General features: G+C 72.5%; 49 protein-coding genes and 1 tRNA gene (2 of these 50 only partly in view). 30 read left to right on the top strand and 20 right to left on the bottom strand.

Annotated features, from left to right (window positions below):
- From HHX37_RS23145 to HHX37_RS23175, 7 genes are all read right to left on the bottom strand, one after another.
- Positions 1-106: the beginning of a hypothetical protein gene (locus HHX37_RS23145; RefSeq protein WP_182886725.1), read on the bottom strand. Its footprint begins 1208 nt before the window's first position; the window shows 106 of its 1314 coding nt (coding positions 1-106); its start codon is at positions 104-106; the stop codon falls past the left edge of the window.
- Positions 107-338: 232 nt separating this feature from the next.
- Positions 339-1253, bottom strand: a complete 915-nt coding sequence (locus HHX37_RS23150; protein WP_182886726.1) for a sulfotransferase — start codon at positions 1251-1253, stop codon at positions 339-341.
- Entirely contained in the window at positions 1250-2770 is a 1521-nt protein-coding gene (locus tag HHX37_RS23155; protein ID WP_182886727.1) for a lipopolysaccharide biosynthesis protein, read from the bottom strand. The genes HHX37_RS23150 and HHX37_RS23155 overlap by 4 nt, the downstream gene beginning before the upstream one ends.
- Positions 2758-3615, bottom strand: coding sequence for a sulfotransferase domain-containing protein (locus HHX37_RS23160; protein WP_182875617.1), 858 nt, complete (start codon positions 3613-3615; stop codon positions 2758-2760). The genes HHX37_RS23155 and HHX37_RS23160 overlap by 13 nt, the downstream gene beginning before the upstream one ends.
- A gap of 67 nt (positions 3616-3682) precedes the next feature.
- On the bottom strand, positions 3683-4741 hold the full coding sequence (locus tag HHX37_RS23165) for a hypothetical protein (RefSeq protein ID WP_182886728.1): 1059 nt from the start codon (positions 4739-4741) through the stop codon (positions 3683-3685).
- Positions 4738-6300: a hypothetical protein gene (locus tag HHX37_RS23170; RefSeq protein ID WP_259406666.1), complete on the bottom strand. Its 1563-nt coding sequence runs from the start codon at positions 6298-6300 to the stop codon at positions 4738-4740. The genes HHX37_RS23165 and HHX37_RS23170 overlap by 4 nt, the downstream gene beginning before the upstream one ends.
- On the bottom strand, positions 6297-7628 hold the full coding sequence (locus HHX37_RS23175) for a Wzz/FepE/Etk N-terminal domain-containing protein (RefSeq protein WP_182886729.1): 1332 nt from the start codon (positions 7626-7628) through the stop codon (positions 6297-6299). Before HHX37_RS23175 ends, HHX37_RS23170 begins: the two co-directional genes overlap by 4 nt.
- A gap of 295 nt (positions 7629-7923) precedes the next feature.
- Here HHX37_RS23175 and HHX37_RS23180 point away from each other — a divergent pair, with 295 nt between their 5' ends.
- The 4 genes from HHX37_RS23180 (at position 7924) to HHX37_RS23195 (ending at position 12502) form a co-directional block, all read left to right on the top strand.
- On the top strand, positions 7924-9051 hold the full coding sequence (locus tag HHX37_RS23180; RefSeq protein WP_182886730.1) for a glycoside hydrolase family 26 protein: 1128 nt from the start codon (positions 7924-7926) through the stop codon (positions 9049-9051).
- A gap of 167 nt (positions 9052-9218) precedes the next feature.
- Positions 9219-10079 carry an alkaline phosphatase family protein gene (locus HHX37_RS23185; RefSeq protein WP_182886731.1) on the top strand — a complete coding sequence of 287 codons (861 nt, stop codon included), beginning with the start codon at positions 9219-9221 and terminating at the stop codon, positions 10077-10079.
- Between the two features lie 4 nt (positions 10080-10083).
- The gene (locus tag HHX37_RS23190) at positions 10084-11457 is read left to right on the top strand and encodes an MFS transporter (RefSeq protein WP_182886732.1); all 1374 of its coding nucleotides are present in this window, start codon (positions 10084-10086) and stop codon (positions 11455-11457) included.
- A gap of 4 nt (positions 11458-11461) precedes the next feature.
- On the top strand, positions 11462-12502 hold the full coding sequence (locus HHX37_RS23195) for a hypothetical protein (protein WP_310740484.1): 1041 nt from the start codon (positions 11462-11464) through the stop codon (positions 12500-12502).
- 106 nt (positions 12503-12608) lie between these two features.
- Here the strand turns inward: HHX37_RS23195 and cysC are convergent, their stop codons facing one another.
- Positions 12609-13832: an adenylyl-sulfate kinase gene (cysC, locus tag HHX37_RS23200; protein ID WP_396776534.1), complete on the bottom strand. Its 1224-nt coding sequence runs from the start codon at positions 13830-13832 to the stop codon at positions 12609-12611.
- 299 nt (positions 13833-14131) lie between these two features.
- Here cysC and HHX37_RS23205 point away from each other — a divergent pair, with 299 nt between their 5' ends.
- Positions 14132-15250 (top strand): hypothetical protein, encoded by a 1119-nt coding sequence (locus HHX37_RS23205; RefSeq protein WP_182886734.1) that lies wholly within the window; start codon positions 14132-14134, stop codon positions 15248-15250.
- A 69-nt stretch (positions 15251-15319) separates the two neighbouring features.
- Here HHX37_RS23205 and HHX37_RS23210 read toward each other — a convergent pair whose 3' ends face one another.
- Positions 15320-16051 (bottom strand): methyltransferase domain-containing protein, encoded by a 732-nt coding sequence (locus HHX37_RS23210; RefSeq protein ID WP_182875624.1) that lies wholly within the window; start codon positions 16049-16051, stop codon positions 15320-15322.
- Positions 16052-16280: 229 nt separating this feature from the next.
- Between HHX37_RS23210 and mfd the strand changes: the two genes are divergently transcribed.
- From mfd to HHX37_RS23255, 9 genes are all read left to right on the top strand, one after another.
- On the top strand, positions 16281-19790 hold the full coding sequence (gene mfd, locus HHX37_RS23215) for a transcription-repair coupling factor (protein ID WP_182875625.1): 3510 nt from the start codon (positions 16281-16283) through the stop codon (positions 19788-19790).
- 53 nt (positions 19791-19843) lie between these two features.
- Complete coding sequence (locus HHX37_RS23220; RefSeq protein WP_133306213.1) at positions 19844-20482, top strand: SurA N-terminal domain-containing protein; 639 nt, start codon at positions 19844-19846, stop codon at positions 20480-20482.
- A 34-nt stretch (positions 20483-20516) separates the two neighbouring features.
- Positions 20517-21506 carry a MazG family protein gene (locus tag HHX37_RS23225; protein WP_182875627.1) on the top strand — a complete coding sequence of 330 codons (990 nt, stop codon included), beginning with the start codon at positions 20517-20519 and terminating at the stop codon, positions 21504-21506.
- A gap of 82 nt (positions 21507-21588) precedes the next feature.
- Positions 21589-22869, top strand: coding sequence for a phosphopyruvate hydratase (gene eno / locus HHX37_RS23230; RefSeq protein ID WP_117410519.1), 1281 nt, complete (start codon positions 21589-21591; stop codon positions 22867-22869).
- 138 nt (positions 22870-23007) lie between these two features.
- Positions 23008-23481, top strand: a complete 474-nt coding sequence (locus HHX37_RS23235; RefSeq protein WP_310738353.1) for a septum formation initiator family protein — start codon at positions 23008-23010, stop codon at positions 23479-23481.
- A gap of 104 nt (positions 23482-23585) precedes the next feature.
- The gene (locus HHX37_RS23240; RefSeq protein ID WP_182886735.1) at positions 23586-24149 is read left to right on the top strand and encodes a DUF501 domain-containing protein; all 564 of its coding nucleotides are present in this window, start codon (positions 23586-23588) and stop codon (positions 24147-24149) included.
- Positions 24146-25078 (top strand): Ppx/GppA phosphatase family protein, encoded by a 933-nt coding sequence (locus tag HHX37_RS23245; RefSeq protein WP_182886736.1) that lies wholly within the window; start codon positions 24146-24148, stop codon positions 25076-25078. Before HHX37_RS23240 ends, HHX37_RS23245 begins: the two co-directional genes overlap by 4 nt.
- 239 nt (positions 25079-25317) lie before the next feature.
- A complete protein-coding gene (locus tag HHX37_RS23250; protein ID WP_117410517.1) occupies positions 25318-25647 on the top strand; it encodes a PadR family transcriptional regulator in 330 nt (109 codons plus the stop codon).
- The gene (locus HHX37_RS23255) at positions 25644-26729 is read left to right on the top strand and encodes an HAAS signaling domain-containing protein (RefSeq protein WP_182886737.1); all 1086 of its coding nucleotides are present in this window, start codon (positions 25644-25646) and stop codon (positions 26727-26729) included. Before HHX37_RS23250 ends, HHX37_RS23255 begins: the two co-directional genes overlap by 4 nt.
- A 4-nt stretch (positions 26730-26733) precedes the next feature.
- On the opposite strand, the gene HHX37_RS23260 is transcribed toward HHX37_RS23255, so the two are convergent.
- Positions 26734-27939 (bottom strand): cytochrome P450 family protein, encoded by a 1206-nt coding sequence (locus HHX37_RS23260; RefSeq protein ID WP_182886738.1) that lies wholly within the window; start codon positions 27937-27939, stop codon positions 26734-26736.
- 253 nt (positions 27940-28192) lie between these two features.
- Here HHX37_RS23260 and HHX37_RS23265 point away from each other — a divergent pair, with 253 nt between their 5' ends.
- The 8 genes from HHX37_RS23265 (at position 28193) to HHX37_RS23300 (ending at position 35195) form a co-directional block, all read left to right on the top strand.
- Positions 28193-28993, top strand: coding sequence for a uracil-DNA glycosylase (locus tag HHX37_RS23265; RefSeq protein WP_182886739.1), 801 nt, complete (start codon positions 28193-28195; stop codon positions 28991-28993).
- A gap of 164 nt (positions 28994-29157) precedes the next feature.
- Entirely contained in the window at positions 29158-30516 is a 1359-nt protein-coding gene (locus tag HHX37_RS23270) for an NAD(P)/FAD-dependent oxidoreductase (RefSeq protein WP_182886740.1), read from the top strand.
- Between the two features lie 278 nt (positions 30517-30794).
- Positions 30795-30867, top strand: a tRNA-Leu gene (locus tag HHX37_RS23275).
- Positions 30868-31224: 357 nt separating this feature from the next.
- Positions 31225-32190, top strand: a complete 966-nt coding sequence (locus HHX37_RS23280; RefSeq protein WP_182886741.1) for a Clp protease N-terminal domain-containing protein — start codon at positions 31225-31227, stop codon at positions 32188-32190.
- Positions 32187-33302 carry an asparaginase gene (locus HHX37_RS23285; protein ID WP_310740485.1) on the top strand — a complete coding sequence of 372 codons (1116 nt, stop codon included), beginning with the start codon at positions 32187-32189 and terminating at the stop codon, positions 33300-33302. The genes HHX37_RS23280 and HHX37_RS23285 overlap by 4 nt, the downstream gene beginning before the upstream one ends.
- 183 nt (positions 33303-33485) lie before the next feature.
- On the top strand, positions 33486-34271 hold the full coding sequence (locus tag HHX37_RS23290) for a Bax inhibitor-1/YccA family membrane protein (RefSeq protein ID WP_182877636.1): 786 nt from the start codon (positions 33486-33488) through the stop codon (positions 34269-34271).
- A 231-nt stretch (positions 34272-34502) separates the two neighbouring features.
- Complete coding sequence (locus HHX37_RS23295) at positions 34503-34721, top strand: DUF4287 domain-containing protein (RefSeq protein ID WP_117410461.1); 219 nt, start codon at positions 34503-34505, stop codon at positions 34719-34721.
- Between the two features lie 63 nt (positions 34722-34784).
- Positions 34785-35195 carry a PPOX class F420-dependent oxidoreductase gene (locus tag HHX37_RS23300; RefSeq protein WP_182886742.1) on the top strand — a complete coding sequence of 137 codons (411 nt, stop codon included), beginning with the start codon at positions 34785-34787 and terminating at the stop codon, positions 35193-35195.
- Positions 35196-35246: 51 nt separating this feature from the next.
- Here the strand turns inward: HHX37_RS23300 and HHX37_RS23305 are convergent, their stop codons facing one another.
- From HHX37_RS23305 to HHX37_RS23315, 3 genes are all read right to left on the bottom strand, one after another.
- The gene (locus HHX37_RS23305; RefSeq protein ID WP_182886743.1) at positions 35247-36464 is read right to left on the bottom strand and encodes an acetyl-CoA C-acetyltransferase; all 1218 of its coding nucleotides are present in this window, start codon (positions 36462-36464) and stop codon (positions 35247-35249) included.
- A 96-nt stretch (positions 36465-36560) separates the two neighbouring features.
- Positions 36561-37925, bottom strand: coding sequence for a PQQ-binding-like beta-propeller repeat protein (locus HHX37_RS23310; RefSeq protein WP_182883340.1), 1365 nt, complete (start codon positions 37923-37925; stop codon positions 36561-36563).
- Between the two features lie 47 nt (positions 37926-37972).
- Entirely contained in the window at positions 37973-38908 is a 936-nt protein-coding gene (locus tag HHX37_RS23315) for an SGNH/GDSL hydrolase family protein (RefSeq protein ID WP_182883388.1), read from the bottom strand.
- Between the two features lie 178 nt (positions 38909-39086).
- Between HHX37_RS23315 and HHX37_RS23320 the strand changes: the two genes are divergently transcribed.
- Together HHX37_RS23320 and HHX37_RS23325 are read left to right on the top strand one after the other, a co-directional pair.
- Positions 39087-40457, top strand: coding sequence for a cystathionine beta-synthase (locus HHX37_RS23320; protein WP_117410468.1), 1371 nt, complete (start codon positions 39087-39089; stop codon positions 40455-40457).
- 116 nt (positions 40458-40573) lie between these two features.
- Positions 40574-41713: a cystathionine gamma-synthase gene (locus HHX37_RS23325; RefSeq protein ID WP_117410456.1), complete on the top strand. Its 1140-nt coding sequence runs from the start codon at positions 40574-40576 to the stop codon at positions 41711-41713.
- Positions 41714-41763: 50 nt separating this feature from the next.
- Here the strand turns inward: HHX37_RS23325 and HHX37_RS23330 are convergent, their stop codons facing one another.
- The gene (locus HHX37_RS23330) at positions 41764-43020 is read right to left on the bottom strand and encodes an MFS transporter (RefSeq protein ID WP_182886744.1); all 1257 of its coding nucleotides are present in this window, start codon (positions 43018-43020) and stop codon (positions 41764-41766) included.
- Between the two features lie 52 nt (positions 43021-43072).
- On the opposite strand from HHX37_RS23330, the gene HHX37_RS37020 reads away from it, so the two are divergent.
- Positions 43073-43954, top strand: a complete 882-nt coding sequence (locus tag HHX37_RS37020; RefSeq protein WP_310740486.1) for a CGNR zinc finger domain-containing protein — start codon at positions 43073-43075, stop codon at positions 43952-43954.
- A 10-nt stretch (positions 43955-43964) separates the two neighbouring features.
- Here HHX37_RS37020 and HHX37_RS23340 read toward each other — a convergent pair whose 3' ends face one another.
- From HHX37_RS23340 to HHX37_RS23350, 3 genes are all read right to left on the bottom strand, one after another.
- Positions 43965-44396, bottom strand: coding sequence for a hypothetical protein (locus HHX37_RS23340; RefSeq protein WP_117409295.1), 432 nt, complete (start codon positions 44394-44396; stop codon positions 43965-43967).
- Positions 44397-44857: 461 nt separating this feature from the next.
- The gene (locus HHX37_RS23345; protein WP_182883344.1) at positions 44858-46828 is read right to left on the bottom strand and encodes a vWA domain-containing protein; all 1971 of its coding nucleotides are present in this window, start codon (positions 46826-46828) and stop codon (positions 44858-44860) included.
- The gene (locus tag HHX37_RS23350) at positions 46825-48234 is read right to left on the bottom strand and encodes a sigma 54-interacting transcriptional regulator (RefSeq protein WP_310738355.1); all 1410 of its coding nucleotides are present in this window, start codon (positions 48232-48234) and stop codon (positions 46825-46827) included. The genes HHX37_RS23345 and HHX37_RS23350 overlap by 4 nt, the downstream gene beginning before the upstream one ends.
- A 181-nt stretch (positions 48235-48415) precedes the next feature.
- Here HHX37_RS23350 and HHX37_RS23355 point away from each other — a divergent pair, with 181 nt between their 5' ends.
- From HHX37_RS23355 to ilvA, 3 genes are all read left to right on the top strand, one after another.
- The gene (locus HHX37_RS23355; RefSeq protein ID WP_117409291.1) at positions 48416-49612 is read left to right on the top strand and encodes an FIST signal transduction protein; all 1197 of its coding nucleotides are present in this window, start codon (positions 48416-48418) and stop codon (positions 49610-49612) included.
- Positions 49609-50649, top strand: a complete 1041-nt coding sequence (locus tag HHX37_RS23360) for an ROK family protein (RefSeq protein WP_182886746.1) — start codon at positions 49609-49611, stop codon at positions 50647-50649. The genes HHX37_RS23355 and HHX37_RS23360 overlap by 4 nt, the downstream gene beginning before the upstream one ends.
- 64 nt (positions 50650-50713) lie before the next feature.
- Positions 50714-51976, top strand: a complete 1263-nt coding sequence (gene ilvA, locus HHX37_RS23365; protein WP_182883347.1) for a threonine ammonia-lyase — start codon at positions 50714-50716, stop codon at positions 51974-51976.
- Positions 51977-51985: 9 nt separating this feature from the next.
- Here ilvA and HHX37_RS23370 read toward each other — a convergent pair whose 3' ends face one another.
- The 3 genes from HHX37_RS23370 to hppD all read right to left on the bottom strand — a co-directional run bounded on the left by HHX37_RS23370 (position 51986) and on the right by hppD (position 55220).
- Entirely contained in the window at positions 51986-53476 is a 1491-nt protein-coding gene (locus HHX37_RS23370; protein ID WP_182886747.1) for a M1 family metallopeptidase, read from the bottom strand.
- 76 nt (positions 53477-53552) lie between these two features.
- Positions 53553-54059: an RDD family protein gene (locus tag HHX37_RS23375; RefSeq protein WP_182883349.1), complete on the bottom strand. Its 507-nt coding sequence runs from the start codon at positions 54057-54059 to the stop codon at positions 53553-53555.
- A gap of 57 nt (positions 54060-54116) precedes the next feature.
- Entirely contained in the window at positions 54117-55220 is a 1104-nt protein-coding gene (hppD, locus tag HHX37_RS23380; RefSeq protein ID WP_182877647.1) for a 4-hydroxyphenylpyruvate dioxygenase, read from the bottom strand.
- A 96-nt stretch (positions 55221-55316) separates the two neighbouring features.
- On the opposite strand from hppD, the gene HHX37_RS23385 reads away from it, so the two are divergent.
- Both HHX37_RS23385 and HHX37_RS23390 read left to right on the top strand, forming a co-directional pair.
- The gene (locus HHX37_RS23385) at positions 55317-55784 is read left to right on the top strand and encodes an Lrp/AsnC family transcriptional regulator (protein WP_117409285.1); all 468 of its coding nucleotides are present in this window, start codon (positions 55317-55319) and stop codon (positions 55782-55784) included.
- Between the two features lie 187 nt (positions 55785-55971).
- Positions 55972-57671 carry the 5' portion of a transglycosylase domain-containing protein gene (locus tag HHX37_RS23390; protein WP_310740487.1) on the top strand. Its footprint extends 667 nt past the window's final position, so only the first 1700 of its 2367 coding nucleotides appear in the window; it begins with the start codon at positions 55972-55974; its stop codon lies off the right edge, out of view.

A 57671-nucleotide genomic window follows, 5' to 3' on the forward strand; every position in this document is an offset into this window, starting at 1 on the left:
CGGCCACAGGGTCGGCCACAGGGCCGGCCACAGGGTCGGCCACAGTGGCGGGCGCCGTGGTGGACGCGACGGGTTCGACAACGGGGGGTACCGCTTCTTCGGTCATGAGGTGGTCCTCACGGTGAGCGGATCAGGCAGGTAGCGGGACCTGTGGGAGGAGCGGCCAACCCCACGCGGGTCGGCCTGTCTGCAGACAGTACAAAGCAAGGAGGCGTCGCGGTGGATACAGGATCGTGTCGGATGCGCGGTCATCGTCCCTCTCCGAGGAGGACGACTGGTGGCATCGGCTCATCGCGGGCCACACCGGTAGAGGTCGCGTCTCTGGAACACGCCGGGCATCACACGTCGGTCAGGGCCCGTACGCGGACGGCGTCCTCGGCGGGGAGGGAGGGCGAGGCGAGGGCCTGGCGCGAGTCCATCGGGCGGTAGGCCGTGCGGGACAGGCCGGTCCAGGTGAACGCGGACCGGGCCGGAACCCGGCGGGACGTGCAGGCGGCCGAGATGCGGCGAGCGGCGCGATCGGTCCAGGGCAGGCCGCACCAGGCGTACAGGTCGCGGAAGCCGTCGAGCGGCGCCGCGCACAGGTCCTCGTAGCGCACGACCATGATGCCGGCGGTACGGCAGGCCACTGTGCGAACGACCTGGTGGGCGACCCGCCACAGCGTGGCCGCCCCCGTGATCACGTCCTGACCGCCGACGACGGACTCCAGCTCGGCGACGTACGGATGGTCGCGGACCAGGAGCGGCTGGCTCAGCAGCTCGCGGACGTCCACCGACCAGCCGAGCCGTTGCCAGCTTCCGGCGAACGACACGGGGTCGCGGACCACGACGATCACCCGGCAGCCGAGGCGGCTCGCGAACCATTCGATGGACAGCAGCGCGAACGGGTCGTCGAGCAGCGCCCGCCGGGCGAGCAGCCGGCCGAGGGCGAAGGCGGTGCCGTACCTGGCCATCCGCGCGAGGTCGCCGGGCCGGTGGTTGCGGCGCAGTTCCGCCCGCCAGCCGTAGCGCAGCGCGACCGTACGGGAGAACGCCGTCAGCCAGGGCGCCTCGTCGTCCGGGCAGATGTACTGGAACCGGTGCGTGACGGACGCGTCGAGCACGCCGGGGGAGCGGCCGGGCGGGCGCTGCGGGTTGAGCGGCTCGTTGACGTAGACCAGGCGGCCGCTCGCCGTGAGCATCCGGCCCACCCAGCTCGTGCCGCTGCGCGGCAGGCCCGTGACCAGCACAGGAGGCCCAGCCGGTGTTGTCACGACGCCGCCCTCCCGGCGCCGCGCGTATTCCCCGCCAGGCAACCGGCCGCGAGGGGCCTGTCGGTGAGGCGGCCCACGCCGAAGGGGCGCAGGCCGTAGCGGCGGGAGACCTGTACGGCGGGCAGCAGGTTCTTCACGAGCACGCCGCCCGACCAGCCCAGCGCGGCTCCCAGCGCGCCGTGCGCGGGGACCAGCAGCACGTCGAGGGCGATCGTCACGGCCACTGCGGTGGACACGTTCGCCAGGCTGGCCCTCGTATGCCCGGCCGCCACGAGCACGACGTCGACCATCCCGCAGGCCGTGGCGACCATCATCGTGGCCGACAGGACGAGCGCGATCGCGACACCTCCCGCGTACGCGGGCCCGAACAGCGACAGCGCCCACGGCGCGAGCGCCGCGTATCCCAGCCAGAGCGGCCACGTCAGCCCGACCAGCCATCTCGTCGTGGTCCGGTACACCCTCCCGGCGGTGCCGAGGTCGCCCTCCGCCAGGGCCCTGACCAGGCGGGCCTGCGCGGCCTGGGCGAGCCCCTGCCCGGCGAGCTGTCCCACCACCTTGAAGCGGGTCGCGGCGGTGTAGACGGCCGCTGCGGCCGGCCCGGCGAGCAGCGCGACGACCACCACGTCGAGCCGCTGGAACACCGACTGCACCGCCGCCGCCACCGACCGGGGCGCGGTGTGCCGCCAGAAGGCGCGCACGTCTCCCACGTCGTACGGCCCGAGGCCGCGCAGCCGGGCGGCGGCGAGCACCGCGCAGGCCACGGAGGGCAGCGCCCAGGCCGCCGCCAGCGCCGCTGGTGGAGCCCCGGCGAGGACGGCCGCGGTGACGAGAGCGAGCTGGCCGAGCGGCTGGACGGCCCCGGAGATCAGCAGGGTGGGCCGCATCGTGCCGAGGCCGCGGGTGGCACAGACGAGCACGTCCGACAGGACCACGAACGGCAGGGCGGCGGCCAGCACCGCCCAGACGCCGGGGGACACGCCGGTCAGCCCGGCCAGCGGACCGGCCGCCAGCCAGACCCCGGCCGCGGCCACGCACGCCAGCGCCGCCACCGGAGCCAGGACCCCCCGCAGCAATCCCGCCGACGCTGCCGGAGGCATCCGTCGATGCGGTGTGCCTGCCGACACCCCCCGCGCCGATCCCGGCGACGCTGCTGGAGGTGGTGTCCGTTGACGCGGTGCGCCTGCCAGGACTCTCCGCTCCGGTTCCGGCGACCCGGCGTTCCGCGCCTGCCTCGTGCCGCTCCCGGCGAGGGCGTGGACGAGGCCGTTGCCGGTGTCGAGGCGTACGACGCCCGCGAGCATCAGGCACGCCGTGGTGGCCGTGAAGAACGCGCCGGCGGCGCGGAGTTCGAGCGTCCGCGTCACCACCAGCACGATCGCGAACTGCCCGATCGCGGCCGTCGCGGCGGCGGCCAGACCGGCGGCGCCGTGCCGCGCGAGCCCATGCCGGAGCAGCTCCCGGCGGAGCCGGCCCAGGCGGAACAGCCAGCGGTTCGCCTCCCCGGTCAGCGTCGCCATGACGGGTCGGCTCCCAGCCAGCGGACGAGCAGGGCGTCCCACGGCTCGAAGTGCTCGTGCAGGCGGCGGCGCACCGACTCGGGCACGACGCCCGTACGCGGGCGGGCGTTGTGCCGTGCGAACTCCACGCCGCCGATCCGGGGCAGGTCCAGGAACTCCAGCACCCGGTCGTACGCGGAGGCCGGATCGTCGAACATCCGCCCGCTGTCGAGCACGAGGATCCGGTCGCGGCCCAGGAGGGGCTCCAGCCGGGCCAGTTGCTCGGCGTACCGGCCACGGGCGAGATAGGCGTGGTGCCGGTGGGCGGCGCTCACGTAGCCGGGCACGTCGCGCAGTCGTTCGACCTCCCCTGCGAGGCGGAGCGGTTCGAGCTCGACGGCGCGCTCGAAGCTCGGCTCGGTCTCGTAGCCCCGCGCCAGCTCGTGGGCGTGGGCGGAGCAGGCCCGCTCGACCGGGTCACGGACCAGGACGATCAGCTTGACGCCGGGCAGGTCGGCGGCGATCCGGGCGCCCGCGAGGGGATGGAAGAGGTAGTAGGGGGTGGATTCAAAGGCCTGAACGCGGCCGCCGTGCCTGCGGCCCAGCGCCCTGGCCGTGGTCACCAGCGGGAAGTGGGCGCGATACCAGGGCAGGCCCCGGTCGTAGGCCATGTCGAAGTAGTGGACGCCCTTGCGCAGCACCGGCTTCATGACGAGCGGGTGGCGTGACAGCGCGCGGTAGAGCGAGGTCGTGCCGCACCGCTGCGCCCCGGCGATGAGGAACGAGGGGAGCACCCGCGCCTCCGTGGTGAGCCGTCCGGCGGCGAACGAGACCGCGTGGGCCGAGCGCTTCAGTACGGACGTCATGGTCGCCCCTTCCGTCGTCCCGGGACGGATGAGGCTTTCCCGCGCGCTCGGGCGCGTCCGAAAGGTTTCACAGGAGGCACTCCAGGTGGTCGATGACGGGGTTGAGCCAGATGGCGGGGGACCCGAGCGGCTCGTGGCCGTCGCGGTGGTGCCGCTCGGCGAGGGTGATCAGGTAGTGGGCGGCCGTGCGACGCGCTGCGGTGGCGTCGGCGCCGAACGGCTCCAGGATCCGGCCCGCCTGGGCCAGGCAGGCGCGGGCGGCGACCGGGGGAGACATCCGGCGCAGCGCCCGGTGCAAGAAGTGGTGCAGCGCGTCGAAGCCCACGGGCACGCCGACGGCGAACCGCTCCCAGTCCCACACGAGCAGCCGTCCGTCCGCGCCCGCCGCCGTGTTCCACGGAGTGAAGTCCCCGTGCCACGCCGCCGTCCGGCCGCGGCCCGCGTACGGGCCGGCGTGCAGGTCACCGGGCGGACCGTCGTGACGCATGGGTGTGGGGCCGCCTGCGGCCTGGCTGGTACGGGGGCCGAGGGCGGCGATCTCCTGGACGGCCGAGGCGAGCAGGCCGGCGGGTACCCCGCATGAGGTGACGGGGCGGCAGAAGACGGAGTGGAAGGCGACGGGGCGGGAGGGGACGGGCAGGGGCGACAGCGCCAGCACCTCCAGACCTCGCCACACACCCTGATGCAGCACCGTGGGCGGCACGACGACCTTGAGCGGCCGGTCGGCGAGTCCGCGCAGCACCTCGCCCTCGTGCCGCACCAGTTCGCGCGCTCGCTCGGAGTCGCCGATCTTCACGAACGCCACGAGCCCGGAGGCGTCGTACGCCTCCAGGACCGGCTTGCGGTTGGCCCGGCGGGCGGGCCTGACGTGGACGACGACGCGCACGCGACGGCCGAGGACCTCGCTCAGGTGTGTCTCGATCGTGCCGGACGCCCCGCCGGTCCGCAGGCCGCGGCCCAGCGCCGCGTGCCACCAGGCGCGGGGGACGACCCGCCGGGGGACGAGGCGGTGCGGCAACACGGTGCGCGCTGTCACCCCGGCGGGCGGGAAGTCCTCCCCGGCGGGCGGGAACAGCGCTTCCAGCACCTCGTCGAGGTAGCGGAGCCGGACGGTCGCGTCCCTCATGGCCGCCGCCGATCGCCGGGGAACGCACCGGTGGCCGTCGTGGCTCCGTTGCGCCAGAGGAGGGCGAAGGAGATCAGGTAGAGGGTCAGGGCGCTCACCAGCCCGTCGTAGACGACCATGTAGAGCAGCACGAGGATCATCACGAGCGTCCCCGCCTTGCCGATGGGCGACCGGTCGGCCCAGTAGCGCCGCACCGCTCCGGCGAAGAAGGCGACGTACAGCAGCGCCCCCGTGAAGCCCTGGCTGATGAGCAGCAGCCACAGGTGCCCGTCGCTCCCGAGCGGGGGATGGCCGCAGTCGGGGCACCACGCGCTGCGGCCCGTCGTGGCCGTGCGGTGACTGCCGTACGCGGTGCGGGTGTTGCCGTAGCCGATGACCGGGGACGAGGTCGCGACCCGGACCGTGGTCGCGACCGTGAAGGCCCGGATGCCGTTGCTCTGTGGATTGTCCAGGCGCTGGGCGACGATCCCGCTCAGCGGCGACAGCAGGAACGCGACCCCGGCGACGGCCGCGACCAGGCCCGCGAGGAGGGGGCGTCCGCCCCGGACGGCCAGGTACGCCGCCGAGACGCCGAGCCCGATCCACAGGCCCCGGTTCAGCGAGTAGACGACCGGGACCGCCGCGACGGCGAGCAGCAGCACGGCCGCCGCCCGCCGGTACGGCCCGCCGTAGGTCCACCAGCCCACCACGAACCAGATCACCAGCACCGAGACGTCGCTGCCCCAGGCGTTGGCCCACTCGAACGGCGCCTCCGGGCGCGGCGAGGCGTGCCCGAGCACGTGCTGCACCTGGGCCGCCGTCGGATGGATCAGGTTGGCGACGAACGGGTTGCCGCCGAGCCACGACGGCAGCGCCATCTCCAGTGGCGAGGTGAACTCGAAGCGCGGGACGAGGACGCCGAGCAGGCCGCCCGCGACGGCAGTCAGGAACAGCGCGCCGAGCCACCTCACCAGCGTGCGCTGCGGCAGCTCCGCCATGCTCAGGTTGCCCAGGTAGAGCACCATGATCAGGAGCGCGACGTAGACCGCGAGCCGCATCAGGTAGCCGATGACCCGGCCGGTGCCGAGCTCGCCGTAGGTGCCGTCCGGGGTCTCGGCGAGCGTGAGCGCGCTGACGAGGTAGCCCACGAGCAGCAGCGCCCACAGGCCGAACCCCTTCGGCACCCTTATCGGCCGCCTGCGCCACAGCACCACCGCCATCGGCACGGCCAGCACCACCACCGACAGGGCTCCCAGGCCGAGCGCCCACCAGAGCGGGTAGCCCAGAAGGAGCGCCCCGATCGGCCACGCCGCCGCGGACGCCCGCCCTGGTCCTGTCGCCGGTCCTGTCGCCGGTCTGCTCATCGGCACGCGATGCCTGCCACACGCCGGTTCACGTTCCGGTGCGGGTGGCGGGGCGTCCGCGGCCTCCCGGCGCTTCGCGTGCGCGGGCCGGGCCGCCGACAGCCGCCCGCTCCCGCCCAAGCCGTACGGCGGGGGAGCGTCCGGGCCGGGAGACGCGGCGTACGGCGGGGGATCGATGCGGCCGGGGAAGGCGGCGTGTGGCGTCGGTGACGTCAAGCGCTCCACCTCGTGGGCTCCGTGACGGGCTCGGGAACGGGCGGGGTGAATCCCTGAGGCACGGTGACCACGCCGAGGACCCGCGCTCCCTGCCGCCCGAGCTGCCGTACGACCCGGGTGACCTCGGTGGAGGTCGTCCGCCTGAGACCGACGAGAAGCAGGGCGGCGTCCGGGTGGGCGGCGCGGCCGGTCACGACCGTCACCGGCACGAGGTGGGCGAGCGCGGCGCCGAGTCCCCTGGCGAGCTGCCTGGCGGCGCCGTCCGCCCCGGCCCGCCTGGCCCCGCTGTCGGTCCCCGCCCGCCTGGCCCTGCCGCCGTCCCGCCGAGGTCCGGTGTCGGTCCCGACGCCCTCGACGAGCAGCCGGTGCGGTCCGCCACCGAGAGACGTGGCGACGGTGGCGGCCATCTCGCCGAGGATCTCCGGATCAGGTCTGACCGGCAGTTCGGCGAGCAGGGGCAGGCCGCACATCCGCTCGACATCCGCACAGGTGCGCAGTCGCCGGTCCGTGTGGTCGCGGGCGAAGGCGGCGCCCGCCCCCGCGAGTATCCCGAGGAACAGGCCGCTGCCCAGATAGAGCGGAGGGCTGGGACTGCCGGCCCGCGCGGGCGGCCGGGCTGGACTGATCACCGTGCCCGGCGTGACCGCGACCGTCCTGAGCGCGTCGTAGCGCAGGGTGAGATCCGACACCTGGCGGGCCAGCACGGCCTGCCGCCGGGCCGCTCCCAGCCGGGCCGTGGGATCAGCCTGCCCAGTCGTACGCGTGGTCTGCCCGGTCTGCGCGGCAGCCTGAGTGGTTCCGGCGGCCTCGTCCAGGTCGTCCTCGACCTGGCGCAGCCGCGCGGAGATGAGCTTGAGCTGGGCGGCGAGCGCGTCCTCGGCGGAACGGGCGCGATTGCGCAGGTACGCCTCCGCGTACGCCTGGGCGCCCGCCGCCGCGGCCCCGGGATCGTACGCCGTGTAGGAAATGGAGAGAATGGCGGAATTGGGTGGCACGTCCACCATGACGTGTTCCCGTAATTCCTCCGGATCCTGATATTTCAGAGTTCTGGCGGCAAGGGCGGATACGACCGCCGATCGGGCGACCTGTGATTCGGTGTCGAGATTGAGTGGTTCGCGTTGCCGGGTGCTGGGTGTGTTGAGTTGTTCCTGTACGCCGGTCGGCAGCACCTGCACCTGGGCGACCGCCGTGTAGCGCGCGGGGGTCGCCGCCAGCGCCGCGGCCCCGCCGCCCACTCCGGCCAGCAGGCAGGCGGTCACGACCAGCCGCCTGCGCCGGAGCACCGAACCGTACTCCCCGATGTCCCGGCTGTGCGGCGGCAGGCTCATGGACATCTCCGTGCGCTCGTTCGTCACCCCGCCGCGGTCGCGGCACAGCGGCGGCACGCCGTCGGAGACGGGCGCGTCCGCGGTCCCGGCGGCCCTCCGGCGTGACCCGATTTCGAACTATAGGCGGCGGCGGGATTTCGCCCCCGGCTATTGCTGAATTTCCTCAGGACAATGACCGCCAATTAGCTACTTAAAACCCGCTATTTCGGTAGATGTGAGATCGAGAAAACGGCCTCGGAATCCGGGGAATCGGTGGGATGGTGTTCACCCATCCATTGCGGGGACAGGGGGCGCGATGAGACGGATCGCCGGCATGGGCGTACTGGTGGCGGGGGCGTGCCTGGCCGCCTGCGGGGGCACCGCGACGGGCGGCACCACCGCAGGGGGCGCGGGATCGGGAGACCACACGGCTCAGGGAGACAGCCGCGGGCCGGGAGACGACGCCGGCTTGGGCGGCATCGTGGGGCCGGGCACGCCGGGGAACGGCGCCGCGCGGACGCAGGCCGCCTGCGCGGTCACGGACAAGCTGATCCCGACGTGCGGGGCGTGGTGGGGGATAGCGCCCGACGTCTTCTCCGGGCGCGGCCCGGTCCGGGCGATCGAGCTCGCCGAGAGGCGGATGGGCCGCAGGGCCGACATCGTGCACGTCTACCACCGGGGCGGCGAGCTCTTCCCGACCGCCGAGGAGCGGGAGGTGGCGAAGGGACCCCGGCTGCTGCTGGTCAACTGGAAGCCCGCGCTCGACCACACCTGGGCGGAGGTCGCCCGCGGCGACGTGGACGGGCGGATCGACCGGCTCGCCGACCACGTCAGGCGCACCTTCCCCGGCCGGTTCTTCCTCACGATCCACCACGAGCCGGAGAACGACGTACGCGAGGGCGGGGGATACTCGGCGGCCGACTACACCGCCATGTTCCGCCACGTCGTGACCCGTCTGCGGGAGCGGGGCGTGCGCAACGCGGTGACCGTGATGACCTATATGGGCGCGCCCAACTGGGCGGCCAGGCCGTGGTTCGGCCGGCTCTACCCGGGCGACGACGTGGTCGACTGGGTGGCGTTCGACCCCTACGCCGACGGCCGGGTGGGCGACTTCGCCGCACTGGTCGACAAGACCCGTCCCGACGTGCCGGGCTGGCCGGGGTTCTACCGGTGGATGCAGGCCAGGTTCCCGGCGAAGCCGATCATGGTCGCCGAGTGGGGCGCGTTCGAGCGGCCGGACGCGCCGCACTTCAAGCGCGACTTCTTCGACTCCGTCGCCCGCCAGATCGGGAACTATCCCCAGATCAAGGCGCTGGTCTACTTCGACTCGCCGCTGGCGCCCCGGGGGGACACCCGGTTCGACACCACGCCCGGCGCCACCCGGGCGTTCGCCCAGCTCGGCCGGGACCGCCGCTTCACCTCCACGCCGGTGCCGGCCTCCTGACCCGCCCGCTTCACCGGCCGCGGCGGCGCTCCCCCGCGAGGCGCCGGAATCGGGCGACAAGGGTCTTCACCCACCGTTCGGCCGATCTTCACGTCGGGCGTGCGGTCCGCGTCACGACGCGTTCCTAGCCTGAGCTGGTCGCAGACACCCCCCTGTGGAGGACAGCCATGCCGTCCCGCCGGATCACCGCTCTCGCCGCCGCCCTCACGCTGTCCGCCGCCTCCCTGGGCCTGTGGGCCGCCGGCGGCTTCAGCGCCCAGGCGGCCACGTTGCCGACGCCCGACCACACGGTGGTCGTGGTCTTCGAGAACCACGCCTACTCCCAGATCATCGGCAGCTCCAGCGCGCCGTACATCAACTCGCTGAAGAGCGGCGGGGCCAATCTGACCGCGTTCTACGCCGAGACCCACCCCAGCCAGCCCAACTACTTCGCCATGTTCTCCGGGTCGACGCAGGGCATCACCGACGACTCCTGCTACACCCCCGGCTTCAGCTCCAAGCCCAACCTGGCGTCGGAACTGATCGCGGCGGGCAGGAGCTGGGCCAGCTACAACGAGACGCTGCCCAGCCAGGGCTCGACCACGTGCAGCAGCGGAAACTACGCGCGCAAGCACAACCCCTGGTTCGGGTTCTCCAACGTGCCGACGTCCACCGCGTACACGTTCGCCCAGTTCCCCACCGACTTCACCAAGCTGCCGACGGTGTCGTTCGTCGTCCCGAACCTGTGCAGCGACATGCACGACTGCTCGGTGTCCACCGGTGACACCTGGCTGAAGAACAAACTCGGCGCGTACGCGACCTGGGCCAAGACCCACAACAGCCTGCTCGTGGTCACCTTCGACGAGGACAACCGGCTGAGCGGCAACCGCATCGCCACCGTGCTGTACGGGCAGCCGGTGCGGGCGGGATCGTCCTCCGGGACCACCTACAACCACTACAACCTGCTGCGCACCATCGAGGACATGTACGGCACCGCCCACGCGGGCAACGCGGCGTCGGCGTCTGCCGTCTCCGGCGTCTGGAACTGACCGCGTGTATCTCGCGGACAGTCGCGGCGCGCCCGCCGCCGTCGAGCACCGGGGACGGCGGTGGGCCGCGGTTCCGGGAACCGTGCTGGCCCTGGGCGCGGTGAGCCTGATCACGGACGTGTCGGCGGAGATGGTCACCGCCGTGCTGCCGCTCTACCTCGTCTCGGGACTGGGGCTGTCCCCGCTCGGCTTCGGCGTGCTGGACGGCGTCTACAACGGGGTCGGCGCCCTGGTGAGGCTGGCCGGAGGCCACCTCGCCGACGGCGGGGGCGGGCGGCACAAGGCGGTCGCCGTGGCCGGCTACGGACTGTCGGCGCTGTGCAAGCCGCTGCTGCTGGTCGCCCACACCCTGCCGGTGATCGGCGCGGTGCTGGCCCTCGACCGTACGGGCAAGGGCCTGCGCACCGCGCCCCGGGACGCCCTCATCTCCCTGGCCACCCCGCCGGAGCGCCGGGGGCGCGCGTTCGGCGTGCACCGGGCGATGGACACCACCGGAGCCCTCTGCGGGCCCGTCCTGGCGTTCCTGGTGCTCGGAGTGGCGGCGGAGGGCTACGACGCCGTGTTCACGGTCAGTTCCTGCGTCGCCGCGCTGGGCGTGGTGGTGCTGGTGCTCTTCGTCCCCGGCCGTCCCGCCCGTGCCGACGCGAACGGCAGAGCCGTCGGCATCGACGCCGACGTCAACGCGAACATCAATGCCGCCGACACCACGCGTGCCGCCCACACTACGAGCGCCGCCCACACCGCCGACGCTCACGGGAGCGCGGCGTCCTCCGGTCCGCTCCGGGTGACCGCGCTCCTGCGGATGCCCGGCGTACGGCGGCTTGCGGCGTGCGCGGTGCTGCTGGGGCTGACCACGGTGAGCGACTCCTTCGTCTACCTGCTGCTGCAGCGCAGGTTCGAGGTGCCCGCGCAGTGGTTCCCCCTGCTGCCGCTCGGGACCGCGGCCGCCTTCCTGCTGCTGGCCGTGCCCGCCGGCGTGGTCGCCGACCGGATCGGGCGGCGGCGGTTGTTCCTGCTCGGGCACCTGGCGCTGCTCGGTGCGTACGGGCTCGTGCTGGCGGCCCCCGGCGGGCCGCTGCCGGCGGTGGTGGCGGTGCTCGTCCTGCACGGCGCCTTCTACGCGGCGACCGACGGCGTGCTGGCGGCCGCGGTGACCGGCCTCGTGCCGGAGGCGATGCGGGCGAGAGGGCTGGCCCTGGTGGGCACCGGCCAGGCCCTCGCCCGGTTCGCCTGCTCGATCGCCTTCGGCGCCGCCTGGACGGCCTGGGGCGACGGCCCGGCGCTGGCCGTCGCGGCGGCGGGGCTGGCGATCTCCACCCCCGCCGCGATCGCCGCCCTGCGCTCGCCGGCGCGCCCTTCCGCGCAGCGGACAGCCTGAGCATGTGACGGAAAGGAACCCCGTGCCCGTCCCGCGCCGTCTGACGGTCCTGCTGGCCGCGGTCCTGCTCCTCGGGGGCCTGTCCGTCTGGGCGGTGGTGCACGCCGCCGACCGGGCGGAGAGCCGGAGCCTGCCGCGGGCGGGGGAGCCCGCCGCCGGACCGGGAGCGGTCACGCTCGCGGCGGGACACGAGCGCAGGATGCTCTTCCGGACGATGGCGTGGGGTCCGCACCGCGACGAGGTGGTCTCCGTGCCCGCGGATGACCCGGGGGGCCCGCGCGTCTCGGCGGGGGTGCGGTGCCTGCGCTTCCACGCCTCGTCCGGCACCGGCGCCTGTCTCCAGGCCGTGCACGGCTCGCTGGGCGACACCTACCGGGCCGTGGTGCTCGACGCGCGCCTGCGGGAGCGGCGCGCGTTCCCCCTCGCCGGCATCCCCACCCGCACGAGGGTCTCGCCGTCCGGCCGCATGGCGGCGTGGACCGTCTTCGTGAGCGGCGACTCGTACGCGGGGACGAACTTCTCCACCCGCACCTCGATCCTGGACACGCGCACCTGGTCCCTGCAGGACAACCTGGAGACCTACCGCGTCGTCAAGGACGGCCGTCCCTATCACGCGGCCGACGTCAACCTGTGGGGGGTGACCTTCGCCGACGACGGCCACTTCTGGGTCACCCTCGCGACCGGGGGCCGGACGTGGTTGGCCCGTGGCGACGTCGCCGCCCGCACCCTGACCACGGTCCGGCGGAACGTGGAGTGCCCGTCGCTCTCCCCGGACGGCACCCGCGTCGCGTTCAAGAAACGGGTGCCCGGCCTGCCCGAGGACGCGCCGTGGCGGCTGTACGTCCTCGACCTCCGGACTATGCGGGAGACCCCGGTCGCCGAGCGGCGCAGCGTCGACGACCAGGCGGTGTGGCTCGACGCCCGCACGCTCGGCTACGCCCTGCCGGGGGACTTCGGCGCCGATATCTGGACGGCGCCGGCGGACGGCTCGGGCGCCCCGCGCCGCCTGCTCACCGCGGCGCTCGCGCCCGTCGTCGTCGAATGAGCGCCGTGGTCGGAGTGAGCGCCGTGGTCGAGTGAGCTCTGTGGTCGAGTGAGCTCTGTGGTCGAGTGAGCGTCGCCACTCTCGCCGGAAGCCCGGCGAGGTGCGGCTAACGGATCCAGCCGCCCGAGGTGACGAGGTTCAGCACGGACCCGACCGCGCGCTCGACCGTCACTCCGGTGGTGTCGAGGACGAGGTCGGCGTCCTCCGGCTCCTCGTACGGGTCGGAGACGCCGGTGAACTCCGGGATCAGCCCGGCCCGCGCCTTGGCGTACAGGCCCTTGCGGTCGCGCCGCTCGCACTCCTCCAGCGGCGTGGCCACGTGGACCAGCAGGAAGTCGCCGCCGACCTCCGCGACCATCGCCCGCACCTCGTCCCGGGTCGCGGCGTACGGCGCGATGGGCGCGCAGATCGCCAGGCCGCCGTGCCGGGCGACCTCGGCGGCGACGAATCCGATCCGGCGGATGTTCAGGTCGCGGTCCTCCCGCGAGAACGTCAGCCCGGCCGACAGCAGGCGGCGCACGACGTCGCCGTCCAGGTAGGTGACGGTGCGGCCGCCCCGCTCCAGCAGCGCGTCGCGCAGCCCCCGCGCGATCGTCGACTTGCCCGAGCCGGACAGCCCGGTGAAGAACACGACGAGGCCCCGCCGGTGCGGCGGCCCGGGGATCGTGACCGGCGCGGGGCCGGCGTAGTGCTCGGTGGCGCCGTAGTTGCGGGCCACGTGCTCACGGAGTTCGAGGTCGATCTCGGCGTCCTCGCGCGGCGCGAGCGGCACCGCGACCACCATCGCCCCGGGCAGCCGCTCGGCCGCCTTGAGCGCGGCCCGCACCACCGCGGGACCCGCCTCGCCGAAGACCAGGGGCATCAGGAGCACGGCCGCGTCCAGTTCCTCCGCGGTCGCCGCGACGTCGTCGAGCGCGGCCGAGTCGAGCGGCCCGCGCATGGTCACCGCGAGGACCTCGCCGCCGTCCGGCAGGTCCTTGCGCACCTCCTCCGGCGTACGGCGCAGCCGCGAGAACGGGCCGTAGACGGGGGCGTCGAGCGCCTCGACCGGCCCGGCCGCGTGGTGCCCGTCGCGCTCGGTGACGGTCAGCACCGCGACCGCCGCGCCCTCGGGGTCCTTCAGCGTCACCCGGTCCCCGGGCCCGATCTCGTCGGGCAGCGCGATGGTGACCGGGTCGGGCCAGGGAGCGCCGCCGGGCAGCCGCCCGCGCCCGGCCACGCTCTCCACCTCCGCCGCGGTGAGGAAGCCGGTCAGCGGCGCGTACGCCCCGGACAGCAGTAGCTCAAGGTCGGCCAGCTCACGCGCGTCGGGCGTCCACTCGATCATGATTTCCGCTTCGTGGGTCGGTGGGTCGTCGGATGGTCAGGAAACCTTACCCCGGAGTACGGCGGGCCGCCCGTGCCCGTTGCCCCGCCCGTTCCCCGCACGTCTTCCCCGCGCCTCGCGATCGATTCCACGGCGCATTTCCTTCAGGCCGACCTTTTTCGCATAATACAATCCTATGTGCAAATCAGATCATTGTGGATAAATCTACACATAGTAGCCCTGTTGTGAAAGAGGCTCTTTTAGTGGGGCGGTATTCGGTCTAATGTCTGTCGGGCGGAGCGGAAGAAGGAAAAGGAGTGACTGTGGCGAACAAAGGACGCACGTTCATGTCTGCCGGGATGCTGCGGGCGACGATGCAGCTGGCCCTGGTCAAGAATCCGGTCACCGTCTACCGGAACTTCAGGCGCACCTACAAGACGATATCCACCGTCCGGCTCGGCCCCTACCCCAAAGCGATCCATTCCCTCGACGACGGCCGGTCGGCGGTGAGTCACTACTTTTCGGTCATGCGGCAGATCGGCGCACTCGACAAGCCCGACGACGACCTGCGAGTCATCCTCTTCCCGGAATTCGCCCTCAACGGGGTGATCGAACAGGGGCCGGGCGACGGCACGACCAACAGCCAGCTCGTCCACTCGGCCGCGAACCCGCACAGCGAGGAAACCGCCCGGGCTGTCTTCGACGAAATCCACGCGCAGCTCTCCAAGTTGTCCCCCGGATTCGTCGTGGCGGCGGGCGGAATCGCCGTCGACACCGGTGAGACGCTCCCCAGCGGCAAGAAAAAGGGGATGAACGTGGGGGCCGTGCTGGAATCGCACGAGCAGACCCGTGTCTACTTCTCCAAGCACAACGAGAGTGGCATCGACGGCTGGGACTCCAATCGGTACGAGGTGCAGCCGGGCACAGGTCCGATCGCGCGGACCGTCAAGGACCCGTCGGGTGGCCGGTCCGCCACCTTGGGCGCGATCATCTGCCTCGACATGATCAAGGGCCCCTTCTCGGAGGAATTCCGCGAACTGGACCTGGTGGCCGTGTCATCCGCGGGAACCCCCCACTGGAGGCGGATGTGGATCGAGAATTCCCCGGTCGGCGCGCAGACCGAGATCGCGGTGGCCGACTCCATGATGGGCGGACGGATCGGAGGCGGGCTGTTCGTCCGGGGCGAGTCGCCGAAGCACCCCTACCTCAAGGGACTGCACACGCTCGCGGGCCGGGGGCTGCTCGGCGACATTCTGCTCGCGGCCTACGACTACTTCCTCGCCGTCAGGCCCGGCGACGCGCTCGGCGACCGGCCCGACTACGTCATCCGGGGCGAGAAGGGGTACGAGGTCGACGGCATCCTCGTCTGGACCAGCGACCCACGTGAACTGCCCGAACTGCCGCGAGTGGTGAAGCATCTGGACGAGAACACCGACACATGATCCTCACGAGGGCCGGACATCGGCGGCGACGTCCGGTCCTTGTGTTGTCGATCCCGCGACGGGTGCGGGTCAGATGAGGCGGGCGAAGTGGTTCTGGGGCCGCCGGATCACCATGGTGATCTCGTCCTCGGTGCCGTTGAGTCCGCCCCGCGAGAGCGCGGCCACGGCCCGGCAGACCAGGGCGACCAGGGTGGGGTGCGGACCCCGCCGGGCCGAACCGCTCACCGCCGAGTAGTCCTCCGCGATCATGAGCCCGCGCATCAGGCAGTACGCCTGGACGCCCTCGCGCGAGGCCAGCGGCTCGTAGACCGCCGGCAGCGGTCCCACGGACCCGGCCGGGGCGAACGCCCGCCACACCGTCCGCCGGAACCAGCCGGGGATGGTCCGGTCGCAGAAGCCGTACGCCGACCTGCGGTCGCGCATCTTGAGCAGCAGCAGCCCGCCGGGGCGCAGCCCGGCGACGAGCCGGTCGAGGACGAGCTCGGCGTGGCGGATGCGTTCGAGCAGGAACGACACGTAGACGACGTCGAAGGAGCGCGGCGGGATCGGCACCAGGCGCAGGTCGCCCAGGTAGGACGCCTCCAGGTCGTCGCGGGCGGCGGTGCGCGCCCGCAGGGCCGGGAGGTCCTCGTCCACCCCCGTCATCCTGGGCTCGTACCGTCCGACGTCGAGCACGCCGCCCCGGCCGCACCCGGCGATGAGGATGTCGAGCCGCCGCCCGAGCTGGTCGGTCCACTGTTCGCGGATCCGCTGACTGAACACGTCGTCCTGGTCGGCGGACGACACCCGAACCTCTGTCATGACACCGAGAGTAATGACCTGACGACTCATCGTTGCGCATTTGCCGTCGTCCGTCGCGGGAGGCGAGGGCTCCGCGGACCGCGAACCCCGGGCGCCCCGGGCGGCCGGACGGAGCGAGCCGGATAAACCGGGGTAGCCTTGGTAGCCGCGGCCCGGTCGGGATCGTCTCGTGGATCGGGCCCGTGTCCGCACGCCGGCTGTCTTTGTCACGGGGCTTTTGAAGGCATCGATGTCTCTTTCCGGACTGCTCGACCTCGTTTCCGCCGAACCAAGGCTGGCCGCCGCGCTCGACGCCGCCGGGCAGCCCGCCGATCCGCGCGCCCAACTGGGCGCCGACCTGGTGGCGCCGCCCGCGCTGCGGCCCTTCGCCGTGGCCGCGCTGTCCCGCGTACGGCCCGTGCTCGCCATCACGGCGACAGAGCGTGAGGCGGAGGACCTCGCGGCGGCGCTCACGAGCCTGATCGACGAGAGCACGGTGGCCGTCTTCCCCGCCTGGGAGACACTGCCGCACGAGCGCCTGTCGCCCCGCAGCGACACGGTCGGCCAGCGCCTGGCCGTCCTGCGGCGTCTGGCGCACCCGATCGAGGGCGACCCGGCCGCCGGGCCGCTGCGCGTCGTGGTGGCCCCGGTCCGCTCGCTGCTGCAGCCGATCGTGTCCGGCCTCGGCGACCTCGCGCCCGTACGGCTGCACGCGGGCGACGACGCCGACCTGGACGACGTGGTGGTCCGGCTGGTGCAGAACGGCTACCACCGGGTGGACATGGTCGAGAAGCGCGGCGAGGTGGCCGTGCGCGGCGGCCTGCTCGACGTGTTCCCGCCGACCGAGGAGCACCCGCTCCGGCTGGAGTTCTGGGGCGACACGATCGAGGAGATCCGCTGGTTCAAGGTGGCCGACCAGCGCTCCCTGGAGGTCGCGCGCGACGGCCTGTTCGCCGCGCCCTGCCGTGAGCTGCTGCTGACCGACGACGTCCGGCGGCGGGCCCGCGAGCTGGGGGAGGAGCACCCGGCGCTGAAGGACGTGCTGGACCAGCTCGCCGAGGGCGTGCCGGTCGAGGGCATGGAGGCGTTCGCGCCCGTGCTCGCCGGGTCGATGGACCTGCTGCTCGACCACCTGCCGGTGCGGGCGGCCGTGTTCGTCTGCGACCCCGAGCGCATCCGCGGCCGGGCCGTCGAGCTGGTCCGTACGAGCCAGGAGTTCATGGAGGCGTCGTGGATCGCCGCGGCGGCCGGCGGCGAGGCCCCGATCGACCTGGAGGCGGCCTCGTTCCGGACGCTGGAGGAGGTGCGCGACCACGCCCGTGAGCTCGGCCAGCCGTGGTGGAGCATCGCCCCCTTCGGGGAGGGCGTCGAGCTGGAGGCCCAGGACGTCGAGGCGTACCGGGGCGACACGCAGCGCGCGCTCGCCGACATCAAGGGCTGGCTCGGCGCGGGCCGGGCCGTGGTGCTGCTGAGCGAGGGACACGGCCCGGCCGAGCGGATGGTCGAGCTGCTCCGGGGCGTGGACGTGGCGGCGCGGCTGGTGCCGTCCCTCGACGGCCCGCTGCCCGCCGACGTCGTGCAGGTCACCACCGGGCGGATCGACCACGGGTTCATCGCGCCCGGCGTCGCCGTGCTGACCCATCTCGACCTGGTCGGGCAGAAGGCCTCGACCAAGGACATGCGGCGGCTGCCGTCGCGCCGCCGCAACATGGTCGACCCGCTCCAGCTCAAGGTCGGCGACCACGTGGTGCACGAGCAGCACGGCGTGGGCCGCTACATCGAGATGGTGCAGCGCACCATCCAGGGCGCGACCCGGGAGTACCTCGTGATCGAGTACGCCAGGGGCGACCGGCTGTACGTGCCGACCGACCAGCTCGACGAGGTCACCCGTTACGTCGGCGGCGAGGCCCCCACGCTCAACCGGATGGGCGGCGCCGACTGGGCCAAGGCCAAGACCCGGGCCAAGAAGGCGGTCAGGGAGATCGCGGGCGAGCTGATCCGGCTCTACTCGGCCCGGATGGCCTCCCCGGGCCACCCCTTCGGCCCCGACAGTCCGTGGCAGCGGGAGATGGAGGACGCCTTCCCGTACGCCGAGACGAACGACCAGCTCGAAGCGATCGACGAGGTCAAGCGCGACATGGAGCGGGCGGTCCCGATGGACCGTCTGATCTGCGGCGACGTGGGCTACGGCAAGACCGAGATCGCGGTGCGGGCGGCCTTCAAGGCGGTGCAGGACGGCAAGCAGGTCGCCGTGCTCGTGCCGACGACGCTGCTGGTGCAGCAGCACCTGTCGACGTTCGGCGAGCGGTTCGCCAGCTTCCCCGTCACGGTGAAGCCGGTCTCCCGGTTCCAGACCGACGCCGACGTGCGGGAGACGCTCGACGGCCTCCGTACGGGTGGGGTGGACGTCGTGATCGGCACCCACCGGCTGCTGTCGCCGGAGGTCAGGTTCAAGGACCTCGGCCTGATCATTGTGGACGAGGAGCAGCGGTTCGGCGTCGAGCACAAAGAGGCCATGAAGCACATGCGCACGCAGGTGGACGTGCTCGCCATGTCGGCCACGCCGATCCCGCGGACGCTGGAGATGGGCCTCACCGGCATCCGCGAGATGTCGACGATCCTCACCCCGCCGGAGGAGCGGCACCCGATCCTCACCTTCGTCGGGCCGTACGACGAGAAGCAGATCGGCGCGGCGATCCGGCGCGAGCTGATGCGCGACGGCCAGGTGTTCTTCGTCCACAACCGGGTCCGCACGATCGACAAGGTGGCCGCGCGGCTGCACGAGCTGGTGCCGGAGGCGCGCATCGCGGTCGCGCACGGGCAGATGAACGAGACCCAGCTCGAAAAGATCATGGTGGACTTCTGGGAGCGCAACTTCGACGTGCTCGTGTGCACCACGATCGTCGAATCGGGCCTGGACGTGCCCAACGCCAACACGCTCATCGTGGACCGGGCCGACAACTACGGCCTGTCGCAGCTCCACCAGTTGCGGGGCCGGGTGGGCCGGGGCCGCGAGCGGGGGTACGCCTACTTCCTCTACCCGCCCGAGTCGCCGCTGACCGAGACCGCGCACGAGCGGCTCGCCACGATCGCCCAGCACACCGAGATGGGCGCCGGCATGTACGTCGCGATGAAGGACCTGGAGATCCGCGGCGCCGGCAACATCCTCGGCGCGGAGCAGTCCGGGCACATCGCCGGCGTTGGCTTCGACCTTTATGTCCGGATGATGGCCGAGGCCGTCCAGGAGCAGAAGGCCAAGCTCACGGGGGGCACGCAGACGGAGGAGCGGCCGGACGTCAAGGTCGAGCTGCCGATCAACGCCCACGTGCCGCACGACTACGTCACCTCCGAGCGGCTGCGGCTGGAGGCGTACAAGCGGATCGCGGCCATCGGCTCGGAGGACGACATCGCGGCGGTCCGCGACGAGCTCACCGACCGGTACGGCAGGCCGCCGCAGGAGGTGGACAACCTGCTGGAGGTGGCGCGCTTCCGGATCAACGCGCGCCGGGCCGGGCTGACGGACGTGACGCTGCAGGGTCAGCAGATCAGGTTCGCCCCGGTGGAGCTGAGGGACTCCCAGCAGGTGCGGCTGCAGCGGCTCTATCCCCGGTCCCTGTGGAAGCAGGCCACCGGGACCCTGCTCGTGCCGGTGCCCAAGACCAAGCCGATCGGCGGGCAGCCGCTGCGCGACCTGGACCTGCTGAAATGGTGCGGGGACCTGGTCGAGGCCCTGTTCCTGGAGCCGATGCGGGTACAGTGACCCGCGAAATCGTCAACACCACGCCTGGCCGGTGTCGTTCGGGAGGATTGTCCGTGAAGTCGTATCGAGTGCGCGTCGCCGTGACGCTGGCGGCGGCCGGTATCGCCATGACCGCCTGCGGCGGCCCGGTGCAGGCGGGTTCCGCGGCCATCATCGGCAACGAGCGCATCACCTCCAGCCAGGTGAACGACGAGGTGCGCGCGCTGCGTGCCGACCTCGCCGCGAACAAGATCCCCGAGGAGCAGCTCCAGCTCCCCGCCTCGCTGCCGCAGATGGTGCTGCTCAACATGACCTTCAGCAGGCAGTTCGAGGAGCTCGGCCGGCGCAAGGGCGTCGCCGTGAGCGACCGGGACATCGACGACCTCGCCACGGCCCAGGGCGGCTGGACGCAGTTCGACAAGGTGCTGCTGGCCAACGGCATCCCGCGGGACCAGAGCCGTGCCTTCCTCCGCGCCTACATCATCCGGTCGAAGCTGGCCCAGCAGGCCGGGGCGGGCCAGGACCAGGAGAGCCAGGCCGCCGCGGGGCAGAAGGTGCTCCAGGAGGCAGACGCGACGGTCCCGGTGAAGTACAGCCCTAGGTACGGCAAGTACGACCCCCAGCAGGGCTTCGTGGCCGACGACCGCTTCGGCGCCTACACGCCCGTCGCGCCCCCCGCGAACCCCGCGGAGGCGCCGCCGGCCGCCGGCTGAGCGGTGGCCGCTCACCGGTCGTTAGGGTGAGGGCATGTCGTTGATCGTGGTGACCACCTCGCCCCGGGTCGCCCCGGGCCTGCTCGCTCCCGCGGCGTGGCGGGCCCTCACCCGGGGCCGGGTGCTCACCGGCAGTCCGGATCATCCTTGTCTGCCCTATCTCGACGAGGCCGGCGTTCCGGTCGAGGTGGTGACGCCCGACCCGGGCGCGCTCGCCCGCGAGAGCCGTACGGGGACGGTGGTGTGGCTGGCCGCCCAGGACGGCGACGAGGACCTCATGCGCGCCGTCGGCCACGCCGCGATCTCCCTGGACGACCCGCCGGAGATCGAGGTGGTCCCCGGCTCCTACGACCTTCCCGGCGCCCGGGTGCTCGATCTCGTCCAGGTCATGGACCGGCTGCGCCGCGAGTGTCCCTGGGACCGCAAGCAGACCCACGAGTCGCTCGCGCCCTACCTGGTCGAGGAGGCCTACGAGGTGCTCGAGACCATCGACCAGGGTGACTACCCCGCCCTCCGGGAGGAGCTGGGCGACCTGCTGCTCCAGGTGATGTTCCACTCCCGGGTGGCTCAGGAGCGGACGGCCGAGGGCGGCGGCTTCGACGTCGACGACGTGGCCGCCGGCATCGTGGAGAAACTGGTGCGCCGGCATCCCCACGTCTTCGGCGACGTCCGGGTGACCGGGGCCGGAGAGGTCAGCGACAACTGGGAGACGATCAAGGCCGCCGAGCGCGCCGCCAAGGGCGAGACGGCGTCGGCGCTCAGCGGCGTGCCGATGGGCCAGCCCGCGATCTCCCTGGCCGCCCAGCTGCTCCGCCGGGCCGGCCGGGCCGGAGCGCCCGCCTCGCTCGCCGACGGCCTCACCGCGGGCGCCGGGGCCCGCCTGTTCGCGCTCGTACGGAAGGTCCAGGAGGACGGGCTCGACCCCGAGGCCGAGCTCAGGGCGGCGGCCAGGGAGTACCGGCGGCGCGTCGAGCAGTGGGAGGCCGGCGAGGGGCAGGACGGGGAGCCGCGGGACACGCCGTGAACCCGAGCCCCTCCGCGATGCGGGGTGGTGGAGACCGATAGGCTCTGGTCGCAAACCGCCCGTCTTTTTGCTAGGAGCGTTCGTGGCTGCCATCGAGGCCGTTACCGCCCGCGAGATCCTCGATTCCCGTGGGAACCCCACGGTCGAGGTCGAGGTACTGCTGGACGACTACAGCACCGGCCGCGCCGCCGTTCCGAGCGGCGCCTCCACCGGCCAGTTCGAGGCCGTCGAGCTGCGTGACGGGGACAAGAGCCGCTATCTCGGCAAGGGTGTCGAGAAGGCCGTCCTCGGCGTCACCGACGAGATCGCCGACGAGATCATCGGCTTCGACGCCGAGGAGCAGCGTCTGATCGACCAGACGATGATCGACCTCGACGGCACGCCCAACAAGGCCCGCCTCGGGGCGAACGCGCTCCTCGGCATCTCGCTGGCCGTCGCCAAGGCCGCCGCCGACAGCGCCGACCTGCCCCTGTTCCGGTACATCGGCGGCCCGAACGCGCACATCCTGCCCGTGCCGATGATGAACATCCTGAACGGCGGCGCGCACGCCGACACCAACGTGGACATCCAGGAGTTCATGATCGCGCCGATCGGGGCGGAGACGTTCTCCGAGGCGCTGCGCATGGGCGCCGAGACCTACCACACGCTCAAGGGCGTGCTGAAGGAGAAGGGCTACGCCACCGGCCTCGGCGACGAGGGCGGCTTCGCGCCGAACCTGCCGTCGAACCGCGACGCGCTCGACCTGATCCTGGTGGCGATCGAGAAGGCCGGATACACCCCGGGCCAGGACATCGCGCTCGCGCTCGACGTCGCGGCGAGCGAGTTTCACAACGACGGCGTCTACACGATCGACGGCAAGGGCGTGTCGTCCGCCGAGCTGATCTCCTTCTACGAGGACCTGGTCCGCTCCTACCCGCTGGTCTCCATCGAGGACCCGCTGAACGAGGAGGACTGGGAGGGCTGGAAGGCCATCACCACGTCCCTCGGCGCGAAGGTCCAGCTCGTGGGTGACGACCTGTTCGTGACCAACCCCGAGCGGCTCGGCCGCGGCATCGGCGAGGGCGCGGCCAACGCCCTGCTGGTGAAGGTGAACCAGATCGGCACGCTGTCGGAGACCCTCGACGCGGTCGACCTCGCCCACCGCAGCGGCTACCGCTGCATGATGAGCCACCGCTCCGGCGAGACCGAGGACACCACGATCGCCGATCTCGCCGTGGCCACCAACTGCGGCCAGATCAAGACCGGCGCCCCGGCCCGCTCCGACCGCGTGGCGAAGTACAACCAGCTCCTGCGCATCGAGGAGCTGCTCGACGACGCGGCGCGGTACGCCGGTCGCTCCGCCTTCCCGCGCTTCAAGGGATAACGGCGGCGTGACGGGGTAGCCTGCGGCGAACGCGGGCGGCCCGGCCCGGCGTCGTACGGACGGGCGGCGCGGCACCCCGCCGCGCCGCACCCGGCGTGACCGGGCCTGTGCGAGCACCGACCGGGAGGGGTGGTTTCGGTGGCGGCGACGCGGCCGCAGCTCACCGGGCGCGCGGCGATCCTCGCGGTCGTCGTGTGCGCCATCGCCATGAGCCTGGCCTACCCCGCCCGGGAGTACGTCGCCCAGCGCCGGCAGATCGCCCAGCTGGAGGCGCAGCAGGCGAACGCGCTGAGCAAGCTCCAGAAGCTGGAGGAGCGGCGCCGCCGGCTGGAGGACCCGGAGTACATCAAGCGCCTGGCCAAGGAACGGCTCTTCTACTGCGAGCCGGGGGCCGACTGCTACCAGGTGCTCGACGAGGAGGCGGCCGGCTCGACCGCCGCGAAGGCCGGGAGCAGGCCGCCGGAGCGGCCCGCGTGGTACGTCACGCTCTGGCGGTCCTTCGAGGCGGCGGACAGAGGGTCCGAAAGGGGACGGCCCGCCGCACCGGCGGCGCGGCCGAGTCCCGCGACCTCCGTGGGGCGGCAGAAGAGCCCGGCGCCGTCGGTGGGATGAGACCGGCGTCCGGACCGGCGCGCGGGCACCGCGGCCGGAGCACGGTGCCGGAGCACCGCGGTGGAGCACCGTGGCGGAGCATCGGGGCGGGCATCGGGGCAGGCATGGTGAAGGGCGAGGAGATCGACGTGGCGGACCAGGTGGACCAGGTGGACCTGGCGGCGGCGCGGGCGCAGCTCGGGCGTCCCCCGCGCGGGGTGCGGGCCGTCGCGCACCGGTGCCCCTGCGGGCTGCCCGACGTGCTGGAGACCGCGCCGCGGCTGCCCGACGGCACGCCGTTCCCGACCCTGTTCTACCTGACCTGTCCCAAGGCGGCCTCGGCCATCGGCACGCTGGAGTCGTCCGGGCTGATGAAGCGGATGCAGGCCCGGCTGGCAGAGGACCCCGAACTGGCCGAGGCGTACCGGGCGGCCCACGAGGACTACCTCGACCGCCGCGACCGGGCGGCCGGCGAGGAGGGCATGGAGCCGCTGCCCCGCGACATGCAGAGCGCGGGCGGGATGCCCGGCCGGGTCAAGTGCCTGCACGCGCTGGTCGCGCACGAACTGGCGGCGCCCGGCGTCAACCCCTTCGGCCGGGAGGCCCTGGACGCGCTGCCGCGGTGGTGGGCCGACGGACCCTGCGTGACGGACGAGGAGACGCGCACCGACGGGGGAACCCGGGCATGAGGCGGGTGGCGGCGATCGACTGCGGGACCAACTCGGTCCGGCTCCTCATCGCGGACATCTCCGGCGACGACCTCACGGACGTCGAGCGCCGGATGGAGATCGTGAGGCTCGGCCAGGACGTCGACAGGACGGGACGGCTCGCGCCCGAGGCGCTGGAGCGCACGTTCACCGCCATGCGCGGGTACGCCAAGCTGATCAGGGAGCACGCCGCGGGTGAGGCGGTGCCGGTCCGGGTGGTCGCCACCTCGGCGACCCGGGACGCCGCCAACCGGGCCGACTTCACGGCCGGCGTGCGGGAGATCTTCGGCGTGGAGCCCGAGGTGGTCTCCGGCGACGAGGAGGCCAGGCTGTCCTTCACCGGCGCGACCCGGGGCCTCGCCCGCGCCGGCGCCGCCGCCGAGACGCCGTACCTGGTGGTCGACATCGGCGGCGGCAGCACCGAGTTCGTCGTCGGCTCCCGGAGCGTCGAGGGCGCGCTGTCCGTGGACATCGGGTGCGTACGGCTCACGGAGCGGCACCTTCGGGCCGATCCCCCGGCGGACGGGGAGGTGACGGCCGCCGTCGCCGACATCGAGGCGGCCATGGACCGGGTGGAGGAGCACGTCCCCGTCCGTACGGCGCGGACGCTGGTCGGCCTGGCCGGTTCGGTCACCACGGTCGCCGGGATCGCGCTGGACCTGCCCGCCTACGACCCCGAGCGCATCCACCATTCGCGGATCCCCGCCGAGCGGGTCCACGAGGTGTCCGCACGCCTGCTGCGCATGACCCACGACGAGCGGGCGGCCGTACCGGTGATGCACCCGGGCCGGGTGGACGTGATCGGCGTGGGCGCGCTGATCCTCGACCGGATCGTCCGCCGGTACGGCTTCACCGAGGTCGTGGTCAGTGAGCACGACATCCTCGACGGGATCGCCTGGTCGCTCGCCTGACCGGCCGGGAGGCGCAGCTCCGCCTCCGGCCCACGCAGGTCCTCGCCTGACCGGCGCGTGCGCCGCGATGTGTGCCGCGTGGCTGACCGGCGCGTGCCCGGCGGGCGCGGGACCTGACCGCTCATGCCGCCCGCACGGGCCGCTGCGGCGCACGGGTCGCTCTTGCACGCACCGGTTGCTCCGGCATGCGCAGGGCTCGATCTTGTAGCTATTACGCATTGCGTAGTACTCTGCGGTGCGTGGACAGTAGCCAGCTTCTCAAGGGGGTCCTCGACCTGGCCGTCCTCGCGGTGCTCGCCGAACGTGACAGCTACGGCTACGACGTCGTACGCCGCCTGCGCGAGGCGGGGCTGGAGGACGTCGGCGACGCCTCCGTGTACGGGACCCTGCGGCGGCTCTTCAAGGCCGGAGCGCTCAACTCCTACGTGGTCGCCTCCGACGAGGGGCCGCACCGCAAGTACTACGGCCTGAACGACGTCGGCCGCTCGCTCCTCCGGAACTCGGCGACGACCTGGACGTCGTTCGCCGCCACCATGAACGACCTGCTGAAGGAGGTCGCATCGGCATGAACTCCCCCCTGACGCCCAAGGCGTACGCCGACGCCGTGCGCGAGGCACTGGCCGATCTTCCCCCGGAGGACCGGGAGACCCTGCTGGAGGACCTCCACGACCACATCTCGGAGGTCGCGGCCGAGCCGGGACTGTCCCTGGAGGACCGCCTCGGCGCCCCGGAGGCGTACGCCGCCGAGTTGCGCGCCGCCTACGGCGGCCGGCCGGCGGGCGCCGCGACCTCCCGGCGCGGCCGGCTGCGCTCCAGGACGGCCGGGGCGGCCCGGCGCGCCCACACCCGGATGCTGGGCCTGCCGCCCTACCGCCAGGCGGCCGCCTTCCTCCCCGAGTTGCGCCCGGCCTGGTGGGTGCTGCGCGGCTACGCGATCGCGCTGGCCGTGCTCGCCACCCTGACCACGCCCGGGCTGGTCCCCGGCGACCTGGTGGCCTGGGTGTTCACCCTCACCGTCGTCTGGGCCTCCGTCTGGCTGGGCCGGCACGCCCGCACCGGGCCGAGGGGCTGGGGGCGGACGCTGCTCGCCGGGGCCAACGTGCTGGCGGTGGTCCTCGTGATCTCCGCCATGGCCGACGCGTCGAGCACGTCGCCGATGAACGTGTCCTTCGACTACGGTCCCGGCCCCGCCGCCGTGGGGCCTGGGCGATCGGTCATGATCGAGCGGGCCGCCACTCTGGACGGCGGTCCGGTCTACAACATCCTTCCGTACGCCGCGGACGGCACTCCGCTGCGCGACGTGCGCCTCTACGACCAGGACGGCAGGCCGCTCACCCTGCGGCCGGAGGACTTCGGGCAGATGCTCGTCATTCCCTGCGAGGGGGAGCCGCCGCTCCGCAACGCCTACCCCCTGCCGCTGACGCCGTTCGACCCCCGGGCGGCCCGGGAGCGCGACTGCGCCCCCAACGCCGCCTCCGACTCCGCCACCGCCGCGCCGGGTCCCACCGCCACCGCCACGCCGGGTCCCGCGGTCACGGCGACCCCGGGCGACGGCGGCGAGGAGGCGACCCCGACACCCGAACCCTCCGCCGCGTCACCGGCCCCGTCCCCGACGAAGCCGAAGCCGAAGCCGGGCCGCCAGGGGGACTGACGGGTCAGGCGCGCAGCCGGACCGGCAGCGAGAACAGGCCGCGCATGATCATGCTCGGCCACCACCGCAGCTCGGCCGGGTCGACGGCGAGGGTCAGATCGGGGAAGCGCTGCAGCACCCTGCCGATCGCGGCCTCGCCCTCGACCTTGGCCAGGGCGGCGCCGATGCAGTAGTGGGGGCCCCGGCCGAAGGCGAGGTGCGGCTCGCCGACCCGCCCCGGCGCGAATGTGTCCGGGTCGGCGAAGGCGCCGGGGTCCCGGTTGGCGGCCAGCAGTGAGACGAGGATCGGCTCTCCGGGCCGCATCTCCTGGCCGCCGATCACCACCGGCTCGGTGGGGAAGCGCCAGGTGGCGTTCCGTACGGGGCCGTCGTAGCGCAGCATCTCGTCGATGTAGTCCGGCAGCAGGGCGGGATCGTCGCGCAGGGCCCGGGCCTGGGCGGGATGCCGCAGCAGCGCGAGGAGGCCGTTGCCGATCAACGCCACCGTCGTCTCGTGACCCGCGACGAGCAGCAGGAACGCGGTCGAGGTCAGCTCGTCCTTGTCGATCTCGCCCTCGTTGGACCGCCGGACGAGGTCGGTGAGCAGGTCGTTGCCCGGCCTCGACCGCTTGAGCTCGACCAGGTCGTCCAGGAACGCCTCCAGGCCGTCGGTGGCCCGGGCGATCTCCTCCACCTCGGACGCCGCCGCGGAGTCGATCACGGAGGCGTGCCGGTGGAAGACGGCCCGGTCCTCCTCGGGCACTCCGAGCAGGTCGCAGATGATCGCGATCGGCAGGGGATAGGCGAGGCCGGTGACCAGGTCCGCCTCCGGGCCGTCGAGATGGTCGAGGAGGTCGTCGGTGATCTCCAGCGCCCGGGCCCGCAGCCCCGCGATCCGCCGGGGCGTGAAGGCCGCGCTCACGAGACGGCGCAGCCGCGCGTGGTCGGCCCCGTCCGCGTTTATCATGTGCCGGGCGAGCGACGGCCGGTGATCGAGGGGCAGGCCGAGACCGGCCGCCTGCCACTCCGGCGAACCGGCGGCCGGGTCCTTGGCGAGCGACGGGTGGGTCAGCGTGGCGACGGCGTCCTCGTACCGCGTGACCAGCCATGCCTCGCAGCCGGGCAGCGGCACGCGGCTGATCGGCGCGTTGCGCCGCAGCCAGTCGAAGGCGGGATAGGGGTCGGCGTCGAAGGCGGGGCCGAACAGCGGGGGGCATGAGTCGGTGGACACGGGCCGATACGTACCCACCTCCGCCGCCGCGGAAAAGATCGGAATCTTTCTCGGTGCGCGACCTCCTGACACCCGCCCTCACGCGGGCCGAGCGTGCCGGTTCCCAGGCGTCGTGCCCGGCCGTCCCAGGCGTCGTGCCCGACTGTCGCGGGCGTCGTGCCCGTCTGTCGCGAACGTCGTGCCCAGCGGTCGCGGGCCTCGTGAGAGCCGGCTTCCGGCCGACGGAGCCCCGTCCACCTGGCACGATCGGTTTATGAGCTTCGTTCCTCCCGGTTCCGGCTGGCCGGGCGACCCCGCCGGCCCCGGCACCGCCGTCGCCCGTGACGCCCACGAGGTCGCCAAGCTGGCGGCCGAGAGCCGTACGCTCGCGGACCTGACGGCCAGGCAGTCGGTGTGCCGGGCCTGCCCCCGGCTCGTCGAATGGCGGGAGGAGGTCGCCGACGTCAGGCGGCGGGCGTTCGCGGACGAGACCTACTGGGGCCGGCCGATCGCGGGCTGGGGCGACGACGCGCCGCACACGCTCATCGTGGGCCTGGCCCCCGCCGCGCACGGAGGCAACCGTACCGGGCGGATCTTCACCGGCGACCGCAGCGGCGACTGGCTGTTCGCCTCGCTGCACCGCACCGGGCTCGCCGCCAAAGAGACCAGCGTCCACGCGGGCGACGGCCAGCGGCTGATCGGGGCCCGGATGATGGCGGCCGTGCGCTGCGCGCCGCCCGCCAACAAGCCGACCCCAGAAGAGCGCGACACCTGCTTCCCCTGGCTCGCCGCGGAACTGGCGCTGGTCGCGGGAACGACCCGGGTGGTCGTGGCCCTCGGCGGCTTCGCCTGGCAGGCGGTCTGGCCCGCACTGCGGGCGGCGGGGTTCACCCTGCCGTCCCGCAGGCCCGCTTTCGGGCACGGCGTGGAGGTGCCGCTCGTCCACGGCGCGGCGCCCGTCACGCTCATCGGCTGCTACCACCCCAGCCAGCAGAACACCTTCACCGGCCGGGTCACGGCGGAGATGCTCGACGCGGTCTTCGCCCGCGCCGCCGCACTCGGCACCACCGCCTGATCAGGCCTTGTGAACGGATTCACGAGTGTGAACCGGATCGCTCCGGGAATTTCACGGGAATTTTTTGCCGCAACATCGCCAGCGAGTGACCAAGTGGGGAAAATCACTCGACCTTCGGCCCTTGCGCATTGGCCCCGTGGCCAACCTGTGACGTAAGCTTGTGAATGGTTTCACAAGCCTTGGAGGGCATCGTGGCAGACCGCAAGCCGCAGCACATCGTCATCGTCGGCGGTGGATACGTGGGCCTCTACTCGGCTCTTCGTCTCCAGCGCACGCTCCGCCGTGAGCTCCGTGACGGCAGCGTGCGGATCACGCTCATCGACCCGCAGTCGTACATGACCTACCAGCCGTTCCTGCCCGAGGCCGCGGCCGGCAACATCTCGCCGCGCCACGTCGTGGCGCCGCTGCGCCGGGTGCTGCCGAAGGTCCGCATCCTCAACGGCAAGGTCTCCAAGGTGCACCACGAGGCCCGTGCGGTCACCTTCGAACCCCCGGCGGGCGAGTCGAGGGAGATCGAGTACGACGTCATCGTCATGGCCGCCGGGTCGATCTCGCGGACGCTGCCGATCCCCGGCCTGGAGGACGCGGCCATCGGCTTCAAGACGGTCGGCGAGGCCATCGCGCTGCGCAACCGGGTGATCTCCCTCCTCGACCGCGCCGACTCGGCCGAGGACGAGGACGTGCGCCGCCGGGCGCTCACCTTCGTCGTGGTCGGCGGCGGCTTCGCGGGCATCGAGGCGCTCGCCGAGCTGGAGGATATGACCGAGGACGCGATCAGGTACTACCCGGGCATCGACAAGAAGGACCTGCGCTGGGTGCTCATCGAGGCGTCCAACCGCATCCTCCCCGAGGTCGGCCCCGAGATGGGCGAGTGGACCGCCGAGCAGCTCCGCGAGCGCGGCATCGAGCTCAAGATGGAGACGTTCCTGCAGTCCTGCGAGGGCGGCCTGGTCAAGACCTCCGACGGCGACGAGTTCGAGTCGGCCACGATCGTCTGGACCGCGGGCGTCAAGCCCAGCCCGATCGTCAACTCCACCGACCTGCCGCTCGACGAGCGCGGCCGGATCAAGACCACCACCCGCCTGACCGTCGCGGGCGTCAAGGGCGCCTTCGCCGCCGGCGACATCGCGGGCGTGCCCGACGTGACCAACCCCGGCCAGTTCTGCGCCCCCAACGCCCAGCACGCCGTACGGCAGGCCCGGGTCCTGGGCGACAACATCACCGCGTACCTGCGCGGGGAGGAACTGAAGGACTACCGGCACAAGTACGTCGGGTCGGTCGCGGGCCTGGGCCTCCACCGGGGCGTCGCCAACGTCTACGGCATCAAGCTGCGCGGCCTCCCCGCCTGGTTCATGCACCGCACCTACCACCTGTCGCGGGTGCCCACCGTGAACCGCAAGGTCCGCGTGGTCATGGACTGGACGCTGTCGCTGTTCTTCAGGCGGGAGACCGTCTCCCTGGGCGAGATCGAGCACCCGCGCGACGAGTTCCGGGCCGCCGCCAAGAGCGGGCTCAAGCGCTGAGTCGCGGGCCGTACCGCGCCGCCGCGGAGGCGCCCGGCCCTCGGTGCGGTACGGCCCGGCGCTCACGGCCGGGCCGTTTTCGCGTTCTCCACGCCCACGACAGGTGGTGTCATGGAGGCGCGACCGCGGCCCGATCGCGGCCGGGCGCTCCCGGAGGCTCTCCCGTTCCTTGACCGGCAGGCGGCCACGGGCGCCGTTCACCGGCCGTGGAAAGGGGGACAAGCCGCGTAAGACGTAACTTGCTTACAGAGGAGTGATCCGTGACATATGATCGCGGCGCCCCCGTAGCCCAATGGCAGAGGCAAGCCCCTTAAAAGGGCTGTGGTGTGGGTTCGAGTCCCACCGGGGGCACCGAGTGCCGCCTCGCCCAACAAGCCCGTGACCTGCGGGAGCGCACCCACGGGCCGATCGTGACCGTCCGGCCGGCTTCGGCCGAATTCGAACGTCCACACACAAGCCGTGCCCCTGGTGTGCCCGCGTCGGCGCGAACTCTTGAGTAGACAAATCCTCTGGGCCGGAATGCCGCTGACGAGGTATCCGCCCTTCCCCTGTAATCAGGTGGTCGCGGTGAACCAGACGGTTCCTTTCGGTAGTTCCTCTTCCAGCAGACCGAGGCGGAACGCCGGCCCCGCCTCAGACGGTCTCCACCCACGGACCAAGGCGCTGCTCGGGGTGGACATGTAACCCCTGTGGGGGTACAAGGGGGTTATGCCGAAAATCAATGTGTATCTGCCCGATGATCTGGCGGAGGCGGTGAAGGAAGCCTCCCTGCCGGTGTCCGCGATCTGCCAGCGGGCGCTGGAGCAGGCCGTACGGCGGGTGACGGCCATCCGGGAGAGCATCCTCGGCGACCTGGAGATCGACGATCCGCGGTTGTCGCACTTCACGCCGCGGACCCGCGCGGTCTTCCGGCTCGCGCTGGAGCGCGCCCGGGGTGAGGGCGCCCCCGGAGTCGGGACCGAGCACCTGCTGGCGGCGATGCTGGCCGAGGGCACCAACCTGGCGCTGCACGTCCTGCGGGCGATGGAGATCGAGCCCGCGCTGGTCGAGCGCGACCTGGCGGCCCGCCACCCCGCCGTACGCTCCGGGGCCGGGCAGGCCGGGGAGAGCGCGCCCGAGGCGGGTGAGGAGCCCGCGCGGGAGGAGGGCGTCGAACCGGCCGCCGGGTCCGGCCGGTTCGATGCCCTGGCGGCCAACGCCCTGGAACTGGCCGTCGCCGAGGCCCAGTCGCTCGGGCACAACTACATCGGGTGCGAGCACCTGCTGCTCGGCCTGGCCGCCGAGCCGGAGGGGATCGCCGGGGAGGTGCTGCGGGCGCGGGGAGCCGAGCCCCGGCTCACCCGCCGTACGGTCGTCGCGGCGCTCGCCGGCTACGTCCACCTGCGGGCGCAGGCGCAGGAAGCCGCGGGCTCCGTACAGGGCGGCACGGGACAGGGCGGTGCGGGGCAACAGAGCGGTGGCACGGCGGCACAGAGCGGTGGTGCGGGGGCAGGTGGTGCGGCGGCACAGAGCAGTGGCACGGCGGCACAGAGCGATGGTGCGGCGCAGATCCGGGAAGCGGTCCAGATGGTGGCGGCCATGGTCCGCCGGGAGATCGCGCCGCTCCTCGAACGCGTCGAACGTCTGGAGCGGCACGCCGGGGTCGCCGGATCGGCCGAGGACGAGACGCCGTGACCGCACGGGTGTTGCTGGTCGCCACAGGCGACGTCATGGCGTACGCCCGGCGGACCTCGCGGCCGGGACTGGCGACGGCGGACGACCTGCTGGCCGCTGTGTCCCACGGCCTCGGCGCGGATCCCGGCGCGGATCCCGGCGCGAACCCCGCGACCGACCCCGGTGCCGACCTCAGGGCCGGCAGCGCCGGGGACCTCGGCGCGTACCTCGGTGCGGATCTCGGCGCAGGCCCACGCCCGGATCTCGGTGCGGATCTCGGCCTGGAGGTTGTCACCGAGGACGTGCGGGCCGAGCCGAGCTGGGACACCTCGCCCGCCACGATGTTGTCGCTGGCCCGGCGGGTGCGTACGGCCCTGCTCGACGAGGGGTTCGACGGCGTGGTCGTCACCCACGGCCTGGACACCGTCGAGGAGACCGCCTTCCTCACCGACCTCCTCGTGGGACCGGCCGCACACCGGGGCGGCATCGTGTTCACGGGGGCCGTACGGCCGCTCGACGCGTTGTCGAGTGACGGTCCGCGCAACCTCGCGTCGTCCCTGGTCGCCGCGGCCGACCCCGCTCTGCGAGGAGTGGGCGCGGTGGTGTGCGCCGGTGACGAGTTGCACGCGGCCCGCTGGGTGACCATGGCCGACGCGACGGCCGTGACGGCTCTCTCCTCCGCTCCCGCGCCGGTGCTCGGCCGGGTCGCGGACGGCGGGGCCGAGATGTGCGCCGCGCCGCCGCCCCGGCCTCCGGAGCCGGAGGGGGAGCCGGAGACGAACGTGGCACTGGTCAAGACCTACCCGGAGATGGATCCGGTGCTCCTCACGGCCGTCGTGGACGCCGGGGCCAGAGGAGTCGTGCTGGAGGGCACCGGCGCCGGGAACGTCCCCGTCGGGCTGTTCACGACAATCAGCGAACTGGCGGAGTGGGACATCCCGGTGGTGGTCGCCTCGCGGTGCCGCACCCGGGCGGTTCCCCTGGAGGCCCTGCCGCCCGGCTACGGGCTCGCGGCGAAGGTCGGCGCGATCGGAGCCCGTGGGCTCGCCCCGGTCAAGGCGCGGTACGCGCTGATGGCGGCGCTCGGCGGGGGAGGGCGGCAGGCAGTACGGGACTGGTTCGCCCGGCTCTGACCCGACCGGGAGTCCCGGCTTTTTTCCTTACCAGGTGGCGGGAACCCCGCCGGGGGGCCGAACGTTGCCATTGTGGCGGGGTGGCGTTCCATGCGAGACACGTTCGAGGAACACCGCTCCCCGGGCATGTCCCCACTGGCCGCCCCAGCGGCTGATCGGCAAGTCGCGTCCTGGAGGAAGCGGATGGAGAGCAAGAACCCGATATTCAGTCGGCGCGGTCCGGCTGGTCAGCAGACGTGGACCGGCCCGACGCCCAGCGTGCACGAACTGAACGACATGTACGCCGCCCCCTCCTACGCTCCGCCGGCGGCGCGCGCCATGACGATGGACGACGTCGTGATGCGCGGCTTCATGACGCTCGGCACGCTCGTCGTCTCGGCCGCCCTGGCGTGGTACTTCAACGTCGGCTGGGGGCTCGCGGCACCCGCGATGATCGTGGGCCTGATCCTCGGGCTCATCGTGTCGTTCAAGCAGAGCACGAACCCGGCGCTGATCCTCGGCTACTCCCTCTGCTACGGCATCGCCATCGGCGTGCTGAGCCACATGTACGAGACGGTGTACAACGGCATCGTCCTGCAGGCCGTGCTCGGCACGATGGTCGCCTTCGGCGGCACGCTCGCGGTGTACGCGCTGAAGATCTTCCGGCCGACGCCGAAGTTCGCCAAGTTCGTGGTCGCCGCCGCGTTCGGGGCGATCGGCCTGATGCTGATCAACTGGATCGCGAGCATCTTCGTCAGCGGTGGCCTGGGGCTGCGCACCGACAGCCCGATCGGCTGGATCTTCAGCATCGGCATGATCCTGCTGGGCTGCTTCTTCCTGCTGCTCGACTTCAGCGAGATCGAGCAGGGGGTGCGGGCCGGCGTGCCGGAGCGCTACTCCTGGCTGATGGCGTTCGGCCTGACGCTGAGCCTCGTCTGGCTCTACCTGGAGATCCTCCGGTTCATCAGCTACTTCACGAACAACGACTAGCCGGTGCCCGCGGGACCTGCCGAAGGTCCACCGGGCACCTCCCGATCGCGGGGTGAGCAGGGCGCCGTTCCTCCGGAGCGGCGCTCCTTTTTTGGTCCTATAGCAGGATTCGGTGATCGGTTCTGTAAGTTTGGATCAACATCCTGTAACAAAACGATGCCGTTGGGGGCTTGTCAAGCGCGGACCGGTGATGCACTGTGACACAAAGCAGCCTTTTCCGTGGAGGTGCCCATGTCGTTGAACCACTCACCGGAGACCCAGACCAAGCTGATCGCCCGCGTCCCGTCCATAACCGGGCGTGAACTCCCCGAGTGGTTCGAAGCCATCGACAACGGTCCGTCGTTCCTACGCTGTGAGGAGCGGGCCAACTGGCTCGCCGACGAGCACGGGCTGAGCCACGGCTACGCCGCAGCGATCGTCCGCGAGCACGAGCGGCGCCGTCGCTTCTAGCGATCGGCCCGCACAAGCAGAAACGCGCCCGCACCGGTCAGGTGCGGGCGCATCATTGTCTTCATGGATCTCGACAAGGCGCGTGAGTTCGTCAGGAACAACCACCGAGCGGTCATGCTGACCTGGCATCCGGACGGACGCCCGCAGACCTCGCCGGTCACCGTCGGCTGTGACGAGGACGGCCACATCGTGGTCAGCAGCCGCGAGACCGCCGTGAAGACCCGCAATCTCCGCAACAACCCCCAGGTCGTGCTGACCGTGACGACCGACGCGTTCTTCGGCGCGTGGGTCCAGATCGAGGGCAAGGCGGAGGTCGTCGCGCTGCCCGAGGCGATGGAGCCGCTGGTCCGGTACTACCGCGACATCAGCGGGGAGCACCCGGACTGGGACGACTACCGCGAGGCGATGGTCCGGGACAAGCGCGTGATCATCCGCATCGAGCCCACCCGCGCCGGTCCCGACCACCACGGCTGACCACCCCATACGGCCGCCCGCGCCGGGCCGGTCCCGGCGCGGGGGTCACGTTCAGGACAGCCGCTCCAGCACCATCGCCATGCCCTGGCCGCCGCCGACGCACATGGTCTCCAGGCCGATCGACCTGTCGTGGAACCGCAGGCTGTTGACCAGCGTGGAGGTGATGCGGGCACCGGTCATGCCGAACGGGTGGCCCACCGCGATCGCCCCGCCGTTGACGTTGAGCCGGTCGATGTCGATGCCGAGCTCGCGGTAGGAGGGGATCACCTGGGCGGCGAACGCCTCGTTGATCTCGACCAGGTCCACGTCGTCGATCGACATGCCGGCCCGGGTGAGGGCCTGGCGCGACGCCTCGATCGGGCCGAGGCCCATGATCTCGGGGGACAGGCCCGTGACGCCGGTCGACACGATCCGGGCGAGCGGCGTGATGCCCAGCTGGGCCGCCTTGACGTCACTCATGACGATCACCGCGGCGGCGCCGTCGTTCAGCGGGCAGCAGTTGCCGGCCGTCACCGTGCCGTCCGGCCGGAAGACCGGCTTGAGCTGCGCGACCGCCTCGTACGTCGTGCCGGCCCTGGGGCCGTCGTCCTTGCTCACCACGGTGCCGTCGGGCAGCGTGACCGGCGTGATGTCGCCGTCCCAGAAACCGTTGGCGATGGCCTTCTCCGCGAGGTTCTGCGACCGCACGCCGAACTCGTCCTGCTCGCGCCGCGAGACGCCCTTCAGGGCGGCCACGTTCTCGGCGGTCTGTCCCATGGCGACGTAGATGTCGGGCAGCGCGCCGTCCGCACGCGGGTCGTGCCACACCGGGCCCCCGCCCTTCGCGGTCTCCTCCGTCCGGGCCTTGGCCTCGTCGAACAGCGGGTTCTGCGCGTCGGGCAGGTCCGAGCTGCCGTTCCCGAAGCGGGAGACGGTCTCGACGCCCGCCGAGACGAACACGTCGCCCTCTCCCGCCCGGATGGCGTGGAACGCCATCCGGGTCGTCTGGAGAGAGGAGGAGCAGTAGCGGGTCACGGTGGTGCCCGGCACGTTGTCCAGGCCGAGCAGCACCGACACCACCCGGCCCAGGTTGTGGCCCTGCTCGCCGCCCGGAAGGCCGCAGCCCAGCATGAGGTCGTCGATGTCGGCCGGGTCGAGCTGCGGCACCTTCGCCAGCGCGGCGCGGACCATCTGCACGGTCAGGTCGTCGGGACGGATATCCTTGAGTGACCCCTTGAAGGCGCGGCCGATCGGCGACCGCGCGGTCGCCACGATGACTGCCTCGGGCATGTGACTCTCCTGCCTGAACTCGTGCCCCTCCACCCAGGGTTCGCGGGGCCTCCTTCCCGGAGGTTACCCCCCGGTACGCCGCCCGCCACGCCCCGCCTACCCGTACATGCCGGGGGCGGTGGTGGTGTGGTCGTTGACGGCGTGGAGGCCGCCCTTCTCGTCACGCCACAGGCGCCAGCCGTTCTGGCTGCCGGTGAACCAGGAGGGCGGCGCGGCGGAGGAGCTCTTGCGCCTGCCCGTGGCGAGGTCGAACTCGCACAGCGCCGCGATCGAGTAGAACCCCGGGATCATGCCGCGCAGCGGCAGCGGCTTGGGGTCGGTGACGCAGAACGACCACCCGCTCGCGCCGCTGACGGGGGTCGGCTCTCCGGTGCTGAGGTCGAAGACCGAGCCTGGGGCGTCGCGCTTGAGGAAGCCGAGCCGGTCCATGTCCCTGGGGAAGGCCAGCCACCAGCCCGATCCCGGCACCTGGGCGGGGGTGATCTGCCCCAGGACCCGCCCGCTCTCGGCGTCGAGCCGGGCGAACCCGCCGTACTGGCCCTGCTCGTCCACCGGCCGGACGATCGGCGCGTACGCGGGGTTGCCGCTGGGGTAGACGCGGACGACGGACGGCCGCATCCAGTCGACGGCCCCGTCGGTGAGGCGCGCCGAGAACAGGCCGAACGCCGAGGTCTGCTTGGTCTGCGGGTTGGTGTACGGCGCGACGTACCCGACGATCTTGTCGCCGGTCGCGCCGAAGGCCCAGCCCCCGCTCAGGTCGACGCCGGGGCCGAGGGCGTCCTCGATCGGCAACTGCCAGACGGCCTTGCCGTCCTTCAGCGTGCGCGCCTCCAGCACCGGATGCGAGGCCAGTCTGAGCAGCACCACCCTGGTCGGGTCGGACCACTCGACCTCGGCGATGCCGGGCAGGCGCCACATCAGCGCGCCGTCGCGCGGGTTCAGCACCACGACGCGGGCCGAGGCGAGCTCGGTGTCCTCGGAGACGCAGACGTACGGCCCGCAGCGCTGCGGCCCGAAGGTGGACCGCATCGGCCTGGTCCACTTCTGCCGCCCGGTGCGCCCGTCCCTGGCGACGAGGACGGCGTTCTTCCCGCCGGAGGGGTCGAGCGTGACCACCACGGCCTGGCCGACGCCGGTCTCGACGGTGGCGGGGGCCTGCACCCCCATCCCCGGCAGCCGTCCGACCATCGTCGCCGGGTGCGTCCACAGGCGGCGGCCGGTGGACAGGTCGAGGGCGACGGTCTCCAGCGTGCCGTCGGGCCGCATGGAGGTGGCGGCCGCGACGCCGCCGCCCGTGGTGGCCCGGCTGACCGCGTTCACCTGCGTGTTGTGCCAGGCCGGACGGTCCTTCGCGGCGTCGTCGCCGCCGCCGGAGCAGCCGGTGAGGGCGGCGCCGGTCAGCAGGGCGCTCGCCGCGAGCGCCAGAGCGGGTCTCAGGTGGGCTGGCTGGGGCCGGATCATTTCGCTCCTACAGGGGGTGATGGCCCGGCCGCAGGAGGTGACCGGCTCTAGGCGTTCGGAAGCGGCCCGGGTCTCCGGCGGAGCAGTGTCGCCCACCGTCCATGGGGGCCGACCGCCCGGCCGGCGACACGGGTCGCGGTGACCTCGGTGCCGGGCTCCTCCACGGCCATTGCGGCCAAGAGGTGTTGCGATCCTTCGACGCGTACGGGTTCCGGCTCGGGCCACAACCCCAACGCGGTGCATACAGACGGTAGCACTGCGTACGCGGCCTGTAGGTAACCTCGGGCAGATGGATGAAAACGATCAGGTCCGAACATCTCGGCCGGGTTGGCCTCGAACTCGGGTCCGAGCAGGTCGGCGAACGCGACGGTCCGCCCGCCCGTCTCGACGACGGCGACCGTCTGGGCCGCGGCGAGCCGGCGCGACCAGCGCCGGGTGACCCAGCGCAGGGGCTGGGCGATCGGGCGCACGGTGCCGAGGTCGGGGCAGGTGCCCACGACCACCTCCGCTCCGGCCTCGCGCAGCCTGCCCACCGCCTCCCGCAGGTGCTGTACGGCCCGGGCCGGCGGGGTCGCCGTGGTCACGTCGTTGGCCCCCACGAAGATGATCGCGATCTCCGGGCGGGTCTCCAGCACGCGGTCCACCTGGCCGCCGAGGCAGGCGGAGGAGGCCCCCGACCGCCCGGCCACGGTGAGGCGCACCGGCCGCTCGGCCACCTCGGCGAGGCCGTACGCGATCAGTACGCCGGGGGTCTCCTCGGGGCGGGTCATGCCGAGACCGACCGAGGTCGAGTCGCCGAGCACGGCCATCCGGATCGGCTCCCCGGGATAGGCGCCGTACAGGCCGTCGGCGTCGGGGCCGTCGAGGCCGTGCGGCTGTCCCACGATGCGGCGGGCGACGGCGGCCTCGGCGAAGAGCAGGCCGTACGTGATCGCTCCCAGGGCGGTGAGGCCGCCCCCGCCCAGGGCGGCGGCGGTCGCCATGCGCCGCGCGGCCCGCGTCGTGCCGGATGTCGGAATCACCGGCCCTCACCCTCACGGTACGGTGTGGAACCTGACGGTACGGTTTGAAGGTAGGAGACACGCCGAGGTCCGGCCACCCCTACGGGCCCCCGGCGTGAAGACGGCCGACAGGCCTCGGGCGGACAAGGTGGTCCTCGCGGTGCGCGTACACGACTCGCTGATCGAGCTGATGGGGAACACCCCGCTCGTCCGGTTGCGCAAGGTCACGGCGGGCGCGCCCGCCCAGGTGCTGGCCAAGGTGGAGTACTTCAACCCCGGCGGCTCGGTGAAGGACCGCATCGCGGTGCGGATGATCGAGGCGGCCGAGCGGAGCGGCGCGCTCAAGCCCGGCGGCACGATCGTCGAGCCGACCTCCGGCAACACCGGCGTGGGCCTGGCCATCGTGGCGCAGGAGAAGGGCTACCGCTGCCTGTTCGTCTGCCCGGACAAGGTCGCCCAGGACAAGGTCAACGTGCTCCGGGCGTACGGCGCGGAGGTGGTCGTCTGCCCGACCGCCGTCTCGCCGGACCACCCCGACTCGTACTACTCGGTGTCGGACCGGCTGGCCCGCGAGGTACCGAACGCCTGGAAGCCCGACCAGTACTCCAACCCCGGGAACCCGGAGAGCCACTACCTCTCCACCGGCCCGGAGATCTGGGAGCAGACCGAGGGCAGGATCACCCACTTCGTCGCCGGCATCGGCACCGGGGGGACCATCAGTGGGACGGGTAAGTACCTCAAGGAGATCTCCGACGGCCGGGTGAAGATCATCGGTGCCGATCCGGTGGGGTCGGTCTACTCGGGCGGCACCGGCCGGCCGTACCTGGTCGAGGGCGTCGGCGAGGACATCTGGCCCGCGACCTACGACACCACGATCTGCGACGAGATCATCGCGGTCTCCGACAAGGACTCGTTCGGCATGACCCGCAGGCTCGCCCGGGAGGAGGCGCTGCTCGTCGGCGGCTCGTGCGGCATGGCGGTGGTCGCGGCGGTGCGGGTGGCCCAGGCGGCCGGGCCGGACGACGTCGTGGTCGTGCTGCTGCCGGACGGCGGCCGCGGCTACCTGTCGAAGATCTTCAACGACGAGTGGATGGCGGACTACGGCTTCCTCACCGAGACGAGCGAGGAGGGCCTGGTCGGCGACGTGCTGGGCCGCAAGTCGTCCGGGCTGCCCGAGTTCGTGCACGTCCATCCGCACGAGTCGGTCGGCACCGCGATCTCGATCATGCGGGAGTACAACGTCTCCCAGCTCCCGGTCATGAAGGAGGAGCCGCCGGTCATGGCGGCGGAGGTCGTCGGCTCGATCGTCGAACGCGACCTGCTGGACGGCCTGTACCGCGGCCGGGTGCGGTCGGAGGACGAGATCGGCGGCCACATGTCCGCGCCGCTGCCGATGATCGGCTACGGCGAGCCGGTGGCCCGGGCGGTCGAGGCGCTGGAGAAGGCCGACGCTGCGGTGGTCCTCGACGACGGCAAGCCGGTGGGCATGGTCACCCGTCAGGACCTGCTGGCCTTCCTCGCCAACCACTGAGCCGACCACCGGGCCGACCACCGGGCCGACCAGCGGGCCGGCCCCTCGGCCATCTGTGAGCCGGCCGCTGACGCGCCCGCCGGGACCAGGCGGGACGGGCGGCTACGCTCGACCTCATGAACCATGGTTTCGAGACCCTCGCCATCCACGCGGGCCAGGAGGCCGACCCCTACACGGGTGCCGTCGTGCCTCCCATATATGCCGTTTCCACCTACAAGCAGGACGGCGTGGGCGGCCTGCGGGCGGGATACGAGTACAGCCGGTCGGCCAACCCCACCAGGACCGCCCTGGAGGAGGCGCTGGCCGCCGTCGAGGGAGGCGTGCGCGGGCTGGCCTTCGCGTCGGGCCTGGCCGCGGAGGACACGCTGCTGCGCGCCGTCTGCAAGCCGGGCGACCACGTGGTGATCCCGGACGACGCGTACGGCGGGACCTACCGGCTGTTCGCCCGGGTGCTGGAGGAGTGGGGGGTCACCTTCGACCCGGTGCCGCTCGGAGACGTGGACGCGGTGCGCGCCGCCGTACAGCCGCGGACGCGGGCGATCTGGGTGGAGACCCCCACGAACCCCCTGCTGAACGTCGCGGACATCGCCGCGCTGGCGAACGTCGCGCACGACGCGGGCGCGCTGCTCGTCGTGGACAACACCTTCGCCTCGCCGTACCTGCAGCAGCCGCTCGGCCTGGGCGCGGACGTGGTGGTCCACTCGACGACCAAGTACGTCGGCGGCCACTCCGACGTGGTCGGCGGGGCGCTGGTGACCCGGTCGGCGGACCTCGGCGAGCGGCTCGCCTACCACCAGAACGCCATGGGCGCCGTGGCCGGGCCGTTCGACGCCTGGCTCACCCTGCGCGGGCTCAAGACGCTGGGCATCCGCATGGACCGGCACTGCGACAACGCCGAGCGGGTGGCCGACCTGCTGCTGTCGCACCCGAAGGTCGTCCAGGTCCTCTACCCCGGCCTGCCCGAGCACCCGGGCCACGAGGTCGCGGCCAAGCAGATGCGGCGTTTCGGCGGGATGGTGTCCTTCCGGGTCGAGGGCGGCGAGGAGGCGGCCGTCGCGGTCTGCGACCGGGCCCGCCTGTTCACGCTCGGGGAGTCCCTCGGCGGCGTCGAGTCGCTGATCGAGCACCCCGGGCGGATGACCCACGCCTCCGCCGCGGGGTCGCCGCTGGAGGTTCCCGCCGACCTGGTGCGCCTGTCGGTCGGCATCGAGAGCATCGACGATTTGCTCGCGGACCTCTCCCAAGCCCTGGGCTGAGTCCTGCCGCACGTGGCCCACGGCGCCTCGCCGCGTTGTCGCCCCATCTTCTAGGCGGAGGTGTGGGAGGGGGTCCGCCCGGCCGGTTTCGCCGACCGGATCCGCCGGCCCGGCGCCCGCCCGCCCGCCGATCGCGCGCCCGTCGCCGCCCAGGGCTCGCCGAGCAGCGCGGCGAGCGCGACGGCGGCCAGGACCGCCCCGGCGAGGGTCACGCTGTGGACGCCGGGCCCCGCGATCAGCGCGCCGCCGAGCATCGACCCGGCGGCGATCCCGACGTTGAACGCCGAACTCGTCCCCGCGGAGGCGAGGTCGACGCCGCCGGGGGCGATCTGGAGCGTACGGTTCTGGATCGCGGCGGCGAGGGCGCTGAAGGCCATGCCCGCCAGGCAGAGGCAGACGACGGTCGCGGCCTTGACGGCGCCGAAGGCGTGGAGGCCGAGCAACGCGCAGGTGATCACGGCGAGCGGCGTCAGCAGCGCGCCCCGGGGGGCCCGGTCGAGCGCCCGGCCCACCAGCACGGTGCCGGTGACCCCGGCCACCCCGCCCGCGAGCAGCAGCGGGCTCAGCGAGCCCGGCGCGAAACCCCCCACTTCCAGCAGGTACGGCGTGATGTACGTGTACGCCGTGAAAAAGCCGGTCACGCCGACGACGGTGGCGACGACGAGGGTCACGTACCGCCCGAGGTCGGGCGCGGGGGCGCGGCTCACCTGCCCGCCGTCCTCGCCTCCCGGCCCGGCGGCGGCCGCGGGCAGGAGCGTGGCCACCGCGACGCAGGTGACGAGCCCGAGGACCGCGAGCGCCGCGAGCGCCACCCGCCAGCCCGCCTGCTGCCCGAGCCACGTCCCGGCGGGGACGCCGAGGACGGGCGCGAGCGCGTTGCCGATCGCCATCCGGGCGACCACGCGTCCGCGTACGGCAGGGGGGAACATCGCGGTGGCCGTCGGGGCGACGACCGACCAGAAGAGCGCCTGGGTCAGCGCGATCAGCAGCCGCCCCCCGAGCAGGACCGGGTAGCCGGGCGCGACGGCGGTGAGCAGGGAGCCCAGCACGAGCACCGCCAGGGTGGCGGTGAGCAGGGCGCGCCGGGGCACCCGCCGCGTGAGCCGGGTGAGCGGCAGCGACGCCAGTACCACGACGGCGGCGTATCCGGTGACGAGGAATCCGGTCTCGGACGGGGATCTGCGCAGATCGTGCGCGATCACGGTGAGCAGCCCGATCGGCAGGACCTCCGTGGTGACGTAGGCGAAGCAGGCCACGGAGAGGGCGGCGAGCGCCCACTTCTCCCGGCGTCCCGGTAAGGGCGTCATGTGTCCTCCATCTGCTACCGGTGAAACTCTCTTTACTGGTAGCATGACATGCGTGACTGAGGCCCACAACGGTGATCCGCGCATCGTCGGCGGACATCTCGCGCTCGACCTGGTCAACACGGTGGCGCCCCGGGTGCCCGGCGGGTCCGAGCATCACGAGTACCTGCCCGGCCCCGCCGCCCTGCTGGCGTGGGCGGAGCGCGCGGGAGTCGCCGGCGCCGAGGAGGCGCGGGCGGTGGCGGCCGCCTGGTCGGCCGTCCCCTCGTCCGCCGCCCAGGCGTGGCACGCCGCCCTGGAGATCCGGGAGTCCGTCTACACCGTGCTGGCGGCCGGGCTGCCGGCGGCCGGGACATCGGGAATCGGGGCGCCGGCGGCCGGCATACCGGCGGCTGGGGTGCCGGCGGCGTCTTCGCCGGAAGCGGCCCCCGGAAGCGCTCCGAGCTCGGAATCCGAGGTCGTCGCGGCGCTGGAACGGCTAGGGCTGCGGTGGGCGGGCGCCGCGGCGCGCTCGGCGCTCGTCCCCGGCAGCGCCTCGCCCGCTCCCGAGAGCGCCCCGCTTGTCCCCAACACCGCCCCGCTTGTCCCCGGGAGTGCCCCGCTTGTCCCCGGGAGCGCCCCGCCCGTCCCCGGCAGTGCCCCGCCCGCTCCCGAGGCCGCCTCGGGTCGGGTGGTCCGCCTGCTGGTGGGCACCAGCCCCGCCCTCCTGGTGCCGGACCGGCTCGCCCACGCGGCCGTGGAGTTCCTGTCCACGGCCGACCTGCGGCGGCTGCGGGTGTGCCCCTTGGCGGAGGGTGGGTGTGGCTGGCTGTTCCTCGACCACAGCCGCAACGGCTCGCGCCGCTGGTGCGCGATGGCCGACTGCGGGTCGCAGGCCAAGGCCCGGCGTCTCACGGAGAGACGCCGGGCCAGGCGTGCTACCGGTGTAGCAGGCTAGACCGGTAGCGTCATGGGTTGAAGAAGACCATCAGGAAGAGGATGACGAGCCAGATCAGCGCGCTGATCCCGCCGAGCGCGGCGATCCGCCCGGTCTGCACCTTGGCGTCGTCCGCCGGCGACTCGGTGGACAGCGCCTCGATCGCCGTGCGCTGGTCCCGCTCGACGATCACCAGCAGGACGGCCGCCACCACGAACAGCGTCATCGACACCGACAGGTACGGCGCGCCGAGGGCGCTGCGGCCCAGCAGCAGGCCGAACAGGAACACCCCGATCGTGAGCAGCCCGAACAGCCGGGTCGAACGGTGCAGATAGCGCAGCACACCGATCTCCCGGGCCCTGATGTAGCGCGGCGTGACGCTCGTGACCGCCGTCAGCGGGCCGAGCGCGAAGATCGCGAATCCTATGTGCAGCCACAGCAGCAGATGGTCGAGAGGCGACATGGGGCAGAGGCTATCGCGTCGGTTCCGTACCGCACCCGTCGCGGCACGAAGCGCGGCGCCGTGGACAGGCCGGGCCGGGCCGTGTGACTAGGCACCCGGCCTCATTTCCGGCGGCGCGGGCGGTTGTGGACCGACATCTCGTAAAGGACTCCGGTGAGGATCATCAGGACGACGAGGCCGACTGCTGCGAACATGGGAGCGCTCCTTCCACCGGCGTGTGGAACGACCAGCGCGAACACGGGGAGTGTCTGTCTATCGTCCGCCGATTGCAGCCCGGTCGGCAATGGATTATCGATCCCGCCGGCGACGGTCCCCGGATTCTGGGCCCACGATCGGATCGTGCCGCCTGTCCGTACGCCTCCTTCCGCACGTGCGGCGCGCCGGTGCGGGGCCGTCCCCCGTGACGCCCCTGTCCCACCAGGGTGCCACGCGCGGGCCCGTCGCATCCCGTCCGGGGCCGCTCAGCGGGTGCGGCGGGCGCGCAGGAAGTCGCTGACGACGTACTCGCCGAGCCGGTCGGCGCTGGCGGAGAAGACCCGGCCGCCGTTGCGCCTGGCCACCTCGTTGACGAACTCGCGCAGCCGGTCGTCGGCGGCCAGCATGAAGACGTTCAGCGTCGCGCGGCGCCGGGTCATCTTGTCCACCTCGGCGAGCGTGAGCGTCAGCGTCTCCTGCGAGGGCGGCCACTCGAACCGGGGCGCGCCGTTCCGCATCAGGTGCGCCGTGGGCTCACCGTCGGTCACCACGAGCACCACCGGCTCGAAGTCGGGGTGCCGGTCCAGGTGGCGGCCCGCGATCAGCAACGCGTGGTGCAGGTTGGTGCCCTGCACCATGTCCCATTCGAGCCCGGCGAGTTCGTCCGGACGCAGCACCCGCGCGTAGTTCGAGAAGCCGATGATCTGCACCGCGTCCTGGGGGAACTTCGAGGCCACCAACGCCTGGAGCGCCAGCGCGGTCTGCTTGGCCGCCGCCCAGGTGCCGCGCAGGGCCATCGAGTACGACAGGTCGACCAGCAGGCACACGGCCGCCGCCGAGCGCCGCTCGGTCTCCACCACCTCGAAGTCGTCCACCGACAGGGCCACCGGGGCGCCCCCGCCCCGCCGTACGCCGTTGACGACGGTCCGTACGACGTCGATCGGCTGCTCGTCGCCGAAGCGCCACTGCCGGGTCGATCCGGTGGGCTCCCCGGCCGTCCCGGCGTCGCGCTGGTCGTGGTCGCCGCGCCGGCCGGATTCGAGCGAGGAGAACACGCGGCGCAGGGCGGTCTCGCCGAGCCGCCGTACGGCCTTGGGGGTGAGCTCCAGCTTGCCGCGGTTGCGCCGCAGGTAGCCCTGGGCCTCCAGCTCGCGCTCGACCTGGCGCAGGGACTCCAGGTCGTCCACCGCCGAACGGCCGAGGGCCCGGCGTACGGCCTCCTCGTCGATGTCGTCGAGCCGGGCGCCGGGGTAGTCCTGCCGGAGGGCGGACTCCAGGTCGCCGAGGTCGGCCAGTTCCTGCAGGGCGGTCACGGCGTCGCCCATCTCCATCGGCCGCTCGCCCGACACGCGTTCGGGAGCGCCCCAGGCGAGGTCGGGACGGCGGGCGTGGAGGGCCTCGCCGAGCCGGCTCATCTGCTCGGCCAGGCCAGCCTGCTCCAGCGTGTGGTTGATCAGCCCGGCCAGTTCCTCGCGCTGCTCGGGGGTGAGCGAGGCCAGCAGCCGCTGGGCGGCGGCGGCGCGGCGGGCCAGCTGGTCGACCAGCTCCTCCAGGTTCCGCGGATTCTCGGGGTACATGTCCCCGTATTTCTGCATGAACCGGTCGAAGTCATCCTGGGTGTGCTCGCCTCGGGCGTCCCGGTCGAGCATGTCGTTGAGATCCGACATCATCTGCCGGACCCGTTCCATCGCCGCCGGATCGGGGTTGGCCAGAGCCTCCCGCATGCCGCGGAATTGGCTGTCGAGGACCTCCCTGCGCAGCAGGTCGCGCAGCTCCTCGAACGTCTGCCGAGCGGCGGCCGACCGCCAGTCGTAGCCGGCGAGCTCCTGCACGGCGCGGGCGGTGTCGGAGGGCAGCGTGTCCAGCATCGCCTCCCGGAACCGGGCGTCGTCCAGAGCCTCCCCGGCCTCTCCCGAGCCCTCGGACTCCCGCTGGAGCTCCGCCCGCTCCTGGCCGATCGCCTTGTCGAGCAGGGCGCGGGCCCGCTCCAGCGTCCCGTCGAGCCGGGTGCCGTCCCTCAGCTCCCGGCGGCGGCGCCGCACCTGGCGGAGCAGATCCTCCAGGCCCCGGCGCCCGGGCGCGCCGGGCAGCCCCCGGCGCAGCAGGTCGCGCAGCGCGTCGAGCGGCGTCGAGCCGGACAGGACGGCGTCGCCCATCTCGTCCAGGGCCGCACGCACGTCGTACGGCGGAGCCAGCGGATCCGGCCCGTCGTGGTACTCCCGGTAGAAGTAGCTCACGTGCGGTACACCGTGCCGCCGTCGGTCTCGTCCTTGGACAGCCTGCGCATCAGGTAGAGCCCCTCCAGGGCGAACTCCAGCGCCGCGGCGGCGTGACCGGGCGATTCGTCGCCCTCGCCCATGCCGAGCCTGGTCATCATCTTCGACAGCCCTTCGACGCGGCCGATGCGGCGCAGCAGTTCGGGGGCGGGCACCAGATCGCCCGACTCGACCCGCGCGCCCTCGCCGAACCGGTCCAGCAGCGGCGTGAGGTCGGCCCCGCCGAGAGTGCCGCGGAAGGTCTCCGCGGTCGCGCGGCGCAGCAGGTGGGAGAGCACGTCGACCTCCCGCCCCTCCTCGCTGACCTCGAACTCCACCTTGCCGCGCAGCGTGTGGACCACGCCGGGCAGGTCGCACACCCGCGTGACCGGCCGTTCCTCCCCGGTCAGCGCGGCCCGCCGTACGGCGGAAGCGGCGGCGGTCTCGGCCGCGGCGATCGAGAACCGCGCCGACACGCCCGAGCGGGAGTCGACGGCGGTCGACTCGCGGACGAGGCGGGTGAACCTGGCGATCACCTCCACGAGGTGGTCGGGCAGGTCGGCGCCGAGCTCGTCGAGGTCGGCCTCCTGGCGGATCAGGACCAGCTCGTCCTCGATCGTCTGGGGGTAGTGCGTGCGGATCTCCGCGCCGAAGCGGTCCTTCAGCGGCGTGATGATCCGGCCGCGGTTGGTGTAGTCCTCGGGGTTGGCGCTGGCGACGAGCAGGACGTCCAGGGGGAGGCGGAGGTTGTAGCCGCGGACCTGGATGTCGCGCTCCTCCAGCACGTTCAGCAGCGCCACCTGGATGCGCTCGGCCAGGTCGGGCAGCTCGTTGACGGAGAAGACGCCCCTGTTGGTGCGGGGGACCAGGCCGTAGTGCACCGTCTCGGGGTCGCCGAGCGTGCGGCCCTCGGCGATCTTGATGGGGTCCACGTCGCCGATCAGGTCGCCGACTGAGGTGTCGGGGGTGGCCAGCTTCTCGCCGTACCGGTCCTCGCGGTGCTTCCAGGCGACCGGCAGGTCGTCGCCGTGGGCGGCGGCCAGCCGGCGGCACCGCACGCAGACCGGCGCGTACGGGTGGTCGTTGATCTCACAGCCCTTGACCACGGGCGACCACTCGTCGAGCAGGCCGGTGATGGTGCGGATCAGCCGGGTCTTGCCCTGGCCGCGCTCACCGAGGAGCACGAGGTCGTGCCCGGCGATCAGCGCCCTCTCCAGGTGCGGCAGGACGGTCTCGTCGAAGCCGACGATGCCGGGGAACCGGGGCTCGCCGGAACGCAGCCTGGCCAGCAGGTTCTCCCTGATCTCGGCCTTGACCGTCCGGTATCGATGTCCACTCTCGCGCAGTTCACGCAGAGTGCTGGGGGCAGGCGTGGGCGATTTGTGCACGGAGTCGAGCCTACGTCCCCGCCCGGTGATCCGGCAGCAGGGTCGCGTCATCCGGGCCGCGCGATCGGGCCGTACGAGCGCGATTCGCCGGGCGTACCGCGCGTTGACCTCCGTTCAGTGGGGAGAATCGTGGAAACGACCGGCCGATGAGAAGCGGTCGCGCGAAAGAGAGGGCGAGACGATGGCGGTATTGACGAGCCGCTTCGCCGACGGTCTCGCCGTGGGCGCCAACCTGGAGGAGGCGGCCGAGACCGCCGTACGCCAGGCGTTGGCCGGCCTGTCGGGTCCGCCGGACCTGGTCTGTTTCTTCGTCTGCGGCGACGACCCCGACGACGTGGCCCGGGCGGGGCAGCGGGCGATGTCCGTCGCGTCCGGGGCCGACGTGATCGGGTGCAGCGCGACGGGCGTGATCGGCCACGGCCAGGGCGTGGAGCTCGCCCCGGCGGTCAGCGCGTGGGCCGCGTCCCTCGACGGGGCCAGGATCGACGCGTTCGCGCTGGAGACGCTGCGGACCGAGGACAGGTTCGTGGTCGTGGGGCTGCCCGAGAGGATCCCGGACGACCGGGTGGCGATCCTCCTGGCCGATCCCTACAGCTTCCCGACGGACGCCTTCGTCGAGCACTCCGACGAGGTGCTGGACGGTCTGCCGATCGTCGGCGGCCTGGCCAACGGGCTGCAGGGCCGCGGCTCCGTCCGGCTGTTCGCCAACGGCGAGGTGCACGAGTCGGGCGCCATCGGGGTGGTCATCGGCGGCGAGGTGAACGTGAGCACGGTGGTGAGCCAGGGCTGCCGGCCGATAGGCCCGACCATGGTCGTCACCCGCGCCGAGGACAACGTGCTGCTCGAACTCGCCGGGCAGCCCGCCCTCGCCCGTCTTGAGGACATCGTGAGCGATCTCGACGAGGAGGACCGGGAACTCGTCGCCGCCGGCTTACAGATCGGCGTCGCCATGGACGAGTACGCCGAGCGCCACGAGCGGGGCGACTTCCTGATCCGGGGGGTCATCGGCATCGACCCCGAGCGGGAGGCGGTCGCCATCGGCGACGTGGTCGAGATCGGCAGGACCGTGCGGTTCCAGGTCAGGGACGCCGACGCGGCCGACGAGGACCTGTACGAACTGCTCGACGCCCATCTGCGCGACACCGGCAGGGCCGACGGCGCGCTGCTGTTCTCCTGCAACGGCCGCGGCTCCGGGATGTTCGACTCGGCCGACCACGACGCGCTGGCCGTACGCGAGACGCTGGGGCCGATCGGGGTCGCGGGGTTCTTCGCGGCCGGAGAGGTCGGGCCGGTCGCGGGGCACAACCACGTCCACGGGTTCACCGCCTCGCTGCTCGTCTTCTCCTCCGGCCCGTCCGGCGCGGGGAAGGGCGCGTGAGCGATCTCACCCTGGCCGTCGACATCGGCGGCACGAAGTTCGCGGCCGGGCTGGTGGAGCCGGACGGGCGGGTCGTGGCCGCGCAGCGGTCCGCGACGCCCCGGGGCGGCGACGCGGAGACCCTGTGGGAGACCCTGACCGGCCTGCTCGACCGGCTGGAACCGTTCCCGGGTGTGGCGGGCGTGGGGATCGGCTGCGGCGGCCCGATGACCTGGCCCGCCGGGGAGGTCTCCCCGCTCAACATGGGCGGCTGGCGCGGCTTCCCGCTGCGTGAGCGGCTCGCCGCCCGGTTCCCCGGCATACCGGTCCGCATCCACAACGACGCGATCTGCCTGGCCGTGGCCGAGCACTGGCGCGGCGCGGGGCGGGGGAGCGCGGCCATGCTCGGCATGGTCGTGTCGACCGGCGTCGGCGGCGGCCTGATCCTCGGCGGCAGGCTCATCGACGGCGGGACGGGCAACGCCGGTCATATCGGCCACGTCGTGGTCGACCCCGGAGGACCGCCGTGCGGCTGCGGCGGCAACGGCTGCCTGGAGGCGATCGCCCGGGGTCCCGGGCTCGCCGCCTGGGCGGTCGCCCAGGGCTGGTCACCCGGCCGCGCCGGTTCGTCCCAGGAACCGGGCGGGGCTTCGGAGCCGGGCGGGGAGTCCTTCCGGCAGGACGAGGAGCCGTCCGGGCAGGGCGGGGAGCTCTACCGGGAGGAGGGGACGGCCACCGCGCGGCGCCTGGCCGCCGACGCGGCGGCGGGCGACCCGATCGCGCTGGCCGCGATGACGCGGGCCGGGCGGGCCCTCGGCGTCGCCATCGCCTCGGCCGTCAACCTCTGCGACCTCGATCTCGTGACCGTGGGCGGCGGGCTCAGCCAGGCCGGCGACCTGCTCTTCGGGCCGCTGGAGGAGGCGCTGCGCGAGCACACCCGGATGGGCTTCGCCGGGCGGGTGCGGGTCGTGCCCGCCGCGCTCGGCCAGGACGCCGGCCTCGTCGGCGCCGCCGCCCTGGTGATCGCGGGCGACCGGTACTGGTCACCCGGGCCGTGACGACGCGTTCCGCCCGCGCCCTCTCCGCACGCCGCCTCCCCCCGGAACCTGTGATGATGGGCGCATGGCTGTCCCACAGGTGACGTACGACGACGTCGTCGCCGCGCGCGAGATGCTGTCCGAGGTGGCGGCGCTGACGCCGGTGCTGCACTCGCGGGTGCTGTCCGAGACCGTCGGCGGCCCGGTCCACCTCAAGTGCGAGAACCTGCAGCGGGCCGGGTCGTTCAAGATCCGCGGCGCGTACGTGCGCATCGCGCGGCTGACCGCGGAGGAGCGGGCCCGGGGGGTGGTCGCGGCCAGCGCGGGCAACCACGCGCAGGGGGTGGCGCTCGCCTCGTCCCTGCTCGGGGCCAAGTCGGCCGTCTACATGCCCGAGGGCGCGCCGCTGCCGAAGGTGGAGGCCACCCGGGCGTACGGCGCTGACGTGGTGTTCGCCGGGCACACCGTGGACGAGGCGCTCCGGGCGGCCAGGGAGCACGCGGAGCGCACCGGGGCGGTGTTCATCCACCCGTTCGACCACCCCGACGTCGTCGCCGGGCAGGGCACGGTCGGCCTGGAGGTCCTGGATCAGCTCCCCGGCACGGCCACGATCGTGCTGCCGATCGGCGGCGGCGGCCTGGCGGCGGGCGTCGCGCTCGCGGTGAAGTCCCAGCGTCCGGGGATCAAGGTGGTGGGGGTGCAGGCGGAGCGGGCCGCCGCCTACCCCGACTCGCTGGCCGCGGGCCACCCGGTGACGGTCGTGCCGACGTCCACGATGGCCGACGGCATCGCGGTCGGACAGCCGGGCGACCTGCCGTTCGAACTGATCCACTACCTCGTCGACAGCGTCGTGACCGTCTCGGAGGAGTCGCTGTCGCGGGCCCTGCTGCTCTGCCTCGAACGCTCGAAGCTGCTGGTGGAACCGGCTGGCGTGGCGGGGGTGGCCGCGCTGCTCGACCACCCCGAGGCGTTCGAGCCGCCGGTGGTCGCCGTGCTGTCCGGCGGGAACATCGACCCGCTGCTGCTGGCCCGGGTGCTGCGGCACGGCCTGGCGGCGGCCGGCCGCTACCTCGCCTTCCGCATCCGGCTGACCGACCGGCCCGGCGCGCTCGCCGTGCTGCTGGCCAGGCTGGCGGACCTCGGCGCCAACGTGCTCGACGTGGTCCACGAGCGGTTCGGCTCCCGGCTGCACCTCGACGAGGCCGAGGTCCTGCTGCAACTGGAGACCCGGGGGCCCGCGCACGGCGACGAGGTGATCGGCGCGCTGCGGCGGCACGGCTACCGGATCGACGCGGAGTACGGCCTCCAGGTGGGCGGCGAGGGCGTCGTCGCGGCCCTCAGGCCCTGACCCGGCGGGTCAGGCGACCGGCGCCGGGCGCCCCGGCCGGAACAGCCAGGCGTCGAAGAGCGGCTTCAGGTTCTTCCCGGAGACGCGCTCGGCCAGCGCGAGGAACTCGGGCGTCGTGACGTTGCCGTACCGGTGCGCCGCGGTCCACTGCCTGATCAGCGGGAAGAACCTCTGATCGCCGATCTCCCGGCGCAGGGCGTGCAGCGCCATCGCGCCACGCGTGTAGACCGCGGCGTTGAACAGGTCGTCGGCCCGGGCCACGCCCGGGGGATAGCTCCACATCGGGTCCGCCTCGTTCGCGTAGTAACGGCGGAAGGTCGCATCCGCGGTGCCCTGGCCGCTGTGCTCCGCCCAGAGCCACTCGGCGTACGTCGCGAAGCCCTCGTTCAGCCACAGATCACGCCAGCGGCTGACGCTCAGGCTGTCGCCGAACCACTGGTGGGCCAGTTCGTGGGCGATTATGGCGGGCTCGGGCGAGAAACCGCCGTAGATCGGCTTGGTCTGGTTCTCCAGCGCGTACCCCACCGCGTGGTCGTCGATCACCCCGCCCGTGGAGGAGAACGGGTACGGCCCGAAGACGCTCGACCAGTAGTCGGTGATCTTCCCCGTCTGGGCGATCAGGGTGTCGAGCGAGCCGCGGAACGAGTCGGCGACGGCGGCGTAGATCGGCAGCCCCCCGGCGCTCGTGCCGGTGCGCACCTGGAACTTCCCGGTGGTCATCGTGGCGAGGTAGCTCGCCATCGGGTGCTTCTCGCGCCACACGAACGTGGTCTTGCCCGCCGTGGTCCGCGGCGTTCCGGACATCTCGCCGTTGGCGATCGCGGTCAGTCCCGCGGGCACGGTGATCTGGAAGTCGTACGTCGCCTTGTCGGCGGGGTGGTCGTTGGAGGGGAACCACGTCTTGGCGCCGTCCGGCTCGCAGGTGACGAAGGCGCCGTCCGGCGTGGCGATGAAGCCGTACTCGCCGAGGCCGGCCGAGCGCAGCGACCGGGGCACGCCGGAGTAGTCGATCGTGACCGCGAACTTCCCGCCGTCGGCGATCCGCCCGGCCGGTGTCACGACGAGTTCGTCGTCCCGCCGGCTGAACGCGGCCGCCGCGCCGTCCACCGTCACCCGGCTCACCGTGAGCCCGTGCAGGTCGAGGTCGAACGACGTCAGGTCCTGCGTGGCCTTCGCCCGGATCGTCGTGCTGCCCGCGAGGTTCCGCGACGCCGGGTCGTAGGACAGCTTGAGGTCGTAGTGCTCGACGTCGTAGCCGCCGTTGCCGCCGCCGGGGAAGTCGGGGTCCCCGATCCCGGGGGCGCCTGTCGTGCTTCCCGTACCGGCCGTGCTTCCTGTGCTTCCCGTGCTCGCCGTCGGAGCGGTGACGCCGGCCGTGGTGCCGGGCGAGGCCGAGGCGGCGGCGCTCTGGGACGGCGCGCAGGCCGTGGCGGTCGCGACGGCCACGGCGCAGACGACCGCCGGAACGGCCGGGATGACTGGGAAACGGTTCAGCGGCATAGAGTCGCCACTCTACGCGAGGCGACGGCGTGCTCCGTATCGCCACGTCAGGGTGTCTCCCCTGCTCAGAGGGGGTTCAGGCGTCGACGACGAGGGTCCGGGCGGCCTTGTCGTGCAGGGCCTGCTTCCTGGGGTCGAACAGGATCCAGGCGAGGTCGACCAGCCCCAGGCAGCAGAGCGAGCCGAGCACGGTCATCACCGCCTGCCGCAGCGCGACCGGCCCGACACCGGCCGGCTCCCCGCTCTCCCGGACGACGCGCATGCCGAACAGCCGTTTCCCCACGGTCTGCCCGTTCCAGTACGACTGGAGCAGCCAGTAGTAGAGGAAGCCGATCACCGCGACGAGGAAGCCGTCACCGGCCGGGACCCTCGTCACCGCGCCCGCCACGTCGTCGTACACGGCCCTCCAGTCGTCCCAGGTGACCGGTGTCGTGATCAGCGAGACGATCACGGCGTCCACGATCCCGGCGAACAGCCGCCGCCACCGCCCGGCGAGCCGCGGCGCCGTCTGCCCGAACGGAGGGGGCGTCCAGGGAGTCCTCGGCTCCTCGTACGGGCTTCCCGGAGGCGGCGGCGTTCCCATGGCTGAATGGTCACCCCGCCGCCCTTCGGGCAAAGCCCGGCACGCGCAAAGTGTGCGTTAGAGGGTGCCCCGGCGCTCCTGCTCGCGCTCGATGGCCTCGAAGAGGGCCTTGAAGTTGCCCTTGCCGAAGCCGAGGGAGCCGTGCCGCTCGATGAGCTCGTAGAACACGGTCGGGCGGTCCAGGACGGGCTTGGTGAAGATCTGCAGCAGGTAGCCGTCCTCGTCGCGGTCCACCAGGATGCGGCGCTTCTTCAGCTCCTCGACCGGCACGCGGACCTCGCCGATGCGGGAGCGCAGTTCCGGGTCGTCGTAGTAGGAGTCGGGCGTGTCGAGGAACTCGACGCCCGCCGCCCGCATCGCGTCCACCGTCGCGACGATGTCGTTGGTGGCCAGCGCGACGTGCTGCACGCCCGGACCGCCGTAGAACTCCAGGAACTCCTCGATCTGGGACTTCTTCTTGCCCTCTGCGGGCTCGTTCAGGGGGAACTTGACCTTGCGGGTGCCGTCCGCGACGACCTTGGACATCAGCGCCGAGTACTCGGTCGCGATGTCGTCGCCGATGAACTCCGCCATCTTGGTGAAGCCCATGACCTTCTCGTAGAACCCGACCCACTCCTCCATGTGCTCGACGTTGCCGACGCAGTGGTCGACCGCCTGGAAGAACCGGCCGTTCTTCACCGCGGGCGGCGCGACGATCGGCTCGGCCGCGACGTATCCGGGCAGGTACGGGCCGGTGTAGTTGGCCCGGTCGACCAGCGTGTGCCGGGTCTCGCCGTATGTCGCGATCGCCGCGACCACGACCTTGCCGTGCTCGTCCTCCACGACGTGGGGCTCCGCCAGCCCCCGGGCGCCCTGTTCCAGGGCGTACCGGTAGGCCGCCTCCACGTCCGGCACGTCCAGCGCGAGGTCGACGACGCCGTCGCCGTGGTCGGCCACGTGCCGCGCGAGCGGCGTTCCCGCCCGTACGGCTCCGCGCAGCTCGAAGCGCGCCGAACCCGAGACGAGGACGTACGCCACCTCGTCGCGGCTGCCGGTCTCCGGCCCCCGGTAGGCCACCAGGCGCATCCCGAAGGCGGTCGAGTAGTAGTGGGCGGCCTGCTTCGCGTTGCCGACCGCGAAAACCACCGCGTCCATGCCGTGAACCGGAAAGACATCGTTCATGTGACAACTGTCGGTTGGCATGGCCAATTTGTGCAACAGTGAGTTGATTCGGTGGACAATTTGCTCAGTCTCCATGCTACGGAAGGGGAAACGGTTATGACGATTGACCACCTCGACGCCCGGCTCGTCGCCCTGCTGGCCGCCGAGCCCAGGATCGGCGTGCTGGAGTGCTCCCGCAGGCTCGACGTCGCCCGGGGGACGGTGCAGGCCCGGCTCGATCGGATGGCCGCGAAGGGGGTCATCACCGGCTACGGCCCGGACATCGATCCGGCCGCGCTCGGCTTCGACGTGACCGCCTTCGTGACGTTGCACATCAGGCAGGTCGCGGGGCACGTGCCGGTGGCCGACCAGCTCGCGCTCGTGCCCGAGGTCCTGGAGGTCCACACGATCACCGGCGGGGGAGACATGCTCTGCCGGGTGGTCGCCCGGAGCAACGCCGACCTCCAGCGCGTCATCGACCTGATCGTGGACGTGCAGGGGGTCGTGCGGACCGAGTCGGTGATCGCGCTCGACACGCCGGTGCCGTACCGGACCCTTCCCCTCGTACGGGCGGCGGGCGGCTGATCAGGCCACCGGGGGGCCATGTTGGCGTGGTTTATCCACAGGTGCTTGTCCGCGGGGCATCTTTTCCACAGAGGTGACAGGGAGTGCGGAACCATCGTGGGCCATCGTTTACCGTGGTTGCATTCGCCCAGCTCACAGGGCCACAAGCGGGCGTATCGGGGGTATCGGACTTATCGGGGGTCGCAGGGTGGAAAACACCGGGGAGGGCCCGATCGGGGAGGGCTCGGCCGAGAGGGACGCCGGCGACGGGGCGGGCAGGCCGGAACGCCGCCGGCGGCGACGGCTGCCGCGCGTCCTGCTCGCCTGCCTCGTCACCTCGATCGCCGGACTGGTCGTGTTCCTCGCCGTCGTGTGGGCGCTGACCCCGATCCCGGGCGGCACCCAGGAGCTGGCGACGGCCCAGGGGTCGGTGATCTACTACCGGGACGGCAGGACCGTCCTCGCCACCGAGGGCGTGAACCGCAAGAACGTGCCGCTCGCCCGGGTTCCCAAGGCGGTCAGGGACGCCGTGATCGCCGCCGAGAACCGCACCTTCTACCGGGACCAGGGCGTCTCCATGTCGGGCACGGCGCGCGCCCTCTGGTCGACGGTCACCGGACGCCAGCTTCAGGGCGGCTCCACGATCACCCAGCAGATGGTCCGCAACTACTACAGCGGCCTCGGCCAGGAACGCTCCGTCGGGCGCAAGCTCAAGGAGATCATGATCGCGCTCAAGGTGGATCGCTCCAAGCCGAAGGACTGGGTGCTGGAGCGCTACCTCAACACGATCTACTTCGGCCGCGGGGCGTACGGCATCCAGGCCGCCGCCCGCGCCTACTTCGACAAGGACGTGCAGAACCTCACGGTGGCCGAGGGGGCCTATCTCGCGGCCGTGATCCAGCAGCCCACCCGGTTCGCCGATCCCACCGGCCCCGCGCTCGACGCGGTCCGGGCGAGGTGGGCGTCGGTGATCCAGGGCATGCGCGAGATCGGCGCGATCGGCCGCGAGGAGGCCGGGTCGCAGACGTTCCCGACGCTCGCCCGGCAGCGGCCGCCGCTGTCCCTGGGCGGCCAGAACGGCTACATGCTCGCGCAGGTGCGGGCCGAACTGAACCGGCTGGGCTTCACCGACGAGGACATCAACCACGGCGGCCTGAAGGTCACCACGACGTTCGACAAGAAGCTCATGTCCCTCGCCGCCGAGGCGGTCAGGTCGGTGCTGCCCGAAGGCACCCCCAAGAAGGTGCGCACCGGCCTCGCGGCCGTCGATCCCGGCACCGGGGAGGTCGTCGCCTTCTACGGCGGGCGCTACGAGACCAACCAGTACGACAACGCCTTCTCCGCCAAGGTCCAGGCCGGTTCGACCTTCAAGCCCTACACGCTGGCCGCGGCGCTCGAAGCCGGGTACGGGCTCGACACCCTGGTGAACGGCAACTCGCCCGTCACCATCGGAGCCGCGAGCATCCCCAACTCCGGCGGCAGGTCCTACGGCCCGGCGATCCCGCTGGTCCAGGCCACGCAGTATTCGGTCAACACCGCCTTCGTCGATCTCGGGCAGCGGATCGGCCTCGACAAGGTCGTCGCGGCGGCCAGGGCGGCCGGCATCCCCGAAGCGCAACTCGCCCCGCACTCGGGGGCCGCCACGCTCCCGCTCGGGGTGGCGTCGGTGAGCGCCGTGCAGCAGGCCTCGGGGTTCGCCACCTTCGCCGCCGGGGGGATCCACCGCGAGGCCCACGTGATCAGGTCCGTCACCGACGGCACCGGGCTCGTCCGGACCTTCTCGCGGCCCGGCGCCCGGGCCTTCAGCGAGAACACGGCCGCCGACACGACGTACGCGCTGGAGCAGGTCGTGCTGAACGGCACCGGCACGGCCGCGCGGCTGTGGGACCGGCCGGTCGCGGGCAAGAC

It is taken from the genome of Microbispora sp. H10885 (assembly GCF_014161415.1).
Lineage (GTDB): Bacteria > Actinomycetota > Actinomycetes > Streptosporangiales > Streptosporangiaceae > Microbispora > Microbispora triticiradicis.

What these genes read in the sequence shown, in the direction of transcription:
- HHX37_RS23160 (WP_182875617.1), bottom strand. Translation starts at nt 3,615, where the DNA reads ATGACGTCCGTACTGAAGCGCTCGGCCCACGCGGTCTCGTTCGCCGCC.
- HHX37_RS23240 (WP_182886735.1), top strand. Translation starts at nt 23,586, where the DNA reads ATGGTGAAGGGCGAGGAGATCGACGTGGCGGACCAGGTGGACCAGGTG.
- HHX37_RS23375 (WP_182883349.1), bottom strand. Translation starts at nt 54,059, where the DNA reads ATGGGAACGCCGCCGCCTCCGGGAAGCCCGTACGAGGAGCCGAGGACT.
- HHX37_RS23290 (WP_182877636.1), top strand. Translation starts at nt 33,486, where the DNA reads ATGGAGAGCAAGAACCCGATATTCAGTCGGCGCGGTCCGGCTGGTCAG.
- hppD (WP_182877647.1), bottom strand. Translation starts at nt 55,220, where the DNA reads ATGAACGATGTCTTTCCGGTTCACGGCATGGACGCGGTGGTTTTCGCG.
- HHX37_RS23210 (WP_182875624.1), bottom strand. Translation starts at nt 16,051, where the DNA reads ATGACAGAGGTTCGGGTGTCGTCCGCCGACCAGGACGACGTGTTCAGT.
- HHX37_RS23385 (WP_117409285.1), top strand. Translation starts at nt 55,317, where the DNA reads ATGACGATTGACCACCTCGACGCCCGGCTCGTCGCCCTGCTGGCCGCC.
- HHX37_RS23265 (WP_182886739.1), top strand. Translation starts at nt 28,193, where the DNA reads ATGAGCTTCGTTCCTCCCGGTTCCGGCTGGCCGGGCGACCCCGCCGGC.
- HHX37_RS23180 (WP_182886730.1), top strand. Translation starts at nt 7,924, where the DNA reads ATGAGACGGATCGCCGGCATGGGCGTACTGGTGGCGGGGGCGTGCCTG.
- HHX37_RS23185 (WP_182886731.1), top strand. Translation starts at nt 9,219, where the DNA reads ATGCCGTCCCGCCGGATCACCGCTCTCGCCGCCGCCCTCACGCTGTCC.
- HHX37_RS23370 (WP_182886747.1), bottom strand. Translation starts at nt 53,476, where the DNA reads ATGCCGCTGAACCGTTTCCCAGTCATCCCGGCCGTTCCGGCGGTCGTC.
- HHX37_RS23295 (WP_117410461.1), top strand. Translation starts at nt 34,503, where the DNA reads ATGTCGTTGAACCACTCACCGGAGACCCAGACCAAGCTGATCGCCCGC.
- HHX37_RS23255 (WP_182886737.1), top strand. Translation starts at nt 25,644, where the DNA reads ATGAACTCCCCCCTGACGCCCAAGGCGTACGCCGACGCCGTGCGCGAG.
- HHX37_RS23355 (WP_117409291.1), top strand. Translation starts at nt 48,416, where the DNA reads ATGGCGGTATTGACGAGCCGCTTCGCCGACGGTCTCGCCGTGGGCGCC.
- HHX37_RS23340 (WP_117409295.1), bottom strand. Translation starts at nt 44,396, where the DNA reads ATGTCGCCTCTCGACCATCTGCTGCTGTGGCTGCACATAGGATTCGCG.
- HHX37_RS23330 (WP_182886744.1), bottom strand. Translation starts at nt 43,020, where the DNA reads ATGACGCCCTTACCGGGACGCCGGGAGAAGTGGGCGCTCGCCGCCCTC.
- HHX37_RS23225 (WP_182875627.1), top strand. Translation starts at nt 20,517, where the DNA reads ATGTCGTTGATCGTGGTGACCACCTCGCCCCGGGTCGCCCCGGGCCTG.
- HHX37_RS23315 (WP_182883388.1), bottom strand. Translation starts at nt 38,908, where the DNA reads ATGGCGACCGCCGCCGCCCTGGGCGGGGGCGGCCTCACCGCCCTGGGA.
- mfd (WP_182875625.1), top strand. Translation starts at nt 16,281, where the DNA reads ATGTCTCTTTCCGGACTGCTCGACCTCGTTTCCGCCGAACCAAGGCTG.
- HHX37_RS23280 (WP_182886741.1), top strand. Translation starts at nt 31,225, where the DNA reads ATGCCGAAAATCAATGTGTATCTGCCCGATGATCTGGCGGAGGCGGTG.
- HHX37_RS23325 (WP_117410456.1), top strand. Translation starts at nt 40,574, where the DNA reads ATGAACCATGGTTTCGAGACCCTCGCCATCCACGCGGGCCAGGAGGCC.
- HHX37_RS23245 (WP_182886736.1), top strand. Translation starts at nt 24,146, where the DNA reads ATGAGGCGGGTGGCGGCGATCGACTGCGGGACCAACTCGGTCCGGCTC.
- HHX37_RS23305 (WP_182886743.1), bottom strand. Translation starts at nt 36,464, where the DNA reads ATGCCCGAGGCAGTCATCGTGGCGACCGCGCGGTCGCCGATCGGCCGC.
- HHX37_RS23175 (WP_182886729.1), bottom strand. Translation starts at nt 7,628, where the DNA reads ATGAGCCTGCCGCCGCACAGCCGGGACATCGGGGAGTACGGTTCGGTG.
- HHX37_RS23270 (WP_182886740.1), top strand. Translation starts at nt 29,158, where the DNA reads ATGGTTTCACAAGCCTTGGAGGGCATCGTGGCAGACCGCAAGCCGCAG.
- ilvA (WP_182883347.1), top strand. Translation starts at nt 50,714, where the DNA reads ATGGCTGTCCCACAGGTGACGTACGACGACGTCGTCGCCGCGCGCGAG.
- HHX37_RS23310 (WP_182883340.1), bottom strand. Translation starts at nt 37,925, where the DNA reads ATGATCCGGCCCCAGCCAGCCCACCTGAGACCCGCTCTGGCGCTCGCG.
- HHX37_RS23165 (WP_182886728.1), bottom strand. Translation starts at nt 4,741, where the DNA reads ATGAGGGACGCGACCGTCCGGCTCCGCTACCTCGACGAGGTGCTGGAA.
- HHX37_RS23300 (WP_182886742.1), top strand. Translation starts at nt 34,785, where the DNA reads ATGGATCTCGACAAGGCGCGTGAGTTCGTCAGGAACAACCACCGAGCG.
- HHX37_RS23155 (WP_182886727.1), bottom strand. Translation starts at nt 2,770, where the DNA reads ATGGCGACGCTGACCGGGGAGGCGAACCGCTGGCTGTTCCGCCTGGGC.